Below are 55,237 nucleotides of genomic sequence, written 5' to 3'. Positions count from 1 at the left end.
CTCGACCGGCTCGTGACCGAGGGCATCGTGCTGGCCGAGCGCACCGACCGCTCCTTCGGCCACCACCTGCCCGGCCCGCACTGGCACCGGGCGGTCGACCCCACAGGCGCCGACTGGAAACCGTCCGACGGCCTGACCGTGTACACCGGGCGCACGATCTTCCACGGCGGCCAGGGCGAGCCCGAGTGGGTCCAGTGCCCCCGCTGCACGGCCACCACTCGCCTCTACACCGACGAGTACGACCGAATAGACGCGGCCTGGGAGCCGTACGGCACGGCCATGGACCGCTGGCACGCGACCGGAGCGGCCGACGTCACCTGCCCCGCCTGCGCCACCCCGGTCCCGCTCCCGGACTGGACCTGGGCCTACGACTACTTCGCCTTCGCCCACCTGGGCTTCGAGTTCTGGAACTGGCCCGAGTTCGGCGAGGACTTCCGCACCCTGCTCGCGGACGCGCTGGGCGGCCACCGCACCGTGCGCGTGTGGGGCAAGCTCTGACCCAGTGAGCCGGGCCACACCCGTATCCGGCACAGGGCAGTACCCTTGCCCCATGCTTCCGATGCTCGTCCGCCGCCGCCACGTGGACTACGTGCGCGTCACGAGCATGGGCTGTCGGCGCCCGCCCGCCTGATCCAGCCCCCTCCTCACTTCTTTTTTCCGGTCCTTTTCCGGCACCCGGGGGCCGTCACACCCCTCGGCGGCCACCCGTGCCCCGTACACCCGCGGACGCACCATGACCACGCACAGCGAGACGGCGACCCCGTCCTACGACCAGCTCCCCATCATCGACCTGTCGGCCGCCGACCGCGGCCCCCAGGACCGCGCCCAGCTCCGCACCCAGCTGCACAGCGCCGCCCACGACGTCGGCTTCTTCCAGCTCGTCGGACACGGCGTCACCCAGGCCGAGACCGACGCGCTGCTCACCGCCATGCGCGCCTTCTTCGCCCTCCCCGAAGCAGACCGGCTCGCCCTCGACAACGTGCGCTCCCCGCACTTCCGCGGCTACACCCGCACCGGCGACGAACGCACCGCCGGCGCCCGCGACTGGCGCGACCAGCTCGACATAGGCGCCGAACGTCCCGCCCGCGTCCCCGCCCCCGGCGAACCCCCGTACTGGTGGCTCCAGGGCCCCAATCAGTGGCCCACCGCCCTCCCCGAACTGCGCACCGCAGCCCTGGCCTGGATCGACAAGCTCGGCGCAGTGGCGAACCGCCTCCTGCACGAACTCCTGGCCGCCATCGGCGCCCCCGCCGACTTCTACGACCCGGTCTTCGGCACCCGCGCCCACCCGCACCTCAAGCTCGTCCGCTACCCCGGCAGCGCCGACGACGGCACCGACCAGGGCGTCGGCGCCCACAAGGACTACGGCTTCCTGACCCTGCTCCTCCAGGACACCGTCGGCGGCCTCCAGGTCCAGCGCGAGGACGGCCTCTTCCACGACGTCCCGCCCATCGAGGGCGCCTTCGTCGTCAACCTCGGCGAACTCCTCGAAGTCGCCACCAACGGCTACCTGATCGCCACCAACCACCGCGTGGTCAGCCCGCCCGGAGCCACGGAACGCTTCTCCGTGCCCTTCTTCTACAACCCCCGCCTGGACGCCAAGGTCGAGCCCCTGTCCTTCCCGCACGCCTCCGAGGCGCCCGGCATCACGACCGACCCGGCGAACCCCCTGTACGCCGAGTACGGCTACAACGAACTCAAGGGCAAGCTGAGGGCACACCCGCTGGTGGCGCAGCGGCACCATGCGGATCTGCTGACCCCTGCATGAAAACCAGGGCCCGAAGGACCCGATCTTCAAGGGCGCGGGTCCGTATCGACATGCGGCTCCGCCGCGTGGGCGGCGCGAGCAACCACAACAAACCCGCAGTCGCCCGCGCCCCTGAGCCACCCCTCTCAGTGGGCGATCTCCCCGTACCCCTCGATGTCCTCCGGCCGACGCGGCCCGGGACCCACATACCGAGCCGACGGCCGCACCAGCCGCCCCGTCCGCTTCTGCTCAAGAATGTGCGCCGACCACCCGGCCGTCCGGGCACACGTGAACATCGACGTGAACATGTGCGCCGGCACCTCGGCGAAGTCCAGCACAATGGCCGCCCAGAACTCCACGTTGGTGGCGAGCACCCGATCAGGCCGACGAGCGTGCAGCTCCTCCAGCGCGGCCTTCTCCAAAGCCTCGGCAACCTCGAACCGCGGCGCCCCCAGCTCCCGCGCCGTACGCCGCAGCACCCGCGCCCGCGGATCCTCCGCCCGGTACACCCGGTGCCCGAACCCCATCAGCCGCTCACCCCGGTCCAGGGCCTGCCGGACGTACGCCTCCGCGTCCCCCGTCCGCTCGATCTCCTCGATCATCCCGAGCACCCGCGAGGGCGCACCCCCGTGCAACGGCCCGGACATCGCACCGACCGCCCCCGACAGCGCGGCCGCGACATCGGCCCCGGTGGAGGCGATGACCCGCGCGGTGAACGTCGACGCATTCATCCCGTGCTCGGCCGCGGACGTCCAATAGGCATCCACCGCGGCGACATGCTTGGGATCCGGCTCCCCCCGCCACCGGATCATGAACCGCTCCACCACCGACTTCGCCTTGTCGATCTCCCGCTGCGGCACCATCGGCTGCGTCTGCCCACGCGCCGACTGGGCCACGTACGACAGCGCCATCACGGCGGCCCGCGCAAGATCCTCCCGTGCCTGCCGCTCGTCGATGTCGAGCAGCGGCTTCAGCCCCCACACCGGCGCCAGCATGGCGAGCGCCGACTGCACGTCCACCCGGATGTCACCGGAGTGCACCGGGATCGGGAACGGCTCGGCGGGTGGCAGCCCCGGATTGAAGGCCCCGTCGACCAGCAGCCCCCACACATTCCCGAACGAGACATGACCGACCAGATCCTCGATGTCGACGCCCCGGTAGCGCAGGGCGCCCCCCTCCTTGTCCGGTTCGGCGATCTCCGTCTCGAACGCGACGACTCCCTCGAGTCCGGGTACGAAATCGGACATCAGGCGGCTCCTCGTGAAGTGGTCGGCGGCGGTCACCCCGGTGATGCCCCGATCGGCCGGTGGTCATCCAAACCGCAAGGGAACCTGCACGATAACTCCCGGTGCCACACTTGGGGAGTCTGTACGACACTGAGTGCCAGTCCCGTTCGATACGGCAAGATGACCGCGTGACCGACCGCGACCCGCTCCTGGACCCCGTCCTCGACCCCGCCGCCATGCGCAAGCAGTACCGGGCGGAGGGACTCGGCGAACAGGACCTCGCCGCGCACCCCATGGACCAGTTCGCCCGCTGGTTCGAGGACGCCGCCCGGGCCGCGCTGCACGGCACCATCTACGAGCCCAACGCGATGGTCGTCTCCACGGCGGACGCGGCGGGCCGCCCCAGCTCGCGCACGGTCCTGATGAAGCAGTTCGACACCGAGGGCTTCGTCTTCTTCACCAACTACGACTCCCGCAAGGCCCGCGACCTCGCCGAGAACCCGCACATCTCCCTGCTCTTCCCCTGGCACCCGCTGGCCCGCCAGGTCATCGTCACCGGCACCGCCCACCGCACCGGCCGCGACGAGACCGCCGCCTACTTCCGCACCCGCCCGCACGGCTCCCAGCTGGGCGCCTGGGCCAGCGCCCAGTCCTCGGTGATCGCCTCCCGCACCGAACTGGACACCGCCTACGCCGAACTTCAGGCCCGCTACCCCGAGGACGAACAGGTCCCGGTCCCACCGCACTGGGGCGGCTTCCGCGTCTCCCCGGAGACCATCGAGTTCTGGCAGGGCCGTCACAACCGCCTCCACGACCGCCTGCGGTACGTGGCCCAGCCGGGCGGCGGCTGGCAGGTCGAGCGCCTAGCCCCCTGAGAGCACGGGCGCCCCGTAAACGCAGACGACCCGCGGGCTGGGTTCCTCCAGGAGGAGCCGGCCGGACGTACCGGCAGCCCGCGGGTCGGGTGACTGCGTTGGATTAGGCCGGCTGCGTGCTTCGCACACACGCTGGTCCGGCACCGCACTCGGTGTGGTGGCGAGCCGCTAGCCCGCAGCCACCTCGCGCGTCCGGGTTTCACTCATTTACCCGATCACCTCCTTTCCGGCTTAGTCGGCAGCCTAAGCAGCGGGCGGGATCCGCTCAACTGTTTTTTGGAGGCTTCGGCGGACTGGTTCAGGCCGACCGGCGTGCCGAGGCCCGTATTGACACCGCACTGGTCCAGACCGCACGGTGATCCGCGACACAGACGCTGCGAAGGGGCACCGCATGAGCGACGGCACGCCTGCCGACCTGTTCTTCGACGCCGCCATCGGCCTGCTGCAACGGGTCCGCGAGGAGGAGGCCGAGTCGATCGCCGCGGCCGGCACCCTGCTCGCCGACACCGTCGCCGCCGGTGGCCGGCTGTTCGCCTTCGGCGCCGGGCACTCCTCCCTGGCCGCCCAGGACGTCGTCTACCGCGCCGGCGGCCTCGCCCTGATGAACCTGCTCGCCGTCCCCGGCGTCGTCGGGGTCGACGTCACCCCGGCCACCCTCGGCTCCGCCCTCGAACGCGTCGACGGCCTCGCGAGTGCCGTCCTCGACACCTCACCGGTCCGCTCCGGCGACGCCCTGGTGATCATCTCCCTCTCCGGCCGCAACGCCCTGCCCGTGGAGATGGCCCTGAACGCCCGTGCCCTCGGCATGAAGGTCATCGGTGTCACCTCGCTCGCGTACGCCTCGCAGACCAAGTCCCGGCACTCCTCCGACACCTTCCTGAAGGATCACTGCGACATCGTCCTGGACTCGAAGATCGCCGTCGGTGACGCGGAGCTCACCCTGGACACCATCGCGGCGCCCTTCGCCCCCGCCTCCACGGTCGTCACCACCGCCCTGATGCAGGCCGTCATGGCGACCGCCGCCGCCGCCCTCGCCGACCGGGGCATCGAACCCCCGCTCCTGCGCTCCGGCAACGTCGACGGCGGCCACGAGTGGAACGGCCGCGTGATGAGGGAGTACGGCGACCGGATCTTCTACCGGCACTGAGCCCACCTGCGGGCTACCCGGGGGGCTGCTTCTCCCGCACCGCCTCCGCCAGGTCCAGAGCCGCCGCGATGCGGACCGCCACGTCCTCTGCGTATGCCGTGTCGGACCGCTCGAAGCGGCTGCGGCCGGAGCCGCGCAGGAAGGTCACCACGCCCAGCGTCCGCCCCCGGCTGCGCAGGACCGCGCACAGGGCGTGCACCGCGTCGCCGGGCCACTGCCGGGCCAGCGCCCATTCCCGCGCCCGCTGTTCCGGGACCGACCCGGCGTCCGCGCGTACGGCCCCGGCCCGCTCCACGCACTGCAGCGCCGGATGGCCCGGCTCGTAGCGCACGGGCAGCCCGGCGGCGCCGGTGAGCAGGCTCGGCCCCGGTGCTCCGGCGGGCGTCGCGGCGAGCCGTACCAGCCGTACGGCCGTCTCCTCGCCCTCGGAGCCCTCTGGACCCGCCGAGCGCGGGGAAGGCACCGTACGGTCGATCAAGGCGTGGTCGGCGAAGCCGGCGAGGGCGAAGTCGAGGTGGACGGTGGCCGCCTCGGCCGGGTCCTCGCACTCGGCGGCGGCGCGCGCGGCCCGATGCAGCTGGTTGGAGCGGAAGCGCAGCAGGGCCGCTTCCTGCTCGCCCTGTTTGGCCTCGGTGACGTCCTGGAACAGCCAGCCGACGCCGAGCGGCACGGGTTCCTCCGCGAGCGGCGAGGCCAGCCGTACGAAGCCGTTCCGCCAGCAGCGCCGCTTCTCGCTCCCCTGGGTGCGTACGGTCACCCACATCTCGGCGGGCGCGGGCGGCGCGCCTTCGGCCAGTACATGGGTGAGCGCGGCCTCCAGTTCCTCCACGCCCTGTGCGAGCAGTTCGCCGAGCGGCCGGCCCAGCGCGGAGGTACGCCCGATGCCGAGCGCGCGGGCCGCGTGGGCGTTGACGACGGCGGGCCGCAGGTCGGCGTCGATGAGTACGACTCCCCAGGCGGCGTCCTCGAACAGTGCCTCGCTCAGCGCGATCGACCGCTCCAGGTCGATCTGGGCGTGCACTTCGCTGAACGCGCAGTACACCCCGGCGGGTTTGCCGTCGGGTCCGCGTACGGCGGCGGACTGGGTCCGTACGAGCACCCGCCCGCCGTTCTTCGTGACCAGCGCGAACTCGTGCACCTGCCGCCCGGGTGCCTGCATCACCGACATCAGCCGGGCGTGCACCTCCTCGGCGTCGGCGCTGCGCACCGCCCATCCGGCGAACCCGTGCCGCCCTACGGCCTCGGCGGCCGTCCATCCGAGGATGCGTTCGGCCTCCCGGTTCCAGTGCGTGACGACCCCGTCGGCGTCGAAGGCGCACAGAGCCGCGTCCATGCCGTCGAGCAGTGCGGCGAGCAGATCGGATCCACCTGACTCACCGGGCTCGTCCGGCCCGAGTGCATCGGTGATCCCACTCCGCCGGGAAGCACTCACCTGGACCCCCTGGAGGCTGCGTCGGCGCGCTTACGGCGCACGGTTCGCTCACTGGGCTTCATCTAACTGGAACGTGACCCAGCCCACATCCTGTTCCCGCAAGATTGGTCCCACAAGATTGAACACATCTGCCCCGAAGCGAAGGCACCGCGGCGCCCCCCCCCGAAGGGGCGCGGGAAACTGCGCGATCAGGCCACGACGACCCCCATCCGGCAACGGACACGGACCCCCATGGCGGTCACCCGTATCGGCCCGTTCCGCCGGAGGCCCCCGCTTGTCAGTCGGATCCGGCAGAATTGGTGCCAGGGCCAGCGCACGCGCCGGGCTGCCGGCAGAGGTAATCGAGGGGCACGTATGTCCGGACTGATCGACACCACGGAGATGTATCTCCGCACCATCCTCGAACTCGAAGAGGAAGGCGTCGTCCCCATGCGCGCCCGCATCGCGGAGCGGCTGGACCAGAGTGGGCCGACGGTGAGCCAGACGGTGGCGCGTATGGAGCGCGACGGGCTCGTCTCCGTCGCCAGCGACCGGCATCTGGAGCTGACCGACGAGGGGCGCAGGCTCGCCACGCGTGTGATGCGCAAGCACAGGCTGGCCGAGTGTCTCCTCGTCGATGTGATCGGCCTGGAGTGGGAGCAGGTGCACGCGGAGGCCTGCCGCTGGGAGCACGTGATGAGCGAGGCCGTCGAGCGGCGCGTGCTGGAGCTGTTGCGGCACCCGACCGAGTCGCCGTACGGCAATCCGATCCCGGGTCTGGAGGAGCTGGGCGAGAAGGACGGTGCCGATCCGTTCCTGGACGAGGGCATGGTCTCGCTGGCGGACCTGGACGCGGGCACGGACGGCAAGACGGTCGTCGTCCGCCGTATCGGTGAGCCGATCCAGACGGACGCGCAGCTGATGTACACGCTGCGGCGCGCTGGTGTGCAGCCCGGGTCCGTGGTGAGTGTGACGGAGTCGGCGGGCGGTGTGCTGGTGGGCAGCGGCGGTGAGGCGGCCGAGCTGGAGGCGGACGTCGCCTCGCATGTGTTCGTGGCCAAGCGCTGAGCAGGAGAGGGCCCCGGCGCCTTGCGGCGCCGGGGCCTGTCCTCCCCTGTGCTGACCCGGAGCCCCGAGCTCTCAGGGTCATCCCCTCGGACCGTTTTTCCCCGAGCGGTCCGCCTCCCGCAGAAGTGATCCCCTCGGTGGCGGCGATCATTCCTTCAGGGGTGTCACTCGAATGAGGGGTGTTATCCGCAGATGGGGATTTTTCGAATAAATATTCGATAGTCTCCCGAGGGTAGGACGAGCACGACAGCGACAGCAGCGAGTACGAGCGAGTACGGCAGTACACCGGTACGAGGCAGGCGGAGCTGGGGGGTGCCAGGCCGATGGCACGGCGTATCGACGTGACGGGAGCGGGTGGGGTGCGCCTCGCCGCCTGGGAGTTCGCCGACCCTCCCAAGACGGGACTGGATCCGGCGGACGACCAGATGGGCGGCCGGGCGGACGCGCCGCCCGGCGCTCCGGGCGTGCTGTTACTTCACGGCCTGATGGGCCGTGCCTCTCACTGGGCCTCCACCGCCCGCTGGCTCGCCGCACGTCACCGTGCGGTCGCCCTCGACCAGCGCGGACACGGCCAGAGCGAGAAGCCCCCACAGGCCGCCTACACCCGCGAGGCCTATGTCGAGGACGCCGAGGCCGCCCTCGAACAGCTCGGCCTCGCCCCCGCGCTCCTGATCGGCCACGCCATGGGCGCGCTGACCGCCTGGCAGCTCGCCGCGAAGCGCCCCGAACTGGTCCGGGGCCTGATCATCTGCGACATGCGGGCCTCCGCCCTGGGCGCCGCCTCGCAGCGGGAGTGGGCGGACTGGTTCAGGGCCTGGCCCGTTCCCTTCGCCACGCTGGCCGACGTGCGCAAGTGGTTCGGTGAGGACGATCCCTGGGTGGAGCGGCCGAATCCGGCGCGTGGGGAGTTCTACGCCGAGGTGATGCACGAAAGCGCCGACGGCTGGCGGCCGGTGTTCGAGCCGGAGCAGATGCTCCGGTCCCGTGAGACCTGGGTGTACGACGCGCACTGGGAGGAACTGGCCCAGGTGCGGTGCCCGACGCTGGTGGTGCGCGGGGTGGACGGGGAACTGGGGCGGGCGGAGGCGCAGGAGATGGTGCGGGTGCTGCCGGCGGGGGAGTACGCGGAGGTTTCCGACGCCGGTCACCTCGCCCATTACGACATGCCGGGGGCTTGGCGGGCTGCTGTCTCGCCGTTTCTCGACCGGGTGCTCGGGGATTGAGGAGCTGCTCTACCCCTTGCTCACAGCCGTGAGGATCTCCGGCAGCCGCGCTGCCGTCCTCGGAGCCGCCAGGTGCAGGCCCAGCCAGGTGAGCGTCGCGCCGTACGCCGCGCCCACCGGCAGCAGCAGCCATCTCCAGTCCGCCCCGCCCGCGCTCACGTGGAGCCAGATGGTGAGGGTGATGACGGGGGAGCAGAGCAGGGCCGCTGCGATCATGCCGCCGAAGATCGAGATCCAGGCGAGGCCCGCCTGGCCGGGGACGACGTTCTTGTGGCCCTCCTGAGGGATGGAGTAGGGGAAGCGGGCCGAGGTCCAGGCGCCGGTCGCGAGCATCGCCCCGAGCAGCGCGAAGGACAGCCCGAGCACCTCCGGCAGCCGGGTCCAGGCGCCGAGGAGGGCCGTCGTCACCACCGTCACGAGCGCCGCGTAGGGGAGGGTGATCAGCAGCAGGGCCAGGGCGCGGCCGCGCAGCTCGGCGTAGGCGTCCCGGGGTGAGGAGATGGCCATGGCCACCATCCAGAACGCGGAGGTGTCCTGCCCGAACTGGTTGTACATCTGGATGCCGAGCATCCCGGCGGCGAAGCACGCGAAGTAGATCGACCCGGTGCCCTGCACCGCGTTGAACACCGGCACGATCAGCCCGATCGCCAGCGAGGTCACCCAGGCGGCCTTGGTCTTCGGGTCCCGCCAGACGTAGCGCAGGCTGCGTTCCATGACCGTGCCCGTGCGGTCCTGCGGCAGCAGCCGGCCCAGTCCGGTGGCCGAGCGGCTGCGGACCGCGGCGTCGGCCGGCTGCAGCGTGGAGGCGTCGGGCGCCGTCATCAGCCGGGTCAGACTCCGCGCCCACACGACGATCAGCGCCGCCAATCCAGCGGCCGCGACAAGGAGTTGGGCGGTCGCGACGCCGTACGACCCTTCGCTCGCCGCGCGCACCGCCGCCACCGCCGACGCCGGCGGCACCCAGGACAGCACGTCCGCGACCGGCTGCAACTGGCCGAGCCCGGCCGAACCCAGCTGCCGCGCCCCGAAGTTGACCAGCTGCGCCCCGATCGCGATCACCAGCCCGCTCAGCACGGCCAGATCGCGGCCCTTTCTGCTGGTCAGCAGCCGTACGTTGGCCGTGGCGACGGCCCGTGCCAGCGCCACGCAGACCAGCAGGGCGAGAGCTACGGCGACGACGGAAACGACGTATCCGGCCGCGCCCCGCGCCAGCGAGAGCGCGCAGCCCGCCAGGACCAGCAGCGTGAACAGCGGGCCGATGCCGACCAGGGAGGCCGCGAGCAGTGCCCGGACCAGCGGGCGGGGACGCAGCGGGAGCATCACCAGCCGGGTCGGGTCCAGCGTCTCGTCGCCGGTCGGGAAGAACAGCGGCAGCACCGCCCAGCCCAGCGCCAGCACGGCCGTACCCGGGACGGCGACGGCGTCGGCGTGCGCGTGCCCGTGCAGCGCGAGCAGACCCAGCAGTTGCAGCAGGGCGAACAGGACCGCGATGACCGCCGAGACGACGAACGCGGCCCGCCGGCCGCCGGACTGCCGCAGCCCGCCCCGCAGCAGTGACAGTTTCAGCCGTACGACGGTGGAGGTGAGGTTCGTCATCGGGCCGCCCCGCCGCCCAGCCAGTCCAGATCGGACCCGGCGTCCCGGCCGCTCGCCCCGACCAGCTCCAGGAACGCCCCCTGGAGCGTCGGGTGCGTGCCGCGCACCTCGGCCAGCGGGCCGGTGGCGCGGATGCGTCCCGCCGCCATCACCGCGACCCAGTCGCACAGCGACTCGACCAGCTCCATGACGTGGGAGGAGAAGACGACGGTGGCGCCGGAGGCGGTGTACCGCTCGAGGACGCCTCGGATGGTCTGCGCGGACACCGGGTCGACACCCTCGAACGGCTCGTCCAGGAAGAGCACCTCGGGATTGTGCAGGAGCGCGGCCGCGAGCCCGATCTTCTTGCGCATGCCGGTCGAGTAGTCGACGACGAGCTTGTGCTGGGCGCCGGCCAGGTCGAGGACGTCCAGCAGCTGCGTGGCCCGCTTGTCGACCTCGGCCCCCGGCAGTCCGCGCAGCCGCCCCGAGTACCCGAGCAGCTCCCGCCCCGACAGCCGCTCGAACAGCCGCAGCCCTTCGGGAAGGACGCCGATCCTCGCTTTCACGGCCACGGGATCCCGCCACACGTCATGCCCGACGACCTCGACGGTCCCGCCGTCCGGCCGCAGCAACCCGGTCGCCATGGACAGGGTGGTGGTCTTCCCGGCCCCGTTGGGCCCGACCAGCCCGAGGAACTTCCCGGCGGGCAGATCCAGATCGATCCCCCCGACGGCAACCTGCTGCCCGAACTGCTTCCAGAGCCCTCGTACGCGCACTGCGACTTCGGTCATGGATGAAGGCTACGACCCGTGCGGCGCCCCGAAGGCGCGGGACTGTGCCTGATATGCGACTCCGCCGCGTGGGCGCGAGCACCCACGACGGTCCCGCAGCCGCCGACGCACGGAAACCACGCAGACGAGACGGCGAGCGGCTACCGATCCCGCCCGCAGGCGTACGCGAGCGGCGAGATCAACTCCTCCGCGTCCGGCAACCACCGATTCGCCGGGGTGGGCCGGCGAGCCCACTGCACGGCCCCCCGAGACCCGAATCGCGTCGGAGGAGCGGCCACATACGCCCCCTCACCCAGCGCCACGAGATCGAGGGACGACAACGTCCACCCCAGCTTCCGCACCAGCTCAGGCACCTTCACAGAACCCCCCGGCAGCACGAAGAAGTGCATCCGCCGATCCGGACTCAGCGTGACCGGCCCCAGCGTCGACTCCATCCGCTCCATACGGGCGAGGGCCAGAAACCCCGCACTCTCCGGGACGGACAACGCGTCGAACGTCCGCCCCGTCGGCAGCAGGATCGAAGCCGTCGGCTGCTTCTGCCACATCCGGCGCGCGACGGTCGGGCTGCCTGTCGCCTGCGTCGCCCAGTCGGGGCGCGCGGGGTGCGCACCCGGCGCAGGGCAGGAGGCGCCGCCGCACGAGCAGCGCTGGATTCCCTCGACCGCTTCCAGCCAGGTGCCCGGGAACACGTCCCAGTGCCGTTCCTCGGCGTAGCGTACGGCGGTCTCCAGCAGCGATTCCCCGCGTTGCTGCGGAATCTGACCGGCAATCTGAGTGTTTTCGGCGCCCGCGATCGTCTCTTCCACGCCCCTCTCAACTCCCGCACCCACCTGGAGTTACGGCTGTAGTGCGCGCGGGGGTGGAGCATCGATTCGGCAGTCGGGGCGCATGGGTGCACAGGCGGGGGCGCGCGGGAGGAAGCGGGGCGTGACCTGGGTAGGCAGGGGTGGGGATGGCATGCGCCTCTACCCCGGCAAACCGCACATGTCGCGCATTGACGGTATGTCAACTGGGCAGTGATCTTCCCGTACGGATCGTCACCGATCACTCGGCCGGAACTTCACGCTCCGGGGGTCGCAACGCAGGGGGTAGTCCATGGCCGCAAGGCCTCTCGTGGCGAGGCAGCCGAACGAACGGCTGCAGGCACTCATCCAGGAAGCGGGGTGCTCGAACGCCGGGCTGGCCCGGCGGGTCAACATGTGCGGCGCCGAGCACGGCCTCGACCTGCGCTACGACAAGACGTCCGTGGCCCGCTGGCTGCGCGGACAGCAGCCACGGGGCCGCGCCCCGGCGATCATCGCCGAGGCGCTCGGGCGCAAGCTCGGCCGTACGGTCACGATCGACGAGATCGGCATGGCCAACGGCAAGAACCTCGCCTCGGGGGTCGGTCTCCAGTTCTCGCCGACGGTACTGGGGGCCATCGAGCAGGTCTGCGAGCTGTGGCGCAGCGACGTGGGCCGGCGGGACTTCCTGTCCGGCTCCTCCGTCGCCGCCTCCGCGCTGGTCGAGCCCAGCCGGGACTGGCTGATCTCGGCGCCGGACGCCCAGGTGGCCCGGCAGGCGGGCCCGCGGGTGGGGCAGGCCGACGTGGCGGCCGTACGGTCCGTGACGCAGGCGCTGACCGACCTGGACCACCAGTTCGGCAGCGGGCATGTGCGCCCGGTCGTGGCGCACTACCTCAACAGCGTCGTCTCCGGGCTCCTCGCCGGCTCGTACCGGGAGACGGTCGGGCGGGAACTCTTCGCGTCCGTCGCCCGGTTGACCGAGCTCGCCGGGTACATGGCCGTGGACACCGGACAACCGGGGCTGGCCCAGCGGTACTACATCCAGTCGCTGCGGCTCGCGCAGGCCGCCGGGGACCGGGGGTACGGCGGTTACGTCCTCGCCGCGTCGATGAGCCACCTCGCCGCCCAGCTCGGAAACCCGCGGGAGATCGCCCAGTTGGCGCGGGCGGCGCAGGAAGGGGCGCGCGGGCACGTGACCCCGCGCGTGGAGGCGATGTTCCACGCGGCCGAGGCACGCGGGCACGCCCTGCTCGGCGACGGGCGCGCGGCGCAGGCGTCCATCGGGCGGGCGGTGACGGCGATGGAGCAGGCGGACGGGTCCTCCGGCGACGACCCGGTGTGGATCCGGCACTTCGACGAGGCCTATCTCGCCGACGAGTTGGCGCACTGCCACCGCGATCTCGGCCAGAGCGAGCAGGCGGCCCGGTACGCCGAGCAGTCGCTGGCCGGGCACCCGGAGTCCCGGGCCCGGCGGCGCGCCATCGGTTATGTGCTGCTCGCCACGGCCCAGGTGCAGCAGCGGGAGGTCGAACAGGCCTGCAGCACCGGTCTGAAGGCGGTGGAGCTGCTGGAGACGCTCCGCTCCAACCGGGGCGCCGAGTATCTGGAAGATCTCCAGCAGCGCCTGGAACCCTTCCGGGAGGAGGCGGTGGTACGGGAGTTCGGGGCGCGCCTCGAACTCCAGCAGGCGGCGTGAACACCGGCCCCGCGGCTGCGTGAACGCACGGCGAACGGCACCCGGATCCCGAGGGTGTCAGGTCGGCGCGCCGCGGGCGGTTTTGTTACCGCTGTCACAGGGAAGAAGATCGCGCCCTGAGCTGCATGGCACCCGGCTCGGGGGACCCGGTAGCGTGAGCCCGATTCACAAGGTCCCCCATTGGTAGGAGTCCCGGTGACGCAGAGTGGACAGGGCGAGGAGCCGTCGGCGCGGCCCGCGCGCGAAGGCATCGTGCTGCCCTCCGACGGAGGCGAGCCCTTGCTGCCCGGCATGACCGGCGCGCCCGCCCCCGCGGCCCCGGCAGGCGGGCAGGCCTGGGGCGGCTCCTGGGGGCCCGAGCAGCAGGCGCCCCAGCCGGGCCAGGGCTGGCCCCCGGCGGCGGCCCCGCAGTGGCACACCCCGGACGCCCCGCACCAGCAGCCGCCCGCCGCGAACCCCGGCCCGCTGCCCCCGGAGGGCGCCCCGGCCCCGTCGTACGGTCAGACGCCGTCGTACGACCACTCCGGCGCGCAGGGCGGCGGCTACGGCGCCGGCCAGCAGCCCGGGTACGGCGCGGCACCCGATCCGTACCAACAGCATCAGCAGCAGTCGTATCCGCAGCCGTCGGGTGCCGCGCCGCTTCCGCCGGCCTTGCCGGACGCCTACCCGGGCGCCGGTGCCCCGCTGCCCGCGGCGGACGAGGGTGCGACGCAGTACATACCGCCGGTGCAGGCGGCGGCCGCCCCCGAGGGCGCCACGCAGTACCTGCCGCCCGTGCCGGCGGTCCCCGCCGACGAGGGCGCGACCCAGTACATCCCGCCGGTGGCGCCCGGCGCGCTGCCGCCCGAGTCGGGCGGCCAGGAGACGCGCTACCTCGGCCGCGTCCAGCGGCAGGCGCCCGCGCCGGCGTCGCCCGATGCGCAGGCCACCCAGTACATCCCGCCGTACGCCGCGCAGGCGCAGAACCAGCCGCAGGGCGGGAACCAGCAGCCGTCGGACGGGTTCGACCACCTCTTCCGGGGCGGCCCGGCGGGCGACGGCCCGGCCGGCGCGACCCAGCAGATGCCGCGCGTCCAGCAGTCGGACGCCTACCCCGGCCCGGCGCAGTACGGCGCCCCGCAGCCCTCGTACGGCGCCCAGCAGCCGTCGTACGCCCCCGCACACGACGACGACCCGCCCCGGACCCGGTCGCGGGTGCCGCTGATCGCCGCGATCGGTGTCGGCATCGTCGTCATCGGCGTGGGCGTCGGCGCCCTGCTCAGCGGTGGGGATGGCAAGGACCAGGGCGCTGACGGCAAGACGGTCGCGGCCACGTCCGCTGCTCCCGGCCAGGGCTCCTCGGCGGCCGCAGACCCGGCCCGGCAGCAGGCGGTCGAACTGGACAAGCTGCTCGCCGACAGCGGCAGCAGCCGCGCCACGGTGATCAAGTCGGTGGCCGACGTCAAGAACTGCGACAACCTCGACGGGTCCGCCTCCGCCCTGCGGGACGCGGCCAAGCAGCGCAACGACCTGGTGACCCGGCTCGGCAGGCTGTCCGTGGACAAGCTGCCGAACAACGGCGACCTCACCGCCGCGCTGACCCAGGCCTGGCAGGCGTCCGCCGCGGCCGACAACCACTACGCGGCCTGGGCCGATCAGGCCAAGAACCACAAGGTCTGCCGCAAGGGCCACGCCCGCACCACGGGCGAGACCCTGGCCGGCAACCGGGCGAGCGGCACCGCCAGCGCGCAGAAGGTGAAGGCGGCGGCGCTGTGGAACGCGATCGCGCAGAAGTACGGCCTGACCCGGCGCCAGCCCACCCAGCTGTGAGTACCCGGCCGTGACGGGTGCTTGAGGGACGCGCCGGCGGGCGTCACTGCACGTCGGCGTTCTCCAGCGTCCGCGTCATGTCGGTGGTGCCGTCGAGTCCGCCGACGCCCTTGCGGGCGGCGACCAGCTTGCCGCCCTGGACCACCTGCAGGGTGACGTCGGCGTTGACCATCCGCGGGAAGCCGACCGCGGCCAGCTTGCTGGAGTGGGTCCAGTGCAGGGCCGGGGTGAGACCGCCGGTGGAGACCCGCAGGCCGCCGTCGAGGGTGCGGCGCACGGAGTCGGCGGTCACGTCCCCGCCGCCGATCTTGTCCAGGACGGCCTTCAGTACGGTGTAGGCGATCCAGGTGGTCTGCACTCCGGCGTCCGCGGGGTCGATGCGGGTGTCGCCGAACGCCTCCTCGTTGATCACCTTCTTCATCGGGTCCCACCGCGAGTCCGAGGCCGGCGGATACCAGCCGGTGATGTAGGCCCCCTCGTACGCCCCGCCGGTGGCGTTGATCACGGTCTGGTCGACGCTGCCGAGCACGGTCGCGAGCCGTACGGAGGGGAAGTTCCCGCGGACCCGCCGGAAGGAGTCCAGGAAGGTGTCGGTGCGGTCGCCGAGCTCGGGGACCACACAGCCCTTCTTCGTGGGGTCCTTGCTGGCATAGCGCAGCGCCTCGTCGGCCTGGTCGCCGTACTCGGTGGAGTCCTCCTCGGCGAGCTGGTCGCCGGCCTTGGCGTGCCCGCCCGACTGCAGTCCGGAGTCGAGCAGCACGGGCAGCTCGTCGCCGGCGATGCTGTCGGGGCGGACCAGGGAGATGTTGCCGCAGGAGGCCGCGAGGGCCTTGCCGAGACCGGCGAGCAGGGCGGGCTGGCCGCCGTTGACCGGGTACGACATCTGGCCGGTGAACTCGTCGTTGGTGACGCCGTAGCCGCCTATGTAGGGGATGCCGGCGCCCTCCAGCGGGGCGAAGTAGGAGTCGGTGAACTGGCTGTAGGAGCCGACGACCGCGACCACGTTCTCGTCGGCCGCGTACCGGGCGCACTTGGCGGCGCCCACGCTGTCGTTGTGGTCGTTGCAGGTCAGGACCTTCAGCTTGCGGCCGTTGATGCCGCCGTGCGCGTTGATCCACTTGGCGTAGGCGAGGGCCATCGCGGGCATGCCGGGCTTGTTGGTGGCGTCGGTGTCCTGCGGCGCCCAGGTCATCACCTTGACCGGGTCATCCCCGGAACCCCCCGTGGCACCGGGGATGACCCCGCATCCGGCGGTGAGCGACGCACAGAGAGCCACGGCGCCGGCGGTCAGGGCGGTGGCTCTGCCGGGGCGGAAGGACGAATGGAGGAATGTACTAAAAGCGCGTCGCCTGCCGGTCATGTGCATGCACGATTCCCTCACACGACGAACCGGCGAGTGACCCTGAGTCAATGAGGAGTGACATCGAGGTGAATTACAGGGGCCAGTGAGGCCGGTGTGGCGGAGATCGTACGATCTATGACCGTGCAAGCTCCGGAGAACCCTTCCCGTCGTGGCCGTCGCTCCTCCACCATGGGCGGCATGCCCCTAAGCGACATGCCGTGGTGGCGCTGGCGCAGCAATGTGCGCTCGGCGCTGCACATGCTCTCCGATCCCCCGTTCCAGCGGGACGTCTGGCTGGCCGGCGTGGACGGGTACGGCGACGTCACGGACGCCGTCTACCGGCTGGTGGAGGACACCTGGCTGGACAACTGGTCCGCGGAGAAGTACGTCGGCACGATATTCCGCGACTCGCAGGAGGCGGCGCTGGTGGACACCGCCGTGCTGCGGGTGCTGCGGATCATGCACCAGGTCGGACCGGACGCGCCGGTCGCCGCGTATCTCGACCACCAGGGGTGGCCGGAGGCGGTGCGGGCGGCGCGGGACGCGCACGTCCGGATGGCGACGAGTGACGGGGACGACCCGGACGCGCCGCCGAAGAGCCTGGAAGTGCTGCGGATCCTGACGCGGACCGCGTAGGCGTCGCGCCCCGTCGTCCCGCCCTCACGTCCCGCCCCGCCATCCCGTCCTGCGGGACGATCACCCACGGCGGGCGGTCGTCGTGAGAACCTGTAGTGCATGAACGAGCAGCCCGCGCCCGCGGCCCCGGCCGACCAGTACGTCCTCACCCTCTCCTGCCCGGACAAGCAGGGCATCGTGCACGCCGTGTCGAGCTACCTCTTCATGACCGGCTGCAACATCGAGGACAGCCAGCAGTTCGGCGACCACGACACGGGTCTGTTCTTCATGCGCGTCCACTTCTCGGCCGAGCCGCCGGTGACGGTGGAGAAGCTGCGGGCGAGCTTCGCGGCGATCGGTGACTCCTTCCACATGGACTGGCAGATCAACCGGGCCGACGAGAGGATGCGGATCCTGCTCATGGTCAGCAAGTTCGGGCACTGCCTGAACGACCTGCTGTTCCGGGCCCGGATCGGTGCGCTGCCGGTGGAGATCGTGGGCGTGGTCTCGAACCACACCGAGTTCGAGGAGCTGGTGGGCTCCTACAACATCCCCTTCCACCACATTCCGGTGACGAAGGACACGAAGTCGCAGGCCGAGGCGAAGCTGCAGGACATCGTGCGCGAGGAGGGCGTCGAGCTGGTCGTCCTGGCCCGCTATATGCAGGTCCTCTCGGACGACCTGTGCAAGCAGCTCAGCGGCCGGATCATCAACATCCACCACTCCTTCCTGCCGAGCTTCAAGGGCGCGAAGCCGTATCACCAGGCGCACGCCAGGGGGGTCAAGCTCATCGGGGCGACCGCGCACTATGTGACCGCCGACCTGGACGAGGGGCCGATCATCGAGCAGGAGGTGGAGCGGGTGGGGCACGACGTGACCCCGGATCAGCTGGTCGCGATCGGCCGGGATGTGGAGTGCCAGGCGCTGGCGCGGGCGGTGAAGTGGCATGCGGAGCGGAGGATCCTGCTCAACGGGCGCCGTACGGTGGTGTTCGCCTAGCAGCTCGGGGCGTGCGGTCGTCGGGCGGCTGCGGGTCCGTCGTGGCTTGTCGCGCCCACGCGGCGGAGCCGCATATCGATACAGCCCCGCGCCCCTTTGGGGCGCCTGCGCAACCCGCCCCTACAGTCGGCTCAACCCCGCCGTGGCGAACAGCACGTCCCTGATCGCCTCCCGGTCACCGACTTGCCCCGCCGCAGCCTCCTCCGGCGACACCCGGCCGGCGGCCAGGCGGCAGAACTCCACGCCGTCCAGCGCCACGTGGGCCACCTCCAGGTCCGCGGAGGCCACCGCTGCCGGTGAGTCCAGCGGGATCAGCCACTCGCCGCCCGCCGCACCCTCGATCTCCAGCCGCAGGCTGCGGCCGGGCTCGCCGGCGAGGCCGAGGTGGCGGCCGCGGGCCGGGGACGCCAGCCCGGTCTGCCGCCGCCGCGCCAGCGCGTCGGGCAGCATCCGGCTCGCGAGGTCGATCATCTTGTTCAGGTGGCGCGGCGCGGGCGGCTGGTACGGGTAGTCCACCGCCTCCGCGATGTCCTCGGCGTGCACCCAGCACTCGAAGGCCCGGTCCAGCATCGCGTCGTGCAGCGGCAGCTCGAAGTCGCCGTACGACACCGTCAGTCCGCCCGCCTGCCCACCGGTGAAGGACACCGTCCGCACCAGGCCGTGGCTCTGCTCCCGCCAGGGGCCGCGCACCGAGCGCGTCGGCGGGAAGTGGGAGGTCCGCCAGTACGCCTCGGTGCGCTCGGCCGGGCCCACCGCCTGCCGCGCGGCCGCGCCGACGACCTCGGTCAGCGGGTCCTCCAGGCCGAGCCCGACCGCGACCAGCCCGTCCACGGACAGCAGGTGCGCGATCACCCCCGCCACCGTCGTACGACGGCTCTTCGCCGCGTCGGCCTCGAACCACCGCAGCCGCACCGGCGCATGCCACTCCGCGTCCCCGAAGTCCTGCAGCAGGGCGTCCAGGCGGGCGGTCTCGGCGTCGTACGGCGCCCCCCACTCGGGGACCGGGATGCGCGGCGGACGGCGTTCCAGACAGCTCACCAGGACGCGGGTGCGCAGCCCCGGGTCCAGGTCGAGGCTTTCGGGCTGGTGCAGCAGGCCGACCGCCTCGCGCAGCCGGCGGGCCTCGTCGGCGCAGCTTCCGCAGGAGCCCAGGTGGTCCTCGACGGCGGCCGTCTCCGCCGCCGAGCAGGCGGCCAGCGCCCAGGCGCCGAGGAGCGATTTCAGGACGTCGTGCGGCAGGTCGAGCGGCACGGGCGCGAGGTCGTCCGGATCGGCGAGGTCCGGCAGCGGACGCCCGCCGTCCTCGACGGAGGCGCGGGGCGGCGGTATGCACGCCTGCCGGTCCGGCTCGGGCGCGCCGGTGCCGTTCGGGTCCTGTCCCGAGCCGCCGCCCGCGCCCTCGCCCGTGTGGCCGTTCTCAGCTCGGCCGCCGTCACCCTCGTACGGCTGCCGCTCGCGCTCGTACGGCTGCTCCTCGCGCCGCTCCTCGTCTCCCGGCCCCTCGTGCCCGTCGCCGCGTGCCTCGAACCCTCCCACCTCGCTCACACCGCACCCCCGTGTCCCGATGGGGTCCCGGCGTCATGGGCGGTGGAGAGCAGTTGCAGGCCGAGGCGGAGCCGGCGGCGGGCCTCGTCCTCGGTGACGCCGAGGTCGGCGGCGGTCTGGCGGTAGTCGCGGCGCTGGAAGTAGGCCAGGTCGAGGGCGGCGCGCAGCGGGGCGGGCATGGAGTGGACGATGTAGTCGGCGCGGGCGGCGACGGAGGCGCGGCGCACCCTGCGCTCCAGTTCCGCCACGGAGCCGCCGCCCCGGGGCAGCGCGGCGGCCTCGCTGTCGCGCAGCCGCTGCACGGCGAGCGAATGGGTGACCCCGGCGACCCAGGTGCGCAGCGGGCCCTTCTTGGGGTCGTAGGTCTCGGGGTGTTCCCAGAGGTGGGTGAAGACCTCGCGGGTGAGGGTGTCGGCGGCCTTCTCGTCGCCGAGGACGCGGTGGGCGAGGCCGTGCACGAGCGAGGCGAAGCGGTCGTACAGCTCGCCCAGGGCGGCGGCCTCACCGCGGGCGAGTCGCTGCTGCATCTTGCGGTCCCAGCGGGGTGGTACGTCCTTGGTGGCCATGCGGTCCCCTCTCCTCCCCTCACCCGTGTCCGGCCCGTCCAGCCTGTCTGCAACGTCTTCTCGAATGTAGTCGGCACGTCGGACAGCGCACGCCCCTTTGTGTCAATGCGCGCCCCCGGAAGGGCCGCAGGTGATAGTGCCCTCTACACATAACCTTCACACGAGGTGGGCGCATCTGTGACCGAACAGGATCGATAGTGACCGAAACAAGCCCCTTGTCGATCACGTCTGGTTTGTGGCTCGACGTTTCAGGGAACGGCCGCTGGGCAGCCGCGCGGAAGCAAGCGTAGGAACTGCTTCCGTTTCCGGGCGGTTCCGGGAGTTCCGGCGAGCGGAGGGGCAGCGACGTGGCATTCAAGGTGACGGGCGTCGAACAGGGCGAGTGGGCCGTGCTCCGGGTGTCCGGGGAGCTGGACCTGATGACCTCCCCGGTCCTGCGTCAACGTGTGCACGACGTCGTCGCCGACGGGCATCACAGCCTCGTCGTGGACCTCTCCGACGTCTTCTTCTGCGACTCCAGCGGGGTCGGCGTCCTCGTGGCCGCCCGCAGGCTGATCCGCTCCTGTCAGGGCCGGCTCCGGCTCATACTGCCCGACCGGGGGGCCGACGACGGCTCGCACGTCAACCGGGTCCTCGGCGCGCTCGGTGTCCGCCGGCTCTTCGACGTCCGGCCCGACATCGAGTCCGCGACGACGGACGAGGCGGGCCCGCTCTCGGCCTGACGCCCCGCCCGCGCCGCCTGCCCCTGTGCGACATGGCGACACTGTTGTCGCAAAATTCCCCCGGTCTTGGCACAACCACCGGATTACCGCCATCGGACGGCCACCCGCGTCATACGCTCCCTGCCAGGTCCCTCACGCACCCGTAGGACGACCCGAACGACGCACATGTAAGGCGGCCCGAACAGACATGGTCAGCACCGAGTACGAGCGCAGGATCGCAGCCCGGTTCGCCACCTTCGACCAGGACGGCAACGGCTGGATCGACCGCGAGGACTTCAGCGCGGCGGCCAAGGCACTCCTCGCCGAGTTCGCCGTGCCCGCACGCACCGACAAGGGGCAGGCCCTGTACGCCGGCGCGGAGGCGTTCTGGCAGGGCATGGCCGGGATCGCCGACCGGGACGGCGACCAGCGCATCACCCGCGAGGAGTTCGTCACCGGCGCGGTCAAGCGTCTGCGCGACAACCCCGAACGCTTCGCCGAGATCGCCCGCCCCTTCCTGCACGCGGCCCTCGCCGTGGCGGACACCGACGGGGACGGCCGGGCCACGGTCGCGGACACCGTACGCGTACTGCGGGTCTTCCACGTGCCGGACGACATCGCCCGGGCGACGGCCACCGCGCTGGACACCGACGGCGACGGCATGGTGGGCGAACCGGAGATCGTCCCGGCGTTCGCACGCTACTTCACCGTCCCCGAATAACCACGCCGCCCGAGGGCAAGCGGGCTGTTGTCCGAGCGGTTCAAGGGAGCGGTTCGGAGAACTGCTCCCGCAGCTTGTACTTCAGCACTTTCCGCAGGGTGTCGTTCCGGGGCAGCGCCTCCACCACCTCCAGCCGTTCCGGCAGCTTGTGGACGGACAGGCCCGAGGAGCGCAGGTACGAGACGACCTCCGGCAAGGTCAACCCGGCGGTCCCCGGAGGCTGTTCCACGACCGCGCAGACCAGCTCGCCCCGTTCCGCGTCCGGCAGGCCGATCACCGCCACGTCGGCCACGGACGGGTGCGCGGCGAGGAGGTCCTCGATCTCCTTGGCCGAGATGTTCTCGCCCTTGCGGATGATCACGTCCTTCACGCGGCCGGTGAGGACGAGATGGCCGGAGTCCGTCACATGGCCCAGGTCGCCGGTGCGCAGAAAGCCGTCGGGGTCGAAGGCGGCGGCCGTCTGGGCGGGGTCCAGATAGCCCCGGCAGACGGCCTCGCCGCGCAGCCGTATCTCGCCGTCGACGATGCGGATCTCCATGCCGGCCGGGGGGCGGCCCTCGGTCGTGGCCAGGTTCTCAGGGGTGTCGCGGGGGTCGCCCATGGTGATCATCGGGACCTCGGTCATGCCGTAGCCGTGGGTGAGCTGGACGTTCATTTCGCGGACCACGGAGTGGTAGACCTCGGGGGGTTTCGGCGCGCCGCCGCCCGCCAAAAGGCGCAGGCTCGGGATCAGCCTCTCGCCCGGTCGCTTGCGCTGCTCGGCGCGGAACATCGAGTAGAAGGCCGTGGCGCCGCCGGCCACCGTCACCTGGTGCCGCCGGTACTCCGCCAGCGCGTCCGGCAGCGCGAAGTGCTCGAACATCACCGCGGGGAAGCCGTAGAGCAGCAGCATCACCATGTAGTCGGGGCCGCCTATGTGGGCGTACGGGAAGGCGATCGAGCCGACGTCGTCCGGTGTCAGGTGCAGGGCGTGGGCGAGGCAGGAGCCGCCGGCGATCAGGGAGCGGTCGGTGTGCAGCACACCCTTGGGTTCGGAGGTGGTGCCGGAGGTCCAGTAGATCCAGCGGACCGAGGTGCCCTCGGCGGGCGGGGCGGGGAGCACGGACGGCTCGCCCTCGGGGAGGTCGTCGTACGCCTCGAAGATCCCCTTCGCGCCGAGACGGCGGGCCATCTCCGTGTGGTCGTGGCCCCGCCACACACCCGGGACCGCGAAGAACTCCGCCTTCGACTCGCGCAGCGCGAAGCCGACCTCCCGGTCCCGGTAGAAGGGGATCACCGGGGACTGCACGGCGCCCAGGCGGGCCAGGGCGAAGGACAGCAGGGCGGTCTCGATCCGGGTCGGCAGCTGCCAGGCGACCACCGTGCCGGGCCGTACGCCCACGTCGTACAGGCCCGCCGCCACCCGCTCGGCACGCGCGCGCAGCTCGCCGAAGGTGAGCGTGCGGTCCTGCTGGAGGAGAACCGGGCGGTCGGGGGTCAGGGCGGCGCGGCGGACGACAAGGTCCCACAGCGTGCGGGCGGAGCTCAGGGTGTGCGGGGTCTCGTTCATGTATACCCCCTGACCGGCTTGGCTGACGAACCGTCAGGTGTCATGCTATCTGACGGACCATCAGATGACTGCTGTCCGGCGGAGGGGAATCATGGCCAGCGAACTGCCCCGCATCATCAGCGTCGACGACCATGTGATCGAGCCCGCCCACCTCTTCGAGACCTGGCTGCCGGCCAGGTTCCGGGACCGTGGGCCCAAGCCGCTGACCGCCGGGATCGGGGAACTGGCCTACGTCGGCGGCAAGTACCGGATCACCATGGACCCGGCCGGCCAGCCGACCGACTGGTGGATCTACGAGGACCTGAAGTTCCCGTACAAGCGCAACATCGCCGCCGTCGGCTTCGACCGGGACGAAATGACCCTGGAGGGGATCACCCGGGAGCAGATGCGGCCGGGGTGCTGGGACCCCGTCGAGCGCCTGAAGGACATGGACCTCAACCACGTCGAGGCCAGCCTCTGCTTCCCGACCTTCCCCCGCTTCTGCGGACAGACCTTCGCCGAGGCGCACGACAAGGAGGTCGCCCTCGCCTGCGTACGCGCCTACAACGACTGGATGGTGGAGGAGTGGTGCGGGGACAGCGGGGGCCGGCTGATCCCGCTGTGCCTGATCCCGCTGTGGGACGTGGAGCTGGCGGTCGCGGAGATCCGCCGGAACGCGGCGCGCGGGGTCCGCGCCGTCACCTTCTCCGAGATCCCCACCCACCTCGGGCTGCCCTCCATCCACTCCGGCTACTGGGACCCCTTCTTCGCGGTCTGCCAGGAGACGGGCACGGTCGTCAACATGCACATCGGCAGCAGCTCCCAGATGCCGGCCGCATCGCCCGACGCCCCGCCCGCCGTCCAGGCCTCGCTGAGCTTCAACAACGCGATGGCCTCGATGATGGACTACCTCTTCAGCGGGGTCCTGGTGAAGTTCCCCCGGCTCACACTCGCCTACTCCGAAGGGCAGATGGGCTGGATCCCGTACGCCTTGGAGCGCGCCGACGACGTGTGGGAGGAGCACCGTGCCTGGGGCGGGGTCCGGGACCTGATCCCCGAGCCGCCGTCGACGTACTACTACCGGCAGATCTTCTGCTGCTTCTTCCGCGACAAGCACGGTGTCGCGTCGCTGGACGTGGTGGGGCGGGACAACGCCACCTTCGAGACCGACTACCCCCACGTCGACTCGACCTTCCCGCACACCAAGGAGGTCGCCCTCGACCATGTGAAGGGCCTGGACGAGGAGACGGTCCACAAGCTGATGCGGGGCAACGCCATCCGCATGCTCGACCTGGACCTGGACCGCTAGTGGATCTGTCGTACACGCCCGGGGAGGAGGAGTTCCGCGCCGGGCTGCGCGAGTGGCTCGCCAAGGTGCTGCCCACACTGCCGCCGAAGCCGTCTCCCGACGACTGGCCCGCGCGCAGGGCGTACGACCTCAGCTGGCAGCGGATGCTGTACGACGCCGGGTACGCCGACGTCCACTGGGGCGCCTCACCGACGACCAGGCTGATCTTCCTGGAGGAGACCGAGCGTGCGGGGGCGCCCTATGTGGGGGCGAACTTCGTCGGGCTGCTGCACGCCGGACCGACCATCGCCGCCGAGGGCACCCCCGGGCAGGGGGCCCGCTGGCTGCCGCCGATCCTGCGCGGCGAGGAGGTGTGGTGCCAGGGGTTCAGCGAACCGGGCGCCGGCTCCGACCTGGCGGCGCTGCGCACGCGCGCGTGGCGCGACGGCGACGACTACGTGGTCACCGGGTCCAAGATCTGGACCTCCCACGCCGAGGCCGCCGACTGGTGCGAGCTGCTGGTCCGCACCGACCCGGACGCGCCCAGGCACCGGGGCATCACCTGGCTCGCGATGCCCATGTCCGCCGACGGCATCACCGTACGGCCCCTGCGCACGCTCGCCGGCTCGGCGGAGTTCGCGGAGGTCTTCCTCGACGAGGTACGGGTACCGGTGGCGAACCGGGTCGGCGCGGAGAACGACGGCTGGCGCGTGACCATGGTGACCCTGTCCTTCGAACGCGGCACGGCGTTCGTCGGCGAGGTGGTGGCCTGCCGCCGCGTCCTGGCCGAGCTCGCGGGCGAGGCGCGGGTGAACGGCCGCTGGGACGATCCCGCGCTACGGCGCCGACTCGGCCGTCTGGAGGCGGAGTTCCGCGCGCTGTGGCGGCTGACCCAGTGGAACGTGAGCGAGGCGGAGGCGAGCGGCGGGGTGCCGGGGGCCGGGGGGTCGGTCTTCAAACTCCGCTACTCCCACGCGCGTCAGGAGCTGTACGACACCGCCGCCGAGGTCTTGGGTCCCGATTGCCTCGACATGAACCGGCCCTGGGTCCTGGACCGCCTGTCCTCTCTCTCGTACACCATCGCCGCCGGCACCTCACAGATCCAGCGCAACATCGTGGCCGAGCGGATCCTGGGGCTGCCGAAAGGGAGATGAGCGTGCGTTTCCAACTCACCGAGGATCAGCGTGCGTTGAAGGCAGGCGCACGGGAACTGCTGGACCGGCGGTTCGGGCGGGAGGCGCTGCGGGCGGCCGTCGACGCGCCGGGGCGGCTCGACCGGGAGCTGTGGCGGGCGCTCGGGGACGCGGGGTTCTTCGCCCTGCGGCTGCCCGAGGCGGCCGGCGGAGTCGGGCTGGGGCTGCCGGAGGCGGTGCTGGCCTTCGAGGAGGCGGGCCGGGCACTGCTGCCCGGACCGCTCGTGGCGACGCACCTGGCGGCCGGGAGCGTACCGGGCGCGGCCACCGGGGAGACGGTGGTGGCGGCGGTGGACGGGGAGCTGGTGGAGTGGCTGGAGGCGGCGGATGTGGTGCTGGGGGAGGTGGCCGGGGCCGTACCGCTGCGTTCCGTCGACCCGCTGACCCCGCTGCACCGGACCGCCACGGCTGTCGGCAGGCGTACGGCCGGCCGGCGCCCACCCGGCGGCGGCGAGACGTACGCAGCCGCGGGCAGTCGTGTCCCCGACCCCGTCGCCACCCTCCTCACCGCCGCCGAGCAACTCGGCACCGCCGTAGGCGTGCAGGAGCTCGCCGTGCAACACGCCGGCACCCGCGAGCAGTTCGGACAGCCGATCGGGGCCTTCCAGGCCGTGCAGCATCTGTGCGCGGACCTGCTGGTGCGGACCGAGACCGCGCGCGTCGCCGTGTACGCGGCAGCCGTCACCGCCGACCCGGCCGACATCGCCGCCGCCCGGCTGCTCGCCGACGAGGCCGCCGTACGCGGGGCCCGTGACTGCCTTCAGGTGCACGGCGGCATGGGGTTCACCTGGGAGGCGGATGTGCATCTGCATCTGAAGCGGGCCTGGGTGCGGGCCCGACGAGGTGGCGGGAGCACGGAGAGTGAGGAACTGCTCGCCGCGCGGCTGGTGGCCTGACGGGACGACCGCGCCCTGGACTGCATCGCCGGAAAAGCCTTGGCCCAGGATGTCGCGGATTGTGGCACGCCGGTATCACGGAGCGTCGATACGTGGTTGTGTCCTTCGCAGGGCTCGTCACATCCCGGAGTCGGGTGTCCCCTCCGGTACCTTGTGTGGGATGCGAGTGGCTGCGAGCACGAGCCGGGCCGACGGTGCCCCTGGGGCGGCACCGGGTCGCGCGGTGCGCGCCGCTGCTCGCGGGGCGGTAAAGGCGTCGGCCGACGCCTGTTCGACTCCCCCGCACGAGCGTCGCACAGTATGCCGCACGCGTACTCCTTCGCGCTGGAATATGCCCGAAGCGCTTGTTGGGGTGACTGTACGTCAACCATGCTGTCTCCAAAGGGAATCACGTTCCGTGACCCTTGCTCTGGCCGTTGTTCTGGCCATGCAGAAAATGGCTACGATCGTGGCCCTCGTGATCGTCGTCGCGGCCACAGCGGCCGTGGCGGCCGGGTGGCGTGGGGTCATGTGTCCGCCGGTTCGGATGGTGTGAGCGGTGCAGGTGCTTCAAGTGCAGCTGGAGATCCGGCCCGATCCCACGGAGGTGGGGCGGGCGAGGAGGTGGGCCCGCTCGCGGCTTGCCGGGCTCGGGATAGCGGCCGACGAGCCGCTGGCCGAGACCCTGATCCTGCTCGTCTCCGAGTTGGTGACCAACGCGGTCGTGCACACCGGCCACGCGGCCGTGCTCCGGCTCTCCCTGCCGGGCACGGCGGCCGGGACCGCCGGGCCGACAGCGACTGCCGGGCCGGCCGGGAGCACCGAGCCTGCCGGGACCGCCCAGGCGCCGACGGCACCCGTCGCGGTCACCGTGCGCGTCGAGGTGGCCGACAGCAGCTCCCGCGCCCCCGTGCCGCGTTGCGCCGGCGGTGACGCCACCGGCGGCCGCGGCCTGGCCCTGGTGGACTGCCTGGCCGATCGCTGGGGCTGGAGCCCGGAAGGCGCCGGCAAGAGCATCTGGTGTGAACTGGACCGCTGTTCACAGCCCAGGCAGAGCGCAGCGATGGCGTACGGGGGCGGACTGTCCGCGTACGAGGGTCTCGCCTTCGAGGCGGTGTAGCACCCGGCGCGGTGTGCGCCGGGGGTGCATCCGTGCGCGGCTGTCACGAACAGGGCGTACGTAACAAATCCCCGTACCGGCGTTGACGACTCGTGACCGCCTGAACACGCTTGTGGGCGACGATTCGCCGCGAGGGGACGGCGAGGGCCTGGGTGACGGCGGCCCTCGTCGAGTGTGGGTCGCACCCGGTGGGCGGCGCGTGCGCGCGACGGTGGGGGGAGGCGCGCCGCCGGCCGGTCAATGCCCCGCGTGCGGGGGCCGTGGGCAGGGACGCTCGGCGGTGCCCGTCAGAGGACGGCCACGGGGGCCACCGGGGTGCCCGTCGCGCCGACGAACGGCTCGGGCATCGCCGACAGCAGGAACGCGTACCGCCTCTCTTGTCCACAGGCTGTGGACAACTCTTCGAGATTCCAGTTCTGGCCCTGGAGCATCCCCATCTCCACCAGGTCCAGGGCGTGCACGGGCAGCCACAGATTCTCCGACTCGGGCGGAAACATCTCAAAAGTGAGCGTATCGTTCGCGACCGCCGCCACATCGCGCGCGTGGAACCACTCCGGCGTGCGGAGGGACAACCCAGGCGACGGATAGCCGTACCCGTGCCTGTCCCCGGCCAGATACACCTGCACCTGCCCGGTCCGCACCAGCACGACGTCCCCGGCCCGGACCCGCACTCCGCCGAACTCCTCGGCCGCCTCCAGGTCCTCCGGCGTGACCGCGTGGTCCCCCGCCAGCCGGTCCATGCCACGCGCGCGTGCCACGTCCAGCAGCACCCCGCGCGAGACGATGTGCCGCGTCTTGTCGATCCCGCCGAACTCGGCACCGCCGTGCGCGGTGACCGTGTGCGCCGGGCGGCCGTTGTAGAGCTTCCCGGAGTGCGAGACATGGGTGAGCGCGTCCCAGTGGGTGCCCGCCTGCAGACCCATGGTCACCGCGTCGTCGCTGCACGCCACCGTGCCCGGCCCGAAGAGTTCCTGGTTGATCTGGACCATGACGTGCAGCGGGTTGACCCGCCCGGGGATCATGCCGGTCTGCACGCCGTCCTGCCGGAGGGGGAGCGCGAGGGGGACACGGCGTCCGGTGCGGACACAGGCGGCGGCCTCACGGACGACCTCGTCGGTGATCAGGTTCAGGGTGCCGATCTCGTCGTTTGCCCCCCAACGCCCCCAGTTGTTCACGCGCTTGGCGATCTCGTGGAACTCCTCCGGCAGTGCCATCCGGTGCCTCCCCGGGGCTTGTGTCCGCGCATCCGACGCGCCATAAAATCTAACGGTCCGTCAGAAATCGTGGGAAGGGGCCGGGCGTGGGGAACTTCTTGGCAGGAAAGGTCGTCACCGTCACGGGCGCCGGGCGGGGCATCGGCCGGGCGGTCGCACGGGCGGCTGCCGCCGAGGGGGCGAAGGTCGTCGTCAACGACTACGGCGTCTCCGTCGACGGCGCCTCACCCACCAGCGAGGTCGCCGAGGCCGTCGTCAAGGAGATCGAGGCGGCGGGCGGGGAGGCGGTGGCGGTCGCCGACGACATCTCCACGATGGCGGGCGGGCAGCGGGTGGTCGACGTGGCGCTGACCTCGTACGGCCGTCTCGACGGGGTCGTGTGCGTGGCCGGGATCCTGCGCGAACGCATGCTGTTCAACATGACCGAGGAGGAGTGGGACCCCGTGCTCGCCACCCACCTCAAGGGCACGTTCACCGTCTTCCGGGCGGCGTCCGCGGTCATGCGAAAGCAGCGCGCCGGCACGCTGATCGGGTTCACCAGCGGCAACCATCAGGGTTCCGTGTCCCAGGCCAACTACAGCGCGGCAAAGGGCGGGATCATCTCGCTCGTCCGCAGCGCGGCCCTCGGCCTGCACAAGTACGGGGTGACCGCCAACGCGGTGGCGCCGGTGGCTCGTACGCGGATGTCGGCGAACGTTCCCATGGAGCTGGCGGAGATCGGCGAGCCGGAGGATGTGGCCGCGCTGGTGGTGTACCTGCTGTCCGACCAGGCTGCCGCGCAGGGCGTCACCGGGCAGGTGTACACCGTCGCGGGGCCGAAGATCGCGGTGTGGGCGCAACCGAGGGAACTCCGGGCCGCGTATGCCTCCGGCGGTTGGACACCGGAGAGGATCGCGGAGTTTCTGCCGGGGTCCGTGGGGGTGGATCCGATGCCGATGCTTGCGCGGCTGGCGGCGATGGAAGAGGCGGCTCGGGGTGGGTCTCGGCCGAACACCTGATAGCTCGGGGTGCGTTGGTGTTCGGCGACTGCGGGTGCGGTGTGGCTTGTCGCGCAGTTCCCCGCGCCCCTTCGGGGCGCTCCGATGGCCCCCCAATTCGAAGGCGGTCCAACAATGGATTTCGGGTTCAGTCAAGAGGACGAGGACTTTCGTGCCGAGGCCCGCGCATGGCTGGCGGCGAACGCCGACCCCGCCACGGACCGCCGTACCTGGGAACGCACCCTCGGCAAAGCCGGCTGGATCGGGCTCGGCTGGCCGGAGTCGGGCCACGGGAACCGCATGGCCACCCTCACCCAGCAGGTCGTCTGGGCCGAGGAGTACGCCCGGTCGGCCGCCCCTCCGCGTTCGGGGCACATCGGGGAGAACCTGCTCGCCCCCACCCTCATCGCCCACGGCACAGAGGAGCAGAAGTCCCGCTTCCTGCCGCCCGTCGCGGCCGGTGAGGAACTGTGGTGTCAGGGATACAGCGAGCCCGGCGCGGGATCGGACCTGGCCGGAGTGCGGACGGCGGCCGTGCGGGAGGGGGACCGCTACCGGATCACTGGGCAGAAGATCTGGACCTCGCTCGCCCATGAGGCCGACTGGTGCTTCGTACTGGCCCGTACCGACCCGGAGTCCAGCCGCCACCACGGGCTCAGCTTTCTGCTCGTCCCCATGGACCAGCCCGGCCGTATCGAGGTCCGCCCGATCCGGCAGATGACCGGCACCAGCGACTTCAACGAGGTTTTCTTCGAGGGGGCGCACGCGCGCGTGGAGCACGTCGTGGGAGGGGAGGGGCGGGGGTGGTCGGTGGCCATGGGGCTTCTCGGGTTCGAGCGCGGGGTGTCCACGCTCGCCCAACAGATCGGGTTCGCCGAGGAGTTGGCCAGGGTCGTACGGGCGGCGTTGGAGACGGGGGCGGAGGCGGACCCCGTCGTACGGTCGCGGCTCGTGCGGCAGTGGGCCGAGCTGCGGACCATGCGCCGGCACGCCCTGCGCACCCTCGGCGGCTCGGCCGGCCCCGGCGCGCCCAGCGTGGCCAAGCTGCTCTGGGCCGGCTGGCACCAGCGGCTCGGTGAGCTGGCGATGCAGGTCAGGGGAGCGGCGGCCACCGTCGGCCCCACGGACTGGTCTCCTTCGTCGCCGTATGAACTCGGCGCGGACGAGCACCTGTTCCTCTTCTCCCGGGCCGACACCATCTACGGCGGTTCGGACCAGGTCCAGCGCACGATCATCGCCGAGCGCGTGCTCGGTCTGCCCAGAGAGCCCAAGGGGGCCGTGTGATGCGTGGTGTGGTGTTCGACGGCAAGCAGGTGCAGGTGGTCGACGATCTCGCGGTGCGCGAGCCGGGGCCGGGCGAGGTGCTGGTGACGATTGCGGCGGCGGGACTGTGCCACAGCGATCTGTCCGTGGTGGACGGCACCATTCCGTTCCCGGTGCCGGTGGTGCTGGGGCACGAGGGCGCCGGGGTCGTGGAAGCGGTCGGCGCGGGCGTCACCCATGTCGCGCCCGGCGACCATGTGGCGCTGTCCACGCTCGCCAACTGCGGCACGTGCGCGGAGTGCGACCGGGGCCGGCCGACGATGTGCCGGCAGGCCATCGGGCGCCCGGGCAAGCCCTTCACCCGGGGCACCGACCTGGTGCACCAGTTCGCCTCCAACTCGGCGTTCGCCGAGCGCACGGTCGTCAAGGCCGTGCAGGCGGTGCGGATCCCCAAGGACATCCCCCTGGAGTCGGCCGCGCTGATCGGGTGCGGTGTGCTCACGGGCGTGGGGGCCGTGCTGAACCGGGCCCGGGTGGACCGAGGGGACAGCGTCGTCGTCATCGGGACCGGCGGGATCGGGCTGAACGTGCTGCAGGGCGCGCGGCTCGCGGGGGCGCTCAGGATCGTCGCCGTGGACGCCAACCCGGCCAAGGAGGAGATGGCGCGGCAGTTCGGCGCGACCGACTTCCTGACCTCGACGAAGGGCGTGAAGGACATCCTGCCCACGGGCACCGACCACGCCTTCGAGTGCGTGGGCCGGGTGGAGCTGATCCGGCAGGCGATCGACCTCCTCGACCGGCACGGCCAGGCCGTCCTGCTCGGCGTGCCCCCTGCCACCGCCGAGGCGTCCTTCCGCGTCTCCTCCCTCTACCTGGACAAGTCCGTCCTGGGCTGCCGCTACGGCTCCTCGCGCCCCCAGCGGGACATCGCCCTGTACGCCGAGCTGTACCGCCAAGGCCGCCTGCTGCTCGACGAGTTGGTGACGGCGGTCCACCCGGTGGAGGACTTCGCCAAGGCCCGCGCGGACGCGGAGGCGGGGCGGGTGGCGCGGGCGGTGCTCACGTTCTGAGTTCCGGAGGAAGAGTCATCCAGAAGCGAGTTGTCCTCGGGCGAGTTGTCCACGGGCCGGTCCAGCGCCCACCGTCCTGGACCGACCTACTGACTCCGTCCTTCCGTCCTGGACCGCCGTCCCGGTCACACCCGCCCGGAAGGTCCGCCGGTATGCCGTAGGGGTCACCCCGAGCGCCTGCTGGAGGTGCTGGCGCATCGACTGAGCGGTGCCGAAGCCCGCCTCGCGGGCCACCTGGTCGATGGAGAGGTCGGTGGTCTCCAGCAACTGGCGGGCGCGTTCGACGCGCTGCTGGGTGAGCCACTGCCCGGGGCTGATCCCGACCTCCTCGCGGAAGCGGCGGGTGAAGGTGCGGACCGACATGGCCTCCTGCTCGGCCATGTCCCGCAGTTGGATCGGCTCGTGGAGGCGGCCGAGCGCCCAGGCGCGGGCAACGGTCGTCGTGGCCAGCTGCGGGTCGGGGACCGGGCGGTGGATGTACTGGGCCTGGCCGCCGTCGCGGTGCGGCGGTACGACCGTGCGCCGGGCCACCTCGTTGGCCACCGCCGTACCGAAGTCGCGGCGCACCATGTGCAGGCACAGGTCGATCCCGGCGGCCACGCCGGCCGAGGTGAGCACGTCGCCGTCGTCGATGAACAGTACGTCCGCGTCCATCTTGACCTGCGGGAACATGCGCTGGAAGTGCTCGGCGTCGGCCCAGTGCGTGGTCGCCGGGCGGCCGTCGAGGTATCCGGCGGCCGCGAGGACGTAGACGCCGGTGCAGATGGAGGCGAGCCGGGTGCCGGGGCGGATGCGGGCGAGGGCGGCGGCCAGCTCGTCGGTCAGCCGGCCTTCCTCGAAGACCGGGCCGAGTTCGTACGACGCCGGGACGATCACCGTGTCGGCGCCGGCCAGCGCCTCCGGGCCGTTCGGGACGTGCACGGCGAAGTCGGCGTCGGTCTCGACCGGGCCGGGCGGCCGTACCGAGCAGGTCGCGACCTCGTACAGGTGCCGGCCGTGCTCGTCCTTGGGGCGGCCGAAGATGCGGTGCGGGATGCCCAGCTCGAAGGGGAGCAGGCCGTCGAGGGCGAGGACGACGATGCGATGCGGACGGAAACCCGCGGCTTCCTCGGATTCCTCGGTGACAGCAGTCATGGCCCGATTCTAGCGAATACTGTCTCTCGGGCCACTCGATGTGCGCACATGAAAAAAGCATGCTGTATGACGTGACTCAGACAAGCCCAGCCGCAGCCCCCGTCCAGGTCGCCCCACCCGCCCGGCGCCGCCGTGTGCACCGGGCGTGGTTCGTCGCCGCCGTCACCTTCGTCACGATCATCGGCGCGGCCGCCTTCCGTTCCCTGCCCGGCCTGCTCATCGACCCGCTGCACCAGGAGTTCGGCTGGTCGCGCGGCACGATCGGCGCGGCCGTCTCCATCAACCTCGCGCTCTACGGCCTCACCGCCCCCTTCGCCGCCGCGCTGATGGACCGCTTCGGCATCCGCCGGGTGGTCGCCGTCGCGCTGACCGTGATCGCGGTCGGCTCGGGCCTGACCGTGTGGATGACGGCGGCCTGGCAGCTGTGGCTGTGCTGGGGCCTGCTGGTGGGACTGGGCTCGGGCTCGATGGCGCTCGCCTTCGCCGCGACGGTCACCAACCGGTGGTTCACCGAGCGGCGTGGCCTGGTCAGCGGCATCCTGACCGCCGCGTCCGCCTCCGGCCAGCTGATCTTCCTGCCGGTGCTGTCCTGGCTGACCGAACACCACGGCTGGCGCCCGGCCGCCGTGACGGTCGCCCTGGCCGCGCTCGCCGTCGTCCCCTTCGTGTGGATCCTGCTGCGCGACCACCCGGCCGACATCGGCCAGAAGCCGTACGGCGCCCGGGAGTTCGTGCCCAAGCCCGCGCCGGTGACCGGTGCCGCCCGCCGCACGATGAAGGTGCTTTCCACCTCCGTCCGCACCGGCACCTTCTGGCTGCTCGCCGGCACCTTCGCGATCTGCGGCGCCTCCACCAACGGCCTGATCCAGACCCACTTCGTGCCCGCCGAGCACGACCATGGCATGCCCGTCACGACGGCGGCCTCGCTGCTCGCGGTCATCGGCGTGTTCGACGTGGCCGGCACGATCGCCTCCGGCTGGTTCACCGACCGCTTCGAACCGCGCCGCCTACTGGCGGTGTACTACGCCCTGCGCGGCCTCTCCCTGCTCTTCCTCCCGATGCTGCTGGGACCCGCCGTCCACCCGCCGATGCTCTTCTTCATCGTCTTCTACGGCCTGGACTGGGTGGCCACCGTCCCGCCGACCCTCGCGCTGTGCCGCGAGCAGTTCGGCGAGGACAGCGCCATCGTCTTCGGCTGGGTGCTCGCCTCCCACCAGATCGGCGCGGCCCTCGTCGCCTACCTCGGCGGCCTCGCCCGCGACGTCTTCGGCTCCTACGACCTCGTCTGGTACGCCGCCGGCACGCTGTGCGCGGCGGCGGCCCTGATGTCCCTGGTGATCCGCCGGTCGGCTCCGTCGGTTCCGGTGGCCGCCGTATCCTGAAGGTGTCTGCCGGAGAGGGAAGTTGATGACATTCGGCATGGTCCTCGGCGACGCGTTCCTCGTGCCCGCCCACGCAGGAACCACCTCACGAGGAGCATGCCGCGTCCCTGGTCCGCTGGACCGAGAGCGAAACCCGTTGCGAACCCCTCTCCGTCCGCCGGCACTCTGAGAGCGGTTTTTCGCCACCCCGGCGGCTGGCGGTGCGCCGACCTTCGTGCCGGCGGAGGCGAAAGCCGCGCGAGCCCGGACTCAGTCCCGCTCGCCGCCGTCCCGGCTGCCGGTGAACCGTCGGGCAGGCTCTAGGGGTGGCCGATTCGGGCGAACCGCCCACGATGGAAGAGGAGCGGTTCGCCCGGCTCCTCCGTGCCGAGGGCGTCCACCCGGCCCACGACGATCAGGTGGTCGCCCCCGGTGTGTACGGCGTGGACGGTGCAGTCGATCCAGGCGGCGGCACCGGCCAGCCGCGGCGAGCCGGACACGGGCGCCGCGTCGTACGCCACCCCCGCGAACTTGTCCGCGCCGCTCACCGCGAAGGCCCGGCACAGCTCGCCCTGGCCGGCGCTGAGCACGTTGACGCAGAAGACGCCCGCGCGGGCGATGCGCGGCCAGGTGGTCGACGTACGGCCCACCATGAAGCAGACCAGGGGCGGTTCAAGGGAGAGGGAGGCGAAGCTCTGGCAGGCGAAACCCGCGGGTCCGTCCTCTTCCTCGGCGGCCGGTGCCGTGATCACGGTCACACCGCTCGCGAAGCTCCCCAGCACCCGCCGGAACTCGCTCGGGTCCACCGGAGCCCGCTCGTCCTCCCGTACGCACCGCAACTCCGGCCGCGGCAACGGTTCCACGGGCCTGCGCCCCAGATACCGGACGGCGGCGGCCGCCGCCCCAGCGTGTCCCATCACGCCATTCATTGAAGCTGACGGAGCGTCAGAGGGGAAGCCTGGTGACGGGCCTCGTACAGGCACTTCGTAGGGTGCGGCCATGGGGTGGGAGAAAACGCGTGAGCGGGTACGGGTGGCCCGGAGCGATCTGGCCGCGGCGATCCCGGTGAACGCGGCGCAGCTGCCGGCGGCCTGGCTGCTGTGGTGGATCTGGACCAGCAGCCAGGACCAGTACGGGACCGGCTACATCGGCGCACTCGGGATCGCCTGTCTGCTGGTCTTCGCCCCGCTGCTGCTGCCGTTCCTCGGCCTGCTGCTCTCGGCCGTGCTGACGCTGCCCGCGATCGTGCTCGCCCGCCCGGCGCTCCGGCGGTTCGGCGGGCCGGAGTGGGCCTGGCGCGTGATCGGGGCCGCGGCCACGGCCCTCGGCTGGGGCGCGGTGACGACGGCACTCTTCGGCCGGCCCTTCGTCACCGCGGCGTCGGTCCTCACCGCCCTGGGCCTGCTGCCCGCGCGCGGCATCGCCTACGTCCGCACGCGCCCCTGGTCGGTGTGGGGCGTGTGGTGGCGCTCGGCACTCGCCTGCGCCGGCCTCTTCGCCCTGACCCTCGGTGGCGGGCTCGCGGCCTCCGCGGCCGGCCTGATCCCGCAGTACGAGCCGCCCGAGCTGACCCGCGCCCAGCTCACCGGCGTCTGGCGCGGCGACGACGGCGCGGAGCTCCGCCTCACCCCCGACGGCCGGGCAGCGGCCCGCAGACTCCCGACCGAACCCACGGACGACGACTGGTCGGCCCCGGACTACAAGGACTACGTCGTCTGCGCGGGCTCCGGCACCTGGAAGCCCGACCCCGGCACGGACGACACCGACCGCGCCGGCATCCTCCTGCACCTCGACACCGACTGCGGCCTGGACACCCGCTGGTCCGTCAGCGGCACCGAGTCCGCGCCCCAGCTGTACGTCCTCTTCGGCGACCCGGACGCCGGCACCCTCCGGACCCTGGACCGCGCCGGGGACTGAGCCCTCACCGCCCCCGGAACTCCGGCCCCCGGCGCTCCGCGAACGCCCGCAGGCCCTCCCCGGCGTCCTCGGTCGTCATGTTGAGCTCCTGTGCCCAGGCCTCCGCGGCGAAGGCGGCGGCCCGGTCGGACTCCAGGGACGTGTTCACCAGGTGCTTGGTCATGGCCAGGGCGCGGGTAGGGGCGGAGGCCAGCCGGGTCGCCCACTCCCGGGTCGTCTTCGTCAGGTCGGCGTCGGGTACGACCCGGTTGACCAGGCCCAGGCGTTCCGCGTCCGCCGCCGACACCGCGTCGCCGAAGAACATCAGCTCCTTCGCCCGCTGGGGGCCCAGCAGACGGGGCAGCAGGTACGCCCCGCCCGCGTCCGGTACCAGCCCGCGCCGTACGAACACCTCGATGAAACGGGCCGACTCGGCGGCCAGGACCAGGTCGCAGGCGAACGCCAGATGCGCGCCGAGGCCCGCCGCCGTGCCGTTCACGGCGGCGATCACCGGCTTCTCGCAGTCCAGGACGGCCGCGATCAGGCGTTGGGCGCCCTGGCGCAGCATCCGGGCCACGTCGCCGGGCAGCCGGTCGCCGCCGGTGCCGCCTCTCAGGTCCGCGCCCGCGCAGAAGCCCCGGCCCGTTCCGGTCAGCACCACCGCCCGGACGTCCGGGTCGGCCGACGCCTGCGCGAGCAGGTCGATCAGCCGGTCCCGGAGTGCCGGAGTGAGGGCGTTGAGGGACTCGGGACGGTTCAGGGTGAGGTGGGCGACCTGCTCACTCCGCTCGGTCTCCAGCTCGCTCATCGGCACACCACCAGCGCGTCCAGCGCCACCGCGCCCTGCCCCCGGGGAAGCACCATCAACGGGTTGATGTCCAGCTCGGCGATGTGCTCACCCAGTTCGAGCGCCATGCGCTGGACCCGCAGGATCACCTCGACCAGCGCGTCCCGGTCGGCGGGCGGGCGGCCCCGGACGCCGTCCAGCAGGGCCCGGCCCCGGAGCTCGGTGAGCATGGCGCGGGCCTGGTCCTCGCCGAAGGGCGGGACACGGACCGCCGAGTCGCGCAGGACCTCCACCAGGACCCCGCCGAGACCCACCGTCACCGTCGGTCCGAACAGGTCGTCGTGGGTCATCCCGAGGACCATCTCCACGCCCTGCTCGACCATCTGGCACACCAGGATCCCGTCCAGCGAGACACCCTCGTAGCGGGCGATGTCGATCAGCTCGCGGTAGGCGTCCCTGACCTGGCTGGCCGACGTCAGACCGATCTTCACCAGGCCCAGTTCGGTCTTGTGGGCGATCTGGGCGCCGGAGGCCTTCATCACCACCGGGTAGCCGACCTGCGCCGCCGCCCGGACGGCCGCCGCCGCGCTGGTCACCAGCTGCTCGCGCGGCACCCGGATGCCGTAGGCGCGCAGCAGTTGCTTGGCCCCGTGCTCGCTGAGCTGCTGGCCGGGGCGCATCAGGGCCTCGGCCTTGCGGAAGGAGAGGGAGGGGGTGCGGGGGGCTTCGTCGAAGGGGGAGCGGTAGTCGCTCACGAAAGCGTGGTGGTCCAGCCAGGCGCGGACGGCCTTGAGGCAGTTGCCCACCGTGCGGAAGGTCGCCACCCGGGAGGAGCCGAGCAGGACCTCGCGGTAGGCCGCCTCCGTGCCCACCGGCGAACCCCACACCACGCACACCAGCTTGTCCGTCTGCTCGGCCGCCTCGACCAGATCCGCCACCAGTTTGTCGCTCAACGGCGGGAAAGGGCCGGTGATCGGGCAGATCAGGACGCCGATCGCCGGGTCGGCGAGGATCGCGTCGATGATCTTCCGGCCGCGCCGGTCGCCCACCGGATGCCCGCCGTTGTCCACCGGGTTGGCCACGCTCAGGTACTCCGGTATCCACTGGTGCAGCTCGGCCTGCTTGGCCTCCGACAGGCGGGGAAGCCGGAGTCCGGCCGCCGTCGCCAGATCGGCGGCATGCGCGCCGGTGCCGCCGGAGATCGAGTACACCGCGACCCCCTCCGCCAGCGGCGCTCGCGCCCGCGCCAACAGGGCCGAGGTGTCCTGGAGTTCGTCGAGACCGTCGACCCGTACGACCCCGAACTGGCGCATCGCCGCGTCCACCACGTCGTCGGCGCCCGTGAGCTTGCCGGTGTGCGAGGCGGCCGTGCGCGCGCCGGTCTCGGTGCGGCCCACCTTCACCGCGACCACCGGCACCCCGCGGCGGGCGGCGCGGTCGGCGGCCAGCAGGAAGGCGCGGCCGTCCTTAAGGCCCTCCACGTAACAGGCGATGGCGCCGACCTCGGGCTGCTCGGCGAACCAGGAGAGGAAGTCGGCGGTCTCCAGGTCGGCCTCGTTGCCGGTCGGTGCCCAGTGCGAGAGACGGATGCCCAGCTCCTGGAGCGAGAAGACCGGGCGGCCCTGGTGGCCCGACTGAGTGATCAGGGCGATCGCCGGACCGGTGAGGTCCTCGCGGAAGTGCTCGAAGGCGTTGAGGTTGGTGTTCGGGCCGAGGAGCCGGATCCCCGAGCGGCGTACGGCGTCCGCCAGGCGCTCCTGTGCCTCGGCGCCCGCCTCGCCCGTCTCGGCGAACCCGGAGGCGAAGGCGACCGCGAACTTCACCTTGGCGTCGGCGAGTTCCCCGATCACCGGCAGCGGGTCGGCCACCAGCAGCACGGCCAGGTCGATCTGTCCGGGCGGCAGTTCGGCGACGGAGGCGGCGCAGGGCACGCCGAAGACCGAGGGACGGGTCGGATGCACCGGGTGCACACGTGCGCCGACCCGCTCGGCCCAGGCCAGCAGCTGCCGGGTGATCCCGGTGTTCGGGCGTCCCTCCGCGTCCGAGGCGCCGATCACGGCGACCGACTCGGGCCGGAAGAAGCGGCTCAGGTCCGGAACGTCCGCGTACAGCGGCCGCCCGCTGACGTCCAGGTCGCCGACCTGGTCGTGGACGACGGGTCCGGGCCGCTGCTCGCCGCACGCGATGACCCGGGCCCGGCGGGAGTCGGTGGTGAGGGTGCCGTGGGTTGATCCAAGCATCGGTCCGCCCGCTCCTGTGAGACAGCACAAGTAAACTGACGCTCTGTCAGATTACTGAACTGACGAAGCGTCAGGAACTGGTCGGACCGAGCAAAGTTACCGACGGGTGCGCAGCGGTGGTGTCACCGGCGCGTGCGCAGCTGCCTGGCCGCCTCCTTCGCGATCTTCCCCGCGTCGAGCGCCATCTCCCGGAACATCCCGCTGATCGGGTTGGTGAACCCGGTGAAGTACAGACCCGGCGCCTGCGCCGGCGCCCGGCCGCCGTGCACGACCGGCTTGCCGCGCCCGTCCAGCACCCCGAGATGCCCGACCAGACCCTCCAGCGCCCGCGTGTACCCGGTGGCCGCGATCACGGCGTCCGGCTCGATCCGGCTGCCGTCGGCGAGGACGACCTTTCCGGGGTTCCCGTCCTCGAAGGACTCGACGGCGGCCACGATCTCCACCTTCCCCTTGCGTACGGCGTCGATCAGACCCACGTCCTGCACCGGGACGGCGCCCTGCCGGACCCTGCTGTACATCCCGGTGTCGGGGCGCGGCAGCCCGTGGGCCGACAGGTCGGGCACGCCGAGCCGGCCCATCGACCTGGCGAGCTGGTCCACCAGCCGTACCGGCAGCCTCCGTACCAGGACACCCGAGTACTGCGCGGGCCAGCCGAGCGTCGTACGGCGCACGATGTGCGGGACGGTGCGGACCGCCAGCCGCACCCGAGCGGCCCCGCCCTCCACCAGGTCCACGGCGATCTCGGCGCCGGTGTTGCCGACGCCGACGACCAGGACGTCCCGGCCCGCGTACGGCTCGGCGTTGCGGTAGGCGCCGGCGTGCAGGAACTCCCCGCCGTACCGCGCCAGGCCCGGCCAGTCGGGGATGTGCGGGGTGTGGTTGTAGCCGGTGGCGACGACCACCGCGCTACCGGTCAGCTCGCGCCCGCCGGAGGCGTGCAGCAGCCAGCCGGTGCCGTCCCCGGTCGGCTCGACGCGGAAGACCTCCACGCCGGTGACGATCTCCAGCTCGTGGTGCTCGGCGTACTTCTCCAGATAGCGCACCACGTTGTCGCGGGACACCCAGCGCCCGAACTTCCGGGGGATCTTCAGGCCCGGCAGCGCGGACAGCCGCCGGGTGGTGTGCAGACGCAGACGGTCGTAGTGGCCGTGCCAGGAGTTGCCCACGCCGTCGGCCCGCTCCAGCACCACGGCCCGTATGCCCCGTGCCCGCAGTGCGTACGCGGCGGCCAGACCGCCCGGACCGGCGCCGATGACGTAGACCGGGCGGTCGGCGGGCGTGACGGAGAGCTGTACGGGAGCGGAACGGGAGTCGGCCATGTCCGGGAGCGTAATCACGCACCCGGTTGATGGGTCTCGGTCAAGACCGGAATTGGTTGCGGATTGATCACGTGTGTGGAGAAGTGCCCGCTACAGGTGGCGTAGCCCACACGGATGAGGGGGAAGTGCGCGCCGCCGGGCTGAGGTTGCGCAGGGACCCGGCGGCGCTTGCCCTGCCGGTCACCGCTTCCTGGCGCGGTGCCCGGTGACCTTGCCGATCCACGTGATGAAGTCGCCCGGGTCGGTGTTGGCGCCGTGGCCCTGGTCCCAGTAGTAGAGGTGGTCGACCTCGTCGCCGCGGCCGGCCGCGGCGGCGGCCAGGTTCGCCGAGATGGCGTGCGAGGTGTCGGAGTCCTTGGTGCCGAGCCGGATCCACCCGTGCTTCGAGCTGTGCGGGTTGCCAGCTGCTGAGGATGTCTGCTGCTGAGCCCGGTCGTGCCGTTCTTCGTGCCCTACGCGGTGAAGCGCCGGGCTTCGGCGGTGGGCTTTACGCAGGATCTGACGTACCGTCAGATCCATGGACTCCATATGGCTGGACGGCGCTCAGTGGCTGGCGGTGCTGCGGATCGGTCTCGGTCTGTGGTGGCTGGAGAGCTGGCGGCACAAGGACAAGAAGGCCTGGTTCGAGCGGGGCAGCGGCATCGCGTGGGCGGCGGAGATCGCGGAGAAACACCGCTGGGCGCCGGTGCGGACGGGATTCGAGACGGTGGTCAAGCCGTACCCGAAGGTGATGGCGTACGTCGTCGCCTACGCCGAACTCTCCCTGGGCCTCGGCCTGATCCTCGGCTTTCTGACCCCGATTGCGCTGCTGGGCGGACTGCTGCTGAACGCGGTCTACTTCGTGCTGATGATCCACGACTGGGCCGAGCAGGGCCAGAACTCGATGATGGCGCTCATCTCGCTCGTCGGGTTCTTCGGTATGGCGTGGCAGACCTGGTCGCTGGATGCCTGGCTGGGGTGGTTCTGATGCGGTCGATGGCTCTTCGGGACGGGTGGTTCTGATGGCCGCGGTCCGCTACGACCTTCCGGAGCCCGACGCCTTCACGCGCCCCTACTGGGAGGCGGCCGCGCGGGGCCGGCTGCTGATCCGCCGCTGCGCGGCCTGCGGCCTCGCCCACCACTACCCGCGCGAGTTCTGCCCGCACTGCTGGAGCGAGGAGGTGGCCTGGGAGGAGGCGAGCGGCCGTGCCGTGCTCTACACCTGGTCCACCGTCCACCGCAACGACCTGCCGCCCTTCCGCGAGCGCACGCCGTACGTGGCCGCGGTGGTCGATCTGGCGGAGGGCCCGCGGATGATGACACAGGTGGTGGAGTGCGCGGCCGCGGACCTGCGGGCCGGGCTTCAGCTACGGGTGACGTTCGTGGAGGGGGTGGCGGTGTTCCGTCCGGGGGGTTGAGGTGGGAAGGGGCGCGGGGTTCGGTCCAGGGGGCAGAGGTGGCGAGGGGGGGTCGGGGGTCGGTCCGGGGGTTGAGGTGGGGAGGGGGGAGCTGGGGAGGGTTCGGGGGTTGGGCTGGGGAGGGGGAGCCGGGGTGCCGTCCGGAGGGCTGAGCTGCCGTGGGAAAACCGGTGTGCCTTCCGGGCGTTGGCGTCGATCATGGTCGTATGCGCCCTGAGAACTGGTATCTCACCGAAGACCTGGACGAGTTCCTCTCCCGCGCGGGCGAGTTCCTGCGCTCCCGGCCGGCGCTGCACACGGTGCCGTTGACGGTGACGGACGCGCTGCGGCGGCGCGGGCTGTACCTCTACGGCCAGCAAGCGCCCCTCTTCGGCCTGCTGGAAGCGGACGACGGCACGGCACGGGTGGCCCTGCTCCACACTCCGCCCTTCCAGATCAACGTCACCGCGCTCACCCCGGAGGAGGCCGACGCCCTGGCGGTCCGGTTCGCCGAGCTGGGCCGCTCACTCCCCGGAGTCTTTGGGCCGAAGGACGCGACGGAGGCCTTCGCGGCGGCCTGGCAGCGGCGTACCGGTACGGCGGTCGCAGCCGACAAGCGTCAGCGGCTCTACCGGCTGGGCGAGTTGACCGTACCCGAGCCCCGGCCGCAGGGGCGGGCGCGGATCGCCGGGCCCGCGGACCGGGATCTGCTGATCCGCTGGTTCGAGGAGTTCGAGGAGATCACCGGCGGCGTCGGCCAGGATCCGGGCAACTGGGCAGACGCCCGTATCTCCTACGGCGGCGTCACCCTCTGGGAAACCGACGACGGCACTCCGCTCGCCATGGCCGGAGCCACCCCCGAGACGGCCGGCCAGGTCCGTATCGCCCCCGTCTACACCCCCGCGGACCTGCGCGGACGCGGATACGCGGGCGCGGCCACGGCGGAGGTGAGCCGGGCCGCGCGCGAGACCGGGGCTTCGGAGATCCTGCTCTTCACCGACCTCGACAACCCGACGAGCAACGGCCTGTACCAGCGGATCGGCTACCGGCCGGTGGCGGACTTTGCGGTGTGGCGGTTCGGCGACTGAGGCGGCCGGGGTCCCGGAGCGTCCGGCAGGGCTACCCGCGCCCCGCCCGTACCGCCCCCGCGCTCGCCGTCACCACCAGGACGATGGCCAGGCACTGGGCGGCCGACAGGGTCTGGCCGAGGACCAGGAAGCCGGCCAGGGCCGCGATCGCCGGGGCCAGGCTCATCAGGATCGCGAAGGTCGGGGCGGGCAGCCGGCGCAGGGCCAGCAGCTCCAGGGTGTACGGCAGGCCCGAGGACAGCAGGGCCACGGCCAGCCCGAGCCCCAGCGCCCCCGGCCGCCGCCGCGCTGGCCGCCGTAGACACCGCCCTCGACCCCGGCGCGCTGACCGCGATGCCGCTGCGCCTCGGCCATTCCTGGGCGGCGCTCGGCAGGTTCACCGTCCCGCTGCTGCGCCGCTGGGACGAGGAACATCCCGACGTGCCGCACCAGCTGCGCCGCGTCGACGACCGTACGGCCGGGCTCACCCGGGGCAAGGTCGACGTCGCGCTGCTGCGCGGCGCGGTGACGGTGCCGGGGCCGGCGGCCGAACTGCTGCTGCAGGAGGCGCGGATCGCGGTGGCGCCGGCGGACAGCGGCCTCGCCGCGCGCGACACCCTCACGCTCGCCGACCTGACGGCCTGGCCGATCGCCCTGAACACGGTGGCGGGCACCACCACGCTCGACCTCTGGCCCGCCGGAGCGCGGCCCACGGCGACGATCGAGGTCACCAACACGGACGAATGACTCACGGCCATCGCGGCCGGGCGGGCGGTGGGCATCACGACGACGGCGACACCGGGTGTCCACACGCACCCCGCGATCGCCTTCCGCCCCCTGACCGACGCCACTCCGGTCCCCCTCCTCCTCGCCTGGCACCGAGGCACCCCGACGCACCCGGCGATCCCGGACCTGGTGCGATTGGCCCGCCGGCTGGTGGCGGAGGCGTGAGCGCGCCGCAGGGGCGCGGGGCCGTATCGATAATCAAGGCCAGAGCAACGTCCTGCTCCAGCCGAACCCCGTGCTCCGGTACTCCAGCCGTACGTGCCGCCTGTCCGCATCCCCCTGGAAGAACTCCACCGTCTCGGGTCGCAGCCGATACAGCGTCCAGGTGGGGGACGGCTCGGCAGGGTTCTCGCGCGCCCGCTCCCACGCGGCCTGGGACGCCCGCCGCAGCTCGTCCAGTGAGGACAGTTCCTCGCTCTGCCGACCGGTGAGCGCCGCGGCCAGCGCCCCCGTGGAGCGGGCCTGCAGGTCGGCCTGGCTCTCCCGGGACGGCGCCGCGGTCACCGGCCCGCGCAGCCGGACCTGGCGGCCCAGCACCGGCCAGTAGAAGGCCAGGGCCGCGTGGGGGTGTGCGCTCAGGGCCCGGCCCTTGCGGCTCGTGGCGTGCGTGCCGAAGGCCCAGCCGTCCGCGTCGGCGCCGTGCAGCATCACGATCCGTACGTCGGGCCTGCCCTCCTCGTCCACCGTGGCCAGCGACATCGTGTGCGGCTCCGGTTGCCCGGCCGCCACCGCGTCCGCGAACCAGCTCGTGAACAGGGGCAGCGGGGTCGGCGGTGCGGTGTCCGGGGCGAAGGGGCGCAGGTCCGTGACGTCCGGGTCCCATACCCGCAGCGACTTCAGCAGTGCGTGGAGATCCGTTTCCATGTGCCGAGTATCGCCACCGGACCGCCGTCGGCGCGGGCGAGGACGACCGGGCCGCCATCCGTTCGGCAGTCCTCCCGCGACGCACACGAGTGATTCCGGGTGCGGGGCCGCCGGAGCCCAGGGACGCTCGGAGCCACGGGCTCGGGAGTGACGGTGAGGGGCGATGATCGTAACGGTGGTGTCGATGCCCGAGATGACCATCACCCGTACGGATGTCTCGGAGGCGCGTGAGCGGCTGGCCGTCGACTCCTTCCTGCTCGTCGACATCGAGCTGCCGGAGCACGCGCCGGCGCAGGGCACACCGATCGCCGATCAGCTCGGCCTGGACGGCGAGGACCTGGACTGGTTCGGCAGGGAGGGCGAGCCCGCGCGGGCCGAGTTCCTGGGGGACCGGGCCGCCTTCGTCGTGCCGGTGGTGCACGAGGACGAGATCGCCCACCTCCACGTGGTGGTGACCGAGCGGTTCCTGGCCACCGTGCACCGGGGGCAGGCCGGACTGGCGAAGAACATCACCGCGGCGTTGCGGCACGAGCGGCCCGACGACACCGTGGCCGTGCTCTTCCTGCTGCTCCAGGAGGCCCTGGACACCTTCCGCCGGGCGGCCGTGCAGGCCCTGCTGCAGTCCGAGGAACTCGAGGACGACATGTTCGAGAGCCGGCGTCCCGAGCAGGTCTACCGGCTGGCGCAGCTGCGGCGGCGCTCCGCCCTCCTGCACCACGCCCTGCGGCCCTACCTCCAGGCGATCGACGAGATCCTCACCCGCCGGATGATGAGCCCCACCTTCCCCGAGGAGCGGCAACGGCGTGCCCAGGGGTTCCAGACCGCCGGAAGGCTGGTGCTCGCCGACGTCGAGTCCCTGCAGGACGCCACCCGCCGGGCCTTCGCCAGTTACTCCTCGCTCGTCGCGGGCGAGCAGAACGGTGTGATCAACCGGCTGGCCATCGTGTCGGTGATCTTCCTGCCGCTGTCGTTCATCACCGGGTTCTTCGGCATGAACTTCACGTTCCTGACGAACAGGCTGGAGACCAGGGACGAGTTCTGGCTGCTCGCCGTGGGGCTGCAGGTGGTCGTCCTGCTCGGCTCCCTCTACGTCCTGCACCGCACCCGCATCTGGCGCCGACTGCTGGAGGAGGACTGAAGAGGAGCCCTCACCGGCCCAGAACCACCGTCCCCGACGAGCAGAACCAGCCCCCCGTCCCGGACGCCACCCCCAGCCTCGGCAGCTGCCCGTCCCGCGTCCGCACCTGCCGCTCCCCGGCCTCCCCGCGCAGTTGCCGTACCGCCTCGACCAGCAGGAACAGCCCGCGCATTCCCGGGTGTTGAGCCGAAAGGCCCCCACCGTCCGTGTTCACCGGCAGGCCCCCGCCCCGCACCAGCAGGCGGCCCTTCTCCACGAACGCCCCGCCTTCGCCCTTCCCGCAGAAGCCCAGGTCCTCCAGGGTCACCAGGGTCATGTAGGTGAAGGCGTCGTAGATCTGGGCGAAGTCCATCTCCTCCGGCCTCGCTCCCGCCCGCTCGAAGGCCAGCCGTCCGCTCACCGCCGCCGGGGACACCGTGAAGTCCGTCCACTCGGACATCGCCGCGTGCGAGACGTGCTCCCCGGTGCCGAGGATCCAGACGGGGGACGTACGGCAGTCCCGTACGTACTCCTCGGCCGCCAGCAGGACCGCCGCGCCGCCGTCCGAGCGCAGACAGCAGTGCAGCTTGGTGAAGGGGTCGGCGATCACCGGGCCGTCCAGGACCTCCTCGACGGTGATCGGCTCGCGGAACATCGCCCCCGGGTTCAGCGCCGCGTTGGCCCGGGCCTGGACCGCCACCTCGGCCAACTGCTCGACGGTCGTACCGTGTTCGATCATGTGGCGGCGGGCGGCCATCGCGTACTTGGCGATCAGGGTGTGGCCGTAGGGGACCTCGAACTGGAGGGGACCGCGGGCGCCGAAGGACAGGTCGCCCGTCCTGCGGCCCGCCCTGATGTCCGCGCGTGCCGTCGAGCCGTAGACGAGGAGGACGGCGTTCGCGTGGCCCGCCGCTATCGCGTCCGCGGCGTGCGCGGCCATGACCTCCCAGGTCGAGCCGCCGACCGAGGTGGAGTCCACCCAGGTGGGGCGCAGGCCCAGATACTCGGCCACCTCCACCGGGGCCAGCGTGCCGAGGCCCGCCGAGGCGAGGCCGTCGACCCGGGCGCGGTCGAGCCCGGCGTCCGCGAGGGCGCGGCGGGCCGCCTGCGCGTGCAGGGTGTACGGGGTGGCGTCGTCCATGCGCCCGCAGTCGGAGAGGGCCACACCGACCACGGCGACGTTCCTGCTCCCAGCCGTCATGAATCTGACGGTACATCAGATACGGCGTCTCGCGGCAGGTGCCGTGGCCCTGGGCATCCCCGCGCCCGCGGCCTAATATGACGCTCCGTCAGATCGGCTCGGGAGGGATGAGGGACCCGCCATGGACACGCGCCTGACCGCCGAGCAGGACGAGATCCGCCGCACCCTGCGCGAGCTGCTGCACAAGCGGTGCGGCTCGCCCGAGCTGCGCACCGCCGTCGACAGCCCGGCCGGACACGACCCCCTCCTGTGGTCGGCCCTCGCCGACCCGCTCGGCCTGCCCGGGCTCGCCCTGCCCGAGCGGTACGGCGGCATCGGCTGCTCGGCCACCGAGCTGGCCCTCGCCTGCGAGGAGACCGGCCGGGCGCTCGCCCCCTCCCCACTGCTCGCCACCTCCGTCCTCACCGCCCCGCTGATCCTCGCCCTCGGCACGGAGGCCCAGCGCGCCGAACTGCTGCCCCGCCTGGCCGCCGGCACCCTCACCGCCACCCTCGCCGTCCCCGGCCCGGCCCTCACCGTGGCACTCGCCCTGACCTGCGGCAACGGCAGTTTCTCCGCCGGCGGCGGGCGGGCCGGGGGTGTCCAGGCCCGGTGTGCCGACGGTGACTGGCGGCTGTACGGGCAGGTCGACCAGGTGCTGGACGGGCACAGCGCGGGGCTGCTGCTCGTCGCCGCGCACACCGGCGGCTTCGCCCGGTCCCGGACCCTGCTGTTCCTGGTGGCCGGGGACGCGCCCGGTGTCGTACGGACCCGGCAGACCGCGCTGGACGCCACCCGGCCGCAGGGGCGCGTCCAACTCCGTGAGGTGCGGGCGGAGGTGCTCGGCGAGGAGCGTGTGGACGTGTTGCCGGCACTGGCTGTGCTCGGTGACGGGGTCGCCGCGGTGCTCGCCTGCGAGGCCGTCGGAGCGGCGGAACGGGTGCTGGAGCGGACCGTGGAGTACGTCGGACAGCGCGAGCAGTTCGGGCGGCCCGTCGGCTCCTTCCAGGCGGTGAAGCATCGGTTGGCCGACGTGTACGTGGGAGTACAGGCGGCCCGGTCCGCCGCGTACTACGCCGCGTGGGCCTGCGGCGCTGGTGCCGGGTCCGCCTCGGCTTCGCCTTCGGCGTCCGGGTCCCCAGCCGCACCACCCTTGCAGCCTTCGTCGTCGGGTGCGGGTGGCCCCCGTGGGGGGTCCTCGCCGTCGGCGGCCCGCGGGCCGTCCCCCGGCGCTCAGGGTGGACGAAGCGGCGGGCTCGCGCTCGCTCAGGCCCTGGAGGCGTTGCGGGGGGCCGCCGCCGAGGGGATCCAGTTGCACGGCGGGATCGGGTTCACCTGGGAGCACGATGCCCAGCTGTACTTCAAGCGGGCCGCCGGGGACGAGCTGCTGTTCGGGCCCGTGCACCGGCTGCGGGACCGGGCCGCCGAGGTCGCCGGTCTCTTCGCGGGCGGGGAGGTGGCCGTCTGATGGCGGGGCTCGGCGTGCGGTTCGTGCAGCGGGTGTCGTCCACCCGGGCCTTCGCGAAGGTCGCGCCGCATGTGGTGCCGGTACTCGACCGGGGCGTGCACCGGCTCACCCGGGGCCGTTTCCTGCTCAGCACCCAGATGCTGCCCGGGGTGCTCCTCACCTCCACCGGCGCCCGCAGCGGACTGCCCCGCCGTACCCCGCTGGCCTGCATGCCCGAGGAGGACGGCAAGAGCTGGCTCCTCGTCGGCTCCAACTTCGGGCGGCCCGGGCATCCCGCCTGGAGCCACAACCTGCTCGCCCACCCGGACGCCGTGGTCAGCTGGAAGGGCCGGGACATCCCTGTCACCGCCCGGCTGCTCGCGGGGGAGGAGCGGGCGGAGGCCTGGACGGCACTCCTGGGGTTCTGGCCGCCGTACGCCACGTACCAGGCGCGGGTGACGAGGGAGATCCCTCTGTTCCGGATCACGGCAACCCCCTGAGGGGCGCGAGGCGGTGTCTGATATGCGGCTACCGCCGCGTGGGCGCGACCAGCCACAACGGACCGGCAGACGCTCGACGGCCCTTCGTGGCGCCTCCTGGAGCGTCCCGCCCACCCGGCGGAGCTAAAGCGTGGCCAAGCGCTCAACCAGGAGAAACGCCCCGATCCCCAGCATCGCCGCCCCCGAAGTCCGCGTCACCGCCCGGGCCGCGGTCGGCCTCGCGGACAGCAGCGCACGCGACAACGCGCCGACGGTGAGGTAGACGGCCGCGCAGCAGGCCATGTGGAGCAGGCCGAGGGCCGCCGTCTGGACCGGGACGGGCAGGTGGGCGCCGCGCAGGGTGAGGAACTGGGGAAGGACGGAGAGGTAGAGCAGCAGGCCCTTGGGGTTGAGGCCGCTGATCGTGGCGCCGCGGAGGAAGAGGCGCCCGTCGGGGGAGGCCTCCTCCCGGGCCCCTGGTACCGCCGGGCGGCGCAGCACACCCAAGCCGAGCCACAGCAGGTATCCCGCGCCCGCCACCGTCAGGCCCGTCAGCAGCTTCGGCGAGCCCGCCACCAGGACCGCGAGGCCCGCCGTCGCCAGGGCCGTGTGCAGGGCATAGCCGCACACCAGACCGGCCACCGCGCGCGGCACCGAGCCGCGGCGCAGCGCCGCCGCGATCACATACGCCCAGTCGGCGCCCGGTACGCACACCAGCAGCAGGTCCACCGCGAGGAAGGAGAAGAGCAGTCCCGAGTCCATGCCGGGGACATTAGGCGTGAATGGCGCGAAAGTGTTCCCGAAGTTTGCTCGCTCCCGGCGACTCTGAGGGAAGATCTGCCTCATGGACGACATGGACCGGAAAATTCTTGCCGAGCTGCAGCAGGACGGACGGCTGACCGTGACCGAGCTGGCCGCCCGGGTGCGCCTCAGCGTCTCGCCCTGCCACCGTCGGCTGCGCGAGCTGGAGCGCTCCGGTGCCATCCAGGGCTACCGGGCGGTGGTGGACGCGGCGGCGCTCGGGCTGAACTTCGAGGCGCTGGTCTTCGTGTCCATGCGGCAGGAGGACCGGGACACGGTCGCCGAGTTCGAGCGGGCGGTCGGCGAGCTGGAGCACGTGCTCGACGCCCAGCGGCTGTTCGGCGAGCCCGACTATCTGCTCCGGGTCGCCACCGCCGACCTCGCGGCCTTCCAGCGGCTGTACGACGAGCGGCTGGCGACCCTGCCGGGAGTGCAGCGGCTGACGTCGACGCTGGTGATGAAGCACGTCGTCAAGGACCGTCCGCTGCCCGCATAACGGAGCAGGCGGCGGCTCACCGCGGGCGAAACGCGCGTGAACCACCGCCTGCCAGACAGGACTTGGGCAAGGGAAAGGGGATGTATCTCGGCCGCGTGTTACTTGCTCGGCTTCTTTCCGGTCACACCCAGGTGCACCAAAAGCGCCAGGTTCGGCTTGAGTTCGGCCTGTTTCACGCCCCAGGAAGAGAAACCCTTCTGGTGCGCCGCCACCGCCGCGAGCATCGCGACGAGCGAGCCGGCCACCGCCGCCGGGTTCACGTCCTTGTCGACCCTGCCCTTGGACTGCAACTCGGTGATGGATTCCGCGAGGGAGTTGTTCACCGAGTTCAGGATCTTCATGCGGATCTTGTAGAAGCGTTTGTCCCCCTCGGCCGCGCCGAGGTCGACGACCCGCAGGATCGCATCGTTCTTGCGCCAGAATTCCAGGAACCCGTCCACGAGTTCCTGGGCGGTCTGCCATCCCACCTTACCGGCCCAGGACCGCCCCTGGAGCAGTTCGGTCAATCCCGCGCCCTCGGCCGCCATTTGCTCGGCGATCTCCAGGACGGCGCCTTCGACGTCGGGGAAGTACTGGTAGAAGGTCGCGGGTGAAGTTCCCGCCTTCCGGGCGACATCGATGACCTTGACGTCCCGGTAGGGGGAGGAGCTGAGCATCTCGCTGAGGCAGTCGAGCAGCTTCTGCCGGGTCGCCTGCCCACGCCGGCCGGCCACTCGGCCGTCGACGGTACGCACTTGTCCTGTCATGCCGTCAGCTTACCGAGGGGTGATCGGAGCGCGATTCGGCCGACTGCAAATGGGGTGCAAGGGTGCTCTGAGCGTGGTGTGCCTGGTCTGCGCGGTGCGCGCGGCCCGGTTACTTTGACGGCATGGCCGAAAACAGGGCATCCGGGAATGAAGAGGCCGAAGAGGCAGTAGAGACATACGGGGAGGGTGTGCCTTGCTGGGTGGACGCCCAGCTCGCCGACGTCGAGGCGGGCAAGCGGTTCTACGGTGAGCTTTTCGGGTGGACCTTCGAGGACGCCTACGGCTCCTCGGTGTGGGCCCGGCTGGAGGGGGCGCTCGTCGCCTCGCTGGCACCCAAGATCGACGGCCGTATGCCCACCGTCTGGACGGTGTCCTTCGCCACCCCGGACGCGGAGGCCCTCGGCCGGCGGATCACCGCGGCCGGCGGACAGGTGGTCATGGCCCCGTTCCCGGTGGGCGACCTCGGGGTGGCCGCCCTCGCCACCGACCCCGATGGCGCGGTGTTCGCGCTGTGGCAGCCGGGCCGCCACCGCGGCTTCGAGCGGCGGCACGAGCCCGGCACCTTCGTCTGGGCCGAGCTCTACACCCGGGACACCGCCGCCGCCAACGACTTCTACGGCGGCCTCTTCCACGACGCCCTGTTCGGCACCGAAGCCGAGCCCGACTTCGGCCGCGCCGACGTCACCGACGTCTTCCCGGCCGAGATGCCCCCGCACTTCCTCACCCACTTCCGCGTCACCGACCTGGACGACGCCCTCGGGGCCGTACAGCGGCTCGGCGGCCGGGTGCAGGCACCACCCTTCGAGACGTCGTACGGACGAGTGGCCGTCGTCACCGACAATCAGGGGGCGTCGTTCGCACTGCTGCAGCGCTGATCCATCCGCTTTGGGATGGTAGGTACTGGGACACCCCGAATGTCACCGGGTTCGCAACCAGCCGCCCGGCCAGGAAGAATCTGGGGTGCGTGCCGCCATGGCGGTGCGGTGGTGAGACGCTGCACTTCGGTCGCGTACATATGGAGAGTGGCGCGGCTCGTACGGGGAGGTGGCAGGCAAGTGGTGGATCAGCTGACGCAGCACGATCCGCGGCGGATCGGGCCGTTCGAGGTGCTGGGCCGGCTGGGTGCCGGCGGCATGGGGCTGGTCTATCTCGCGCGCTCGGCGTCCGGCCGGCGCGTGGCGATCAAGACGGTGCGCACCGAGCTGGCCGAGGACCAGCTGTTCCGGGTCCGCTTCACCCGCGAGGTGGAGGCGGCCCGCGCGGTCTCCGGCTTCTACACGGCGGCCGTGGTCGACGCCGACCCGCGCGCCGCGGTGCCGTGGCTGGCGACCGCCTACGTCCCGGCGCCCTCGCTCGAGGAGATAGTGAACGACTGCGGGCCGCTCCCGGCCCAGGCCGTGCGCTGGCTCGCCGCGGGCGTGGCGGAAGCCCTCCAGTCCATCCATGGCGCGGGGCTGGTCCACCGCGACCTCAAGCCGTCCAACGTGCTCGTGGTCGAGGACGGCCCCCGGGTGATCGACTTCGGTATCGCGTCGGGCGTCTCGAACACGCGCCTGACCATGACCAACGTCGCCGTCGGCACCCCCGCCTACATGTCCCCCGAGCAGGCCAAGGACTCCCGCAGCGTGACCGGCGCCAGCGACGTCTTCTCGCTCGGCTCCATGCTGGTCTTCGCGGCCACCGGTCACCCGCCCTTCCACGGCGCCAACCCGGTCGAGACCGTCTTCATGCTGCTGCGCGAGGGCCCGGACCTCACCGGCCTGCCCGACGAGCTGCGCCCGCTCATCGAAGTCTGTATGCAGATGGAGGCCACCGCCCGGCCCACCCCGGCCGACCTCCAGGCCCAGCTCGCGCCCCATCTCTTCGGCTCCGGCTCCGACGACAGCGGCACCGCCTCCGCCTGGCTGCCCGAGAAGGCGGTCGCGCTCATCGAGGCCCGCCGCGGCGGCCGTCCCGCCGCCAAGCCCTCCCCGGCCCCGACCGGCGGCCCGAGGAGCGGCGGCCGCGCGGCCGTACCCCCGCCGCCCCCGTACGCCCCCCCGGCCCCCGTCCCCGTCGGCGCCCCCGACACCGGCCCGGTCCGGCTGGCCGGCGCCCAGGTGCCCATCGGCCCCGGCCCGCGCGTCGCCGACGCCCGCGCCGCCGCCGTCAAGGCGCCCCCGCCGGAGGCCGGCCTGGTCGCCAGCTGGTCCCGCCCGCGCCCCGGCGTCACCGGCCCCGACCCGAACGTCCCGCCCCTGCCGCCCCAGCCCCCGGAGACCGCGAGCGGCTGGCGGCCCTGGCGGTTCCGCATGTCCAACGAGGTCTGGGGCACCCCCGCCGTCGACGGCGACCTGGTCTACGTCACCTCCTTCGAGGTGCACGCCCTGGACGTGGCCAGCGGCCGCCGCCGCTTCAAGACGCGGGACGTCGCCTGGTCCATGGCCGTGGCCGACGGCCGCATCCTCGCCTCGGACGGCCCCACCCTGTTCGCCCTGGACGCCCGCGAGGGCGCCGACCTGTGGCGGCTGTCCACGGACGCCTGGGTGTACTCCCTGAACGCCGACCACGGCACGGTCGTCACCGGCACCCGCGGCGGCGGCGTCCAGGCCTGGGAGGCGTCGAACGGCCAGAAGCTGTGGGAGATCGCCGGCTGCCAGACCGACTTCGAGTCCCCGGAGGCCGGCCCACTCGTCCACGAGGGCACGGTCTACGTCTGGCAGGACGCCCGGCTGCGCGCCCTGGAGGCCCGCACCGGCGAGGAGCGCTGGTCCTACCCGGTCGGCGACGCGGCCTCCTGCGGCGGCGTGCCGGTCCGCCTGGCCCCCGCCCCCGACGGTTACGTGTACGTCTCCGCCGGCACCCGCGTCCTCGCCGTCGAGGCGGCGAGCGGCATGGTCCGCTGGCACTTCGAGGCGCCCGCGGTCTTCCTCAGCCCGCCGGCCTTCGCCCCGGGCCCGGCGGTGACGGGCGGCGGCATCTACCTGGCGGACTACCTGGGCACCGTCTACGCCCTCGACGCCACCGACGGCCGCGACCGCTGGCGCATCGCGACGGAGGCGCGTTCGTCGATCGAGCCGGTGCTGATCGCCGCCGGGCACGTCCACGTCGGCAGCGGCAAGGGCCTGTACACCCTGGACGCGGTCACCGGTACGCCCAAGTGGCGCTTCCAGGCGGGCGGCGACGTCGTGGGCGCTCCCGCCGTGGCGGAGGGCCGTATCCACTTCGGCTCGACGGACCACCTGCTCTACACGCTGAAGTCCGACGACGGCCGCCTGCGCTGGAAGCTGGCGACGGGCGGCGAGATCACGGGTTCGCCGGTCGTCAAGGACGGCGTGGTGTACGCGTGCAGCAAGGACCGGTGCGTGTACGCGCTGGACGCGGAGAAGGGGACGGGGACGGCTCGCACGGCGTGAGGGGGCGTACCGGGGAGGGTGCGACGGCCCGTACCGCGTGACGGGCGTGCAAGGGGTGAGCGACGGCCGTCGTACCGGTGTGTCACGGAAGGGCTCCGGACGGCGGCCGTCCCAGGGCTGACGCTACCTCGGGTGCGCGTCCCCCGCCATACGGTCACTCACCGTGTCCGCGGCTCGGTACGGCCCCTGTTCCGGAACAGCTCCGCCTGCCCTTCGACCGGCAGATTGCCGAGGGCGATGAGCGGCGGGGCCTGGGCGAACGCCTGAACCAGCGCTGCCTCCCTGGCCGCCCACAGCGCCCGCACGGTCCCCTGCACGCCCTCCGTCGGATACCCGGCGATGACGGAGGCACAGCGCACGGCCCCCGCCAACG

53 protein-coding genes and 1 pseudogene (2 of these 54 only partly in view) are annotated in these 55,237 nt (G+C 72.2%); 32 read left to right on the top strand and 22 right to left on the bottom strand.

Annotated features, from left to right (window positions below):
- Together AB0M27_RS04270 and AB0M27_RS04265 are read left to right on the top strand one after the other, a co-directional pair.
- On the top strand, positions 1-498 hold the 3' portion of the coding sequence (locus AB0M27_RS04270) for a hypothetical protein (protein ID WP_365717745.1). It extends 75 nt beyond the left edge of the window; 498 of the gene's 573 nt are visible here — the last part of the coding sequence; its start codon lies beyond the left edge, outside the window; the stop codon is at positions 496-498.
- 235 nt (positions 499-733) lie between these two features.
- Positions 734-1,768: a 2-oxoglutarate and iron-dependent oxygenase domain-containing protein gene (locus AB0M27_RS04265; protein ID WP_365717743.1), complete on the top strand. Its 1,035-nt coding sequence runs from the start codon at positions 734-736 to the stop codon at positions 1,766-1,768.
- Positions 1,769-1,893: 125 nt separating this feature from the next.
- On the opposite strand, the gene AB0M27_RS04260 is transcribed toward AB0M27_RS04265, so the two are convergent.
- Positions 1,894-2,994, bottom strand: a complete 1,101-nt coding sequence (locus AB0M27_RS04260; RefSeq protein ID WP_365717741.1) for a citrate synthase 2 — start codon at positions 2,992-2,994, stop codon at positions 1,894-1,896.
- A gap of 167 nt (positions 2,995-3,161) precedes the next feature.
- Between AB0M27_RS04260 and pdxH the strand changes: the two genes are divergently transcribed.
- Both pdxH and AB0M27_RS04250 read left to right on the top strand, forming a co-directional pair.
- Positions 3,162-3,848, top strand: a complete 687-nt coding sequence (gene pdxH, locus AB0M27_RS04255) for a pyridoxamine 5'-phosphate oxidase (RefSeq protein WP_365717739.1) — start codon at positions 3,162-3,164, stop codon at positions 3,846-3,848.
- 391 nt (positions 3,849-4,239) lie between these two features.
- Entirely contained in the window at positions 4,240-4,995 is a 756-nt protein-coding gene (locus AB0M27_RS04250; protein WP_365717737.1) for an SIS domain-containing protein, read from the top strand.
- 13 nt (positions 4,996-5,008) lie between these two features.
- Here the strand turns inward: AB0M27_RS04250 and AB0M27_RS04245 are convergent, their stop codons facing one another.
- A complete protein-coding gene (locus AB0M27_RS04245) occupies positions 5,009-6,427 on the bottom strand; it encodes a PAS domain-containing protein (RefSeq protein ID WP_365717735.1) in 1,419 nt (472 codons plus the stop codon).
- A gap of 354 nt (positions 6,428-6,781) precedes the next feature.
- Between AB0M27_RS04245 and AB0M27_RS04240 the strand changes: the two genes are divergently transcribed.
- Together AB0M27_RS04240 and AB0M27_RS04235 are read left to right on the top strand one after the other, a co-directional pair.
- Positions 6,782-7,474: a metal-dependent transcriptional regulator gene (locus tag AB0M27_RS04240; protein ID WP_020940714.1), complete on the top strand. Its 693-nt coding sequence runs from the start codon at positions 6,782-6,784 to the stop codon at positions 7,472-7,474.
- 323 nt (positions 7,475-7,797) lie between these two features.
- Positions 7,798-8,697 carry an alpha/beta hydrolase gene (locus AB0M27_RS04235; protein WP_365717733.1) on the top strand — a complete coding sequence of 300 codons (900 nt, stop codon included), beginning with the start codon at positions 7,798-7,800 and terminating at the stop codon, positions 8,695-8,697.
- Positions 8,698-8,706: 9 nt separating this feature from the next.
- Here AB0M27_RS04235 and AB0M27_RS04230 read toward each other — a convergent pair whose 3' ends face one another.
- The 3 genes from AB0M27_RS04230 to AB0M27_RS04220 all read right to left on the bottom strand — a co-directional run bounded on the left by AB0M27_RS04230 (position 8,707) and on the right by AB0M27_RS04220 (position 11,872).
- A complete protein-coding gene (locus AB0M27_RS04230; RefSeq protein ID WP_365717731.1) occupies positions 8,707-10,293 on the bottom strand; it encodes a transporter in 1,587 nt (528 codons plus the stop codon).
- Positions 10,290-11,066, bottom strand: a complete 777-nt coding sequence (locus tag AB0M27_RS04225) for an ABC transporter ATP-binding protein (protein ID WP_365717729.1) — start codon at positions 11,064-11,066, stop codon at positions 10,290-10,292. Before AB0M27_RS04225 ends, AB0M27_RS04230 begins: the two co-directional genes overlap by 4 nt.
- Positions 11,067-11,206: 140 nt before the next feature.
- A complete protein-coding gene (locus AB0M27_RS04220; RefSeq protein WP_365717727.1) occupies positions 11,207-11,872 on the bottom strand; it encodes a bifunctional DNA primase/polymerase in 666 nt (221 codons plus the stop codon).
- 289 nt (positions 11,873-12,161) lie between these two features.
- On the opposite strand from AB0M27_RS04220, the gene AB0M27_RS04215 reads away from it, so the two are divergent.
- Positions 12,162-13,547: a transcriptional regulator gene (locus tag AB0M27_RS04215; protein ID WP_365717725.1), complete on the top strand. Its 1,386-nt coding sequence runs from the start codon at positions 12,162-12,164 to the stop codon at positions 13,545-13,547.
- A gap of 195 nt (positions 13,548-13,742) precedes the next feature.
- Positions 13,743-15,356, top strand: coding sequence for a hypothetical protein (locus AB0M27_RS04210; protein WP_365717723.1), 1,614 nt, complete (start codon positions 13,743-13,745; stop codon positions 15,354-15,356).
- Between the two features lie 43 nt (positions 15,357-15,399).
- On the opposite strand, the gene AB0M27_RS04205 is transcribed toward AB0M27_RS04210, so the two are convergent.
- Positions 15,400-16,716 (bottom strand): ABC transporter substrate-binding protein, encoded by a 1,317-nt coding sequence (locus tag AB0M27_RS04205; RefSeq protein ID WP_365718183.1) that lies wholly within the window; start codon positions 16,714-16,716, stop codon positions 15,400-15,402.
- A 117-nt stretch (positions 16,717-16,833) separates the two neighbouring features.
- Here AB0M27_RS04205 and AB0M27_RS04200 point away from each other — a divergent pair, with 117 nt between their 5' ends.
- The gene (locus AB0M27_RS04200) at positions 16,834-17,334 is read left to right on the top strand and encodes a hypothetical protein (protein WP_365717721.1); all 501 of its coding nucleotides are present in this window, start codon (positions 16,834-16,836) and stop codon (positions 17,332-17,334) included.
- Positions 17,335-17,433: 99 nt separating this feature from the next.
- Entirely contained in the window at positions 17,434-18,312 is an 879-nt protein-coding gene (gene purU, locus AB0M27_RS04195) for a formyltetrahydrofolate deformylase (protein WP_365717719.1), read from the top strand.
- A 120-nt stretch (positions 18,313-18,432) separates the two neighbouring features.
- Here the strand turns inward: purU and AB0M27_RS04190 are convergent, their stop codons facing one another.
- Both AB0M27_RS04190 and AB0M27_RS04185 read right to left on the bottom strand, forming a co-directional pair.
- A complete protein-coding gene (locus AB0M27_RS04190; RefSeq protein WP_365717717.1) occupies positions 18,433-19,857 on the bottom strand; it encodes a zf-HC2 domain-containing protein in 1,425 nt (474 codons plus the stop codon).
- On the bottom strand, positions 19,854-20,423 hold the full coding sequence (locus AB0M27_RS04185) for a sigma-70 family RNA polymerase sigma factor (RefSeq protein WP_365717715.1): 570 nt from the start codon (positions 20,421-20,423) through the stop codon (positions 19,854-19,856). Before AB0M27_RS04185 ends, AB0M27_RS04190 begins: the two co-directional genes overlap by 4 nt.
- Positions 20,424-20,770: 347 nt before the next feature.
- Here AB0M27_RS04185 and AB0M27_RS04180 point away from each other — a divergent pair, with 347 nt between their 5' ends.
- On the top strand, positions 20,771-21,145 hold the full coding sequence (locus AB0M27_RS04180; protein WP_365717713.1) for an STAS domain-containing protein: 375 nt from the start codon (positions 20,771-20,773) through the stop codon (positions 21,143-21,145).
- A gap of 187 nt (positions 21,146-21,332) precedes the next feature.
- Positions 21,333-21,845: an EF-hand domain-containing protein gene (locus tag AB0M27_RS04175; protein WP_365717711.1), complete on the top strand. Its 513-nt coding sequence runs from the start codon at positions 21,333-21,335 to the stop codon at positions 21,843-21,845.
- A gap of 40 nt (positions 21,846-21,885) precedes the next feature.
- On the opposite strand, the gene AB0M27_RS04170 is transcribed toward AB0M27_RS04175, so the two are convergent.
- Positions 21,886-23,394, bottom strand: coding sequence for an AMP-binding protein (locus AB0M27_RS04170; RefSeq protein ID WP_365717709.1), 1,509 nt, complete (start codon positions 23,392-23,394; stop codon positions 21,886-21,888).
- 91 nt (positions 23,395-23,485) lie between these two features.
- On the opposite strand from AB0M27_RS04170, the gene AB0M27_RS04165 reads away from it, so the two are divergent.
- From AB0M27_RS04165 to AB0M27_RS04150, 4 genes are all read left to right on the top strand, one after another.
- The gene (locus AB0M27_RS04165) at positions 23,486-24,682 is read left to right on the top strand and encodes an amidohydrolase family protein (RefSeq protein ID WP_365717708.1); all 1,197 of its coding nucleotides are present in this window, start codon (positions 23,486-23,488) and stop codon (positions 24,680-24,682) included.
- Entirely contained in the window at positions 24,682-25,815 is a 1,134-nt protein-coding gene (locus AB0M27_RS04160; protein WP_365717706.1) for an acyl-CoA dehydrogenase, read from the top strand. The genes AB0M27_RS04165 and AB0M27_RS04160 overlap by 1 nt, the downstream gene beginning before the upstream one ends.
- Positions 25,816-25,817: 2 nt before the next feature.
- A complete protein-coding gene (locus tag AB0M27_RS04155) occupies positions 25,818-26,750 on the top strand; it encodes an acyl-CoA dehydrogenase family protein (RefSeq protein WP_365718181.1) in 933 nt (310 codons plus the stop codon).
- Positions 26,751-27,303: 553 nt separating this feature from the next.
- Positions 27,304-27,849 carry an ATP-binding protein gene (locus tag AB0M27_RS04150; protein WP_365718178.1) on the top strand — a complete coding sequence of 182 codons (546 nt, stop codon included), beginning with the start codon at positions 27,304-27,306 and terminating at the stop codon, positions 27,847-27,849.
- A gap of 287 nt (positions 27,850-28,136) precedes the next feature.
- Here the strand turns inward: AB0M27_RS04150 and AB0M27_RS04145 are convergent, their stop codons facing one another.
- Positions 28,137-29,063, bottom strand: coding sequence for a cyclase family protein (locus AB0M27_RS04145; RefSeq protein WP_365717703.1), 927 nt, complete (start codon positions 29,061-29,063; stop codon positions 28,137-28,139).
- Between the two features lie 86 nt (positions 29,064-29,149).
- Between AB0M27_RS04145 and AB0M27_RS04140 the strand changes: the two genes are divergently transcribed.
- The 3 genes from AB0M27_RS04140 to AB0M27_RS04130 all read left to right on the top strand — a co-directional run bounded on the left by AB0M27_RS04140 (position 29,150) and on the right by AB0M27_RS04130 (position 32,373).
- Complete coding sequence (locus AB0M27_RS04140) at positions 29,150-30,061, top strand: SDR family NAD(P)-dependent oxidoreductase (protein WP_365717701.1); 912 nt, start codon at positions 29,150-29,152, stop codon at positions 30,059-30,061.
- Positions 30,062-30,175: 114 nt separating this feature from the next.
- Complete coding sequence (locus AB0M27_RS04135; RefSeq protein ID WP_365717699.1) at positions 30,176-31,324, top strand: acyl-CoA dehydrogenase family protein; 1,149 nt, start codon at positions 30,176-30,178, stop codon at positions 31,322-31,324.
- The gene (locus tag AB0M27_RS04130; RefSeq protein ID WP_365717697.1) at positions 31,324-32,373 is read left to right on the top strand and encodes a Zn-dependent alcohol dehydrogenase; all 1,050 of its coding nucleotides are present in this window, start codon (positions 31,324-31,326) and stop codon (positions 32,371-32,373) included. Before AB0M27_RS04135 ends, AB0M27_RS04130 begins: the two co-directional genes overlap by 1 nt.
- A gap of 15 nt (positions 32,374-32,388) precedes the next feature.
- Here the strand turns inward: AB0M27_RS04130 and AB0M27_RS04125 are convergent, their stop codons facing one another.
- Positions 32,389-33,507, bottom strand: a complete 1,119-nt coding sequence (locus AB0M27_RS04125) for a helix-turn-helix domain-containing protein (RefSeq protein ID WP_365717695.1) — start codon at positions 33,505-33,507, stop codon at positions 32,389-32,391.
- A 71-nt stretch (positions 33,508-33,578) separates the two neighbouring features.
- Here AB0M27_RS04125 and AB0M27_RS04120 point away from each other — a divergent pair, with 71 nt between their 5' ends.
- Positions 33,579-34,889, top strand: coding sequence for an MFS transporter (locus AB0M27_RS04120; protein ID WP_365717693.1), 1,311 nt, complete (start codon positions 33,579-33,581; stop codon positions 34,887-34,889).
- A 299-nt stretch (positions 34,890-35,188) separates the two neighbouring features.
- Here the strand turns inward: AB0M27_RS04120 and AB0M27_RS04115 are convergent, their stop codons facing one another.
- Complete coding sequence (locus AB0M27_RS04115; protein WP_365718176.1) at positions 35,189-35,785, bottom strand: flavin reductase family protein; 597 nt, start codon at positions 35,783-35,785, stop codon at positions 35,189-35,191.
- An 82-nt stretch (positions 35,786-35,867) separates the two neighbouring features.
- On the opposite strand from AB0M27_RS04115, the gene AB0M27_RS04110 reads away from it, so the two are divergent.
- On the top strand, positions 35,868-36,785 hold the full coding sequence (locus AB0M27_RS04110) for a hypothetical protein (RefSeq protein ID WP_365717691.1): 918 nt from the start codon (positions 35,868-35,870) through the stop codon (positions 36,783-36,785).
- A 4-nt stretch (positions 36,786-36,789) separates the two neighbouring features.
- On the opposite strand, the gene AB0M27_RS04105 is transcribed toward AB0M27_RS04110, so the two are convergent.
- From AB0M27_RS04105 to AB0M27_RS04090, 4 genes are all read right to left on the bottom strand, one after another.
- Entirely contained in the window at positions 36,790-37,572 is a 783-nt protein-coding gene (locus AB0M27_RS04105) for an enoyl-CoA hydratase-related protein (protein WP_365717689.1), read from the bottom strand.
- Positions 37,569-39,791, bottom strand: coding sequence for an acetate--CoA ligase family protein (locus tag AB0M27_RS04100; RefSeq protein WP_365717687.1), 2,223 nt, complete (start codon positions 39,789-39,791; stop codon positions 37,569-37,571). Before AB0M27_RS04100 ends, AB0M27_RS04105 begins: the two co-directional genes overlap by 4 nt.
- 122 nt (positions 39,792-39,913) lie before the next feature.
- Positions 39,914-41,110: an NAD(P)/FAD-dependent oxidoreductase gene (locus AB0M27_RS04095; protein ID WP_365717685.1), complete on the bottom strand. Its 1,197-nt coding sequence runs from the start codon at positions 41,108-41,110 to the stop codon at positions 39,914-39,916.
- Between the two features lie 180 nt (positions 41,111-41,290).
- Complete coding sequence (locus AB0M27_RS04090) at positions 41,291-41,629, bottom strand: hypothetical protein (protein WP_365717683.1); 339 nt, start codon at positions 41,627-41,629, stop codon at positions 41,291-41,293.
- On the opposite strand from AB0M27_RS04090, the gene AB0M27_RS04085 reads away from it, so the two are divergent.
- The 3 genes from AB0M27_RS04085 (at position 41,628) to AB0M27_RS04075 (ending at position 43,574) form a co-directional block, all read left to right on the top strand.
- The gene (locus tag AB0M27_RS04085; protein WP_365717681.1) at positions 41,628-42,077 is read left to right on the top strand and encodes a DoxX family membrane protein; all 450 of its coding nucleotides are present in this window, start codon (positions 41,628-41,630) and stop codon (positions 42,075-42,077) included. The two genes, AB0M27_RS04090 and AB0M27_RS04085, sit on opposite strands and share 2 nt — an antisense overlap.
- A 34-nt stretch (positions 42,078-42,111) precedes the next feature.
- Entirely contained in the window at positions 42,112-42,507 is a 396-nt protein-coding gene (locus AB0M27_RS04080) for a Zn-ribbon domain-containing OB-fold protein (protein ID WP_365717679.1), read from the top strand.
- 206 nt (positions 42,508-42,713) lie between these two features.
- Positions 42,714-43,574 carry a GNAT family N-acetyltransferase gene (locus AB0M27_RS04075; RefSeq protein ID WP_365717677.1) on the top strand — a complete coding sequence of 287 codons (861 nt, stop codon included), beginning with the start codon at positions 42,714-42,716 and terminating at the stop codon, positions 43,572-43,574.
- Between the two features lie 31 nt (positions 43,575-43,605).
- On the opposite strand, the pseudogene AB0M27_RS04070 reads toward AB0M27_RS04075, so the two are convergent.
- Positions 43,606-43,842: pseudogene (locus AB0M27_RS04070) on the bottom strand (EamA family transporter); the annotation flags it as partial.
- A 65-nt stretch (positions 43,843-43,907) separates the two neighbouring features.
- Here AB0M27_RS04070 and AB0M27_RS04065 point away from each other — a divergent pair.
- Both AB0M27_RS04065 and AB0M27_RS04060 read left to right on the top strand, forming a co-directional pair.
- On the top strand, positions 43,908-44,300 hold the full coding sequence (locus AB0M27_RS04065) for a LysR substrate-binding domain-containing protein (RefSeq protein WP_365717675.1): 393 nt from the start codon (positions 43,908-43,910) through the stop codon (positions 44,298-44,300).
- A gap of 27 nt (positions 44,301-44,327) precedes the next feature.
- Complete coding sequence (locus AB0M27_RS04060) at positions 44,328-44,504, top strand: hypothetical protein (RefSeq protein ID WP_365717673.1); 177 nt, start codon at positions 44,328-44,330, stop codon at positions 44,502-44,504.
- Between the two features lie 33 nt (positions 44,505-44,537).
- Here AB0M27_RS04060 and AB0M27_RS04055 read toward each other — a convergent pair whose 3' ends face one another.
- Positions 44,538-45,203: a pyridoxal 5'-phosphate synthase gene (locus tag AB0M27_RS04055; protein ID WP_365717671.1), complete on the bottom strand. Its 666-nt coding sequence runs from the start codon at positions 45,201-45,203 to the stop codon at positions 44,538-44,540.
- A gap of 184 nt (positions 45,204-45,387) precedes the next feature.
- On the opposite strand from AB0M27_RS04055, the gene AB0M27_RS04050 reads away from it, so the two are divergent.
- The gene (locus AB0M27_RS04050) at positions 45,388-46,341 is read left to right on the top strand and encodes a CorA family divalent cation transporter (protein WP_365717669.1); all 954 of its coding nucleotides are present in this window, start codon (positions 45,388-45,390) and stop codon (positions 46,339-46,341) included.
- Between the two features lie 10 nt (positions 46,342-46,351).
- On the opposite strand, the gene AB0M27_RS04045 is transcribed toward AB0M27_RS04050, so the two are convergent.
- Complete coding sequence (locus AB0M27_RS04045; RefSeq protein ID WP_365717667.1) at positions 46,352-47,521, bottom strand: acetyl-CoA acetyltransferase; 1,170 nt, start codon at positions 47,519-47,521, stop codon at positions 46,352-46,354.
- A gap of 121 nt (positions 47,522-47,642) precedes the next feature.
- Between AB0M27_RS04045 and AB0M27_RS04040 the strand changes: the two genes are divergently transcribed.
- Entirely contained in the window at positions 47,643-48,968 is a 1,326-nt protein-coding gene (locus AB0M27_RS04040) for an acyl-CoA dehydrogenase family protein (RefSeq protein WP_365717665.1), read from the top strand.
- Positions 48,968-49,447, top strand: a complete 480-nt coding sequence (locus AB0M27_RS04035) for a nitroreductase/quinone reductase family protein (protein ID WP_365717663.1) — start codon at positions 48,968-48,970, stop codon at positions 49,445-49,447. The genes AB0M27_RS04040 and AB0M27_RS04035 overlap by 1 nt, the downstream gene beginning before the upstream one ends.
- Before the next feature lie 123 nt (positions 49,448-49,570).
- Here the strand turns inward: AB0M27_RS04035 and AB0M27_RS04030 are convergent, their stop codons facing one another.
- Positions 49,571-50,188 carry a LysE family translocator gene (locus AB0M27_RS04030; RefSeq protein ID WP_365717661.1) on the bottom strand — a complete coding sequence of 206 codons (618 nt, stop codon included), beginning with the start codon at positions 50,186-50,188 and terminating at the stop codon, positions 49,571-49,573.
- Positions 50,189-50,270: 82 nt separating this feature from the next.
- Here AB0M27_RS04030 and AB0M27_RS04025 point away from each other — a divergent pair, with 82 nt between their 5' ends.
- Positions 50,271-50,723 (top strand): Lrp/AsnC family transcriptional regulator, encoded by a 453-nt coding sequence (locus tag AB0M27_RS04025; protein ID WP_365717659.1) that lies wholly within the window; start codon positions 50,271-50,273, stop codon positions 50,721-50,723.
- Positions 50,724-50,821: 98 nt separating this feature from the next.
- Here the strand turns inward: AB0M27_RS04025 and AB0M27_RS04020 are convergent, their stop codons facing one another.
- A complete protein-coding gene (locus tag AB0M27_RS04020; protein ID WP_365717657.1) occupies positions 50,822-51,469 on the bottom strand; it encodes a TetR family transcriptional regulator in 648 nt (215 codons plus the stop codon).
- 200 nt (positions 51,470-51,669) lie between these two features.
- Between AB0M27_RS04020 and AB0M27_RS04015 the strand changes: the two genes are divergently transcribed.
- Together AB0M27_RS04015 and AB0M27_RS04010 are read left to right on the top strand one after the other, a co-directional pair.
- Complete coding sequence (locus tag AB0M27_RS04015; protein ID WP_365717655.1) at positions 51,670-52,344, top strand: VOC family protein; 675 nt, start codon at positions 51,670-51,672, stop codon at positions 52,342-52,344.
- A 180-nt stretch (positions 52,345-52,524) separates the two neighbouring features.
- Entirely contained in the window at positions 52,525-54,864 is a 2,340-nt protein-coding gene (locus tag AB0M27_RS04010) for a serine/threonine-protein kinase (protein WP_365717653.1), read from the top strand.
- Between the two features lie 158 nt (positions 54,865-55,022).
- Here AB0M27_RS04010 and AB0M27_RS04005 read toward each other — a convergent pair whose 3' ends face one another.
- Positions 55,023-55,237, bottom strand: the 3' end of a protein-coding gene (locus tag AB0M27_RS04005) for an enoyl-CoA hydratase/isomerase family protein (RefSeq protein WP_365717651.1). Its footprint extends 562 nt past the window's final position; 215 of the gene's 777 nt are visible here — the last part of the coding sequence; its start codon lies off the right edge, out of view; it ends in the stop codon at positions 55,023-55,025.

This window comes from Streptomyces sp. NPDC052107 (genome assembly GCF_040680215.1).
In the GTDB taxonomy this organism is placed as follows: domain Bacteria; phylum Actinomycetota; class Actinomycetes; order Streptomycetales; family Streptomycetaceae; genus Streptomyces.
Note: the sequence above shows the minus strand (reverse complement) of the source record. Positions and strands in the feature narration are given on the sequence as shown.

Excerpts from the sequence above, each read along its gene's own strand:
- AB0M27_RS04085 (WP_365717681.1), top strand. The coding sequence starts at position 41,628 with ATGGACTCCATATGGCTGGACGGCGCTCAGTGGCTGGCGGTGCTGCGG.
- AB0M27_RS04075 (WP_365717677.1), top strand. The coding sequence starts at position 42,714 with ATGCGCCCTGAGAACTGGTATCTCACCGAAGACCTGGACGAGTTCCTC.
- AB0M27_RS04265 (WP_365717743.1), top strand. The coding sequence starts at position 734 with ATGACCACGCACAGCGAGACGGCGACCCCGTCCTACGACCAGCTCCCC.
- AB0M27_RS04250 (WP_365717737.1), top strand. The coding sequence starts at position 4,240 with ATGAGCGACGGCACGCCTGCCGACCTGTTCTTCGACGCCGCCATCGGC.
- AB0M27_RS04130 (WP_365717697.1), top strand. The coding sequence starts at position 31,324 with ATGCGTGGTGTGGTGTTCGACGGCAAGCAGGTGCAGGTGGTCGACGAT.
- AB0M27_RS04125 (WP_365717695.1), bottom strand. The coding sequence starts at position 33,507 with ATGACTGCTGTCACCGAGGAATCCGAGGAAGCCGCGGGTTTCCGTCCG.
- AB0M27_RS04175 (WP_365717711.1), top strand. The coding sequence starts at position 21,333 with ATGGTCAGCACCGAGTACGAGCGCAGGATCGCAGCCCGGTTCGCCACC.
- AB0M27_RS04200 (WP_365717721.1), top strand. The coding sequence starts at position 16,834 with ATGACCGTGCAAGCTCCGGAGAACCCTTCCCGTCGTGGCCGTCGCTCC.
- AB0M27_RS04065 (WP_365717675.1), top strand. The coding sequence starts at position 43,908 with ATGCCGCTGCGCCTCGGCCATTCCTGGGCGGCGCTCGGCAGGTTCACC.
- AB0M27_RS04225 (WP_365717729.1), bottom strand. The coding sequence starts at position 11,066 with ATGACCGAAGTCGCAGTGCGCGTACGAGGGCTCTGGAAGCAGTTCGGG.
- AB0M27_RS04020 (WP_365717657.1), bottom strand. The coding sequence starts at position 51,469 with ATGACAGGACAAGTGCGTACCGTCGACGGCCGAGTGGCCGGCCGGCGT.
- AB0M27_RS04095 (WP_365717685.1), bottom strand. The coding sequence starts at position 41,110 with ATGGCCGACTCCCGTTCCGCTCCCGTACAGCTCTCCGTCACGCCCGCC.
- AB0M27_RS04215 (WP_365717725.1), top strand. The coding sequence starts at position 12,162 with ATGGCCGCAAGGCCTCTCGTGGCGAGGCAGCCGAACGAACGGCTGCAG.
- AB0M27_RS04145 (WP_365717703.1), bottom strand. The coding sequence starts at position 29,063 with ATGGCACTGCCGGAGGAGTTCCACGAGATCGCCAAGCGCGTGAACAAC.
- AB0M27_RS04055 (WP_365717671.1), bottom strand. The coding sequence starts at position 45,203 with ATGGAAACGGATCTCCACGCACTGCTGAAGTCGCTGCGGGTATGGGAC.
- AB0M27_RS04110 (WP_365717691.1), top strand. The coding sequence starts at position 35,868 with ATGGGGTGGGAGAAAACGCGTGAGCGGGTACGGGTGGCCCGGAGCGAT.
- AB0M27_RS04050 (WP_365717669.1), top strand. The coding sequence starts at position 45,388 with ATGCCCGAGATGACCATCACCCGTACGGATGTCTCGGAGGCGCGTGAG.
- AB0M27_RS04205 (WP_365718183.1), bottom strand. The coding sequence starts at position 16,716 with ATGACCGGCAGGCGACGCGCTTTTAGTACATTCCTCCATTCGTCCTTC.
- AB0M27_RS04105 (WP_365717689.1), bottom strand. The coding sequence starts at position 37,572 with ATGAGCGAGCTGGAGACCGAGCGGAGTGAGCAGGTCGCCCACCTCACC.
- AB0M27_RS04045 (WP_365717667.1), bottom strand. The coding sequence starts at position 47,521 with ATGACGGCTGGGAGCAGGAACGTCGCCGTGGTCGGTGTGGCCCTCTCC.
- AB0M27_RS04230 (WP_365717731.1), bottom strand. The coding sequence starts at position 10,293 with ATGACGAACCTCACCTCCACCGTCGTACGGCTGAAACTGTCACTGCTG.
- AB0M27_RS04115 (WP_365718176.1), bottom strand. The coding sequence starts at position 35,785 with ATGGGACACGCTGGGGCGGCGGCCGCCGCCGTCCGGTATCTGGGGCGC.
- AB0M27_RS04260 (WP_365717741.1), bottom strand. The coding sequence starts at position 2,994 with ATGTCCGATTTCGTACCCGGACTCGAGGGAGTCGTCGCGTTCGAGACG.
- AB0M27_RS04235 (WP_365717733.1), top strand. The coding sequence starts at position 7,798 with ATGGCACGGCGTATCGACGTGACGGGAGCGGGTGGGGTGCGCCTCGCC.
- AB0M27_RS04025 (WP_365717659.1), top strand. The coding sequence starts at position 50,271 with ATGGACGACATGGACCGGAAAATTCTTGCCGAGCTGCAGCAGGACGGA.
- AB0M27_RS04090 (WP_365717683.1), bottom strand. The coding sequence starts at position 41,629 with ATGGATCTGACGGTACGTCAGATCCTGCGTAAAGCCCACCGCCGAAGC.
- AB0M27_RS04170 (WP_365717709.1), bottom strand. The coding sequence starts at position 23,394 with ATGAACGAGACCCCGCACACCCTGAGCTCCGCCCGCACGCTGTGGGAC.
- AB0M27_RS04080 (WP_365717679.1), top strand. The coding sequence starts at position 42,112 with ATGGCCGCGGTCCGCTACGACCTTCCGGAGCCCGACGCCTTCACGCGC.
- AB0M27_RS04035 (WP_365717663.1), top strand. The coding sequence starts at position 48,968 with ATGGCGGGGCTCGGCGTGCGGTTCGTGCAGCGGGTGTCGTCCACCCGG.
- AB0M27_RS04135 (WP_365717699.1), top strand. The coding sequence starts at position 30,176 with ATGGATTTCGGGTTCAGTCAAGAGGACGAGGACTTTCGTGCCGAGGCC.
- AB0M27_RS04240 (WP_020940714.1), top strand. The coding sequence starts at position 6,782 with ATGTCCGGACTGATCGACACCACGGAGATGTATCTCCGCACCATCCTC.
- AB0M27_RS04165 (WP_365717708.1), top strand. The coding sequence starts at position 23,486 with ATGGCCAGCGAACTGCCCCGCATCATCAGCGTCGACGACCATGTGATC.
- purU (WP_365717719.1), top strand. The coding sequence starts at position 17,434 with ATGAACGAGCAGCCCGCGCCCGCGGCCCCGGCCGACCAGTACGTCCTC.
- AB0M27_RS04040 (WP_365717665.1), top strand. The coding sequence starts at position 47,643 with ATGGACACGCGCCTGACCGCCGAGCAGGACGAGATCCGCCGCACCCTG.
- AB0M27_RS04100 (WP_365717687.1), bottom strand. The coding sequence starts at position 39,791 with ATGCTTGGATCAACCCACGGCACCCTCACCACCGACTCCCGCCGGGCC.
- AB0M27_RS04185 (WP_365717715.1), bottom strand. The coding sequence starts at position 20,423 with ATGGCCACCAAGGACGTACCACCCCGCTGGGACCGCAAGATGCAGCAG.
- AB0M27_RS04030 (WP_365717661.1), bottom strand. The coding sequence starts at position 50,188 with ATGGACTCGGGACTGCTCTTCTCCTTCCTCGCGGTGGACCTGCTGCTG.